Annotated in this window: 38 protein-coding genes and 2 pseudogenes; 25 read left to right on the top strand and 15 right to left on the bottom strand. The window is 34.3% G+C overall.

The genetic code is table 11. From position 1 onward, the window contains the following. Both RPL90_RS00935 and RPL90_RS00930 read right to left on the bottom strand, forming a co-directional pair. The coding region (locus tag RPL90_RS00935) for a histidine phosphatase family protein (RefSeq protein WP_313541520.1) at window positions 1-476 on the bottom strand (476 nt) is incomplete at its 3' end. A gap of 25 nt (window positions 477-501) precedes the next feature. After that, complete coding sequence (locus RPL90_RS00930; protein WP_313541518.1) at window positions 502-918, bottom strand: cytidine deaminase; 417 nt, start codon at window positions 916-918, stop codon at window positions 502-504. A 169-nt stretch (window positions 919-1,087) separates the two neighbouring features. On the opposite strand from RPL90_RS00930, the gene RPL90_RS00925 reads away from it, so the two are divergent. Next, a complete protein-coding gene (locus RPL90_RS00925) occupies window positions 1,088-1,327 on the top strand; it encodes a hypothetical protein (RefSeq protein WP_313541517.1) in 240 nt (79 codons plus the stop codon). A 307-nt stretch (window positions 1,328-1,634) separates the two neighbouring features. Here the strand turns inward: RPL90_RS00925 and RPL90_RS00920 are convergent, their stop codons facing one another. From RPL90_RS00920 to larA, 5 genes are all read right to left on the bottom strand, one after another. Continuing rightward, window positions 1,635-1,829, bottom strand: coding sequence for a hypothetical protein (locus tag RPL90_RS00920; RefSeq protein ID WP_313541515.1), 195 nt, complete (start codon window positions 1,827-1,829; stop codon window positions 1,635-1,637). Window positions 1,830-1,924: 95 nt separating this feature from the next. Then, a complete protein-coding gene (gene larC, locus RPL90_RS00915) occupies window positions 1,925-3,091 on the bottom strand; it encodes a nickel pincer cofactor biosynthesis protein LarC (RefSeq protein WP_313541513.1) in 1,167 nt (388 codons plus the stop codon). 15 nt (window positions 3,092-3,106) lie between these two features. Further along, complete coding sequence (larB, locus tag RPL90_RS00910) at window positions 3,107-3,865, bottom strand: nickel pincer cofactor biosynthesis protein LarB (protein WP_313541511.1); 759 nt, start codon at window positions 3,863-3,865, stop codon at window positions 3,107-3,109. Between the two features lie 22 nt (window positions 3,866-3,887). Next, window positions 3,888-4,709: an ATP-dependent sacrificial sulfur transferase LarE gene (gene larE, locus RPL90_RS00905; RefSeq protein ID WP_313541509.1), complete on the bottom strand. Its 822-nt coding sequence runs from the start codon at window positions 4,707-4,709 to the stop codon at window positions 3,888-3,890. A 17-nt stretch (window positions 4,710-4,726) separates the two neighbouring features. After that, entirely contained in the window at window positions 4,727-5,989 is a 1,263-nt protein-coding gene (larA, locus tag RPL90_RS00900) for a nickel-dependent lactate racemase (RefSeq protein ID WP_313541507.1), read from the bottom strand. A 266-nt stretch (window positions 5,990-6,255) separates the two neighbouring features. Here larA and coaA point away from each other — a divergent pair, with 266 nt between their 5' ends. From coaA to RPL90_RS00855, 9 genes and pseudogenes are all read left to right on the top strand, one after another. Next, window positions 6,256-7,155 carry a type I pantothenate kinase gene (coaA, locus tag RPL90_RS00895; protein WP_313541505.1) on the top strand — a complete coding sequence of 300 codons (900 nt, stop codon included), beginning with the start codon at window positions 6,256-6,258 and terminating at the stop codon, window positions 7,153-7,155. Between the two features lie 180 nt (window positions 7,156-7,335). Next, window positions 7,336-7,917 carry a PadR family transcriptional regulator gene (locus RPL90_RS00890; protein WP_313541503.1) on the top strand — a complete coding sequence of 194 codons (582 nt, stop codon included), beginning with the start codon at window positions 7,336-7,338 and terminating at the stop codon, window positions 7,915-7,917. A 14-nt stretch (window positions 7,918-7,931) separates the two neighbouring features. Next, window positions 7,932-9,080, top strand: a complete 1,149-nt coding sequence (locus RPL90_RS00885) for an FAD-dependent oxidoreductase (protein WP_313541501.1) — start codon at window positions 7,932-7,934, stop codon at window positions 9,078-9,080. Between the two features lie 397 nt (window positions 9,081-9,477). After that, window positions 9,478-12,033, top strand: a pseudogene (gene ppdK / locus RPL90_RS00880) (pyruvate, phosphate dikinase); the annotation flags it as partial. 70 nt (window positions 12,034-12,103) lie between these two features. Continuing rightward, window positions 12,104-12,934, top strand: a complete 831-nt coding sequence (locus RPL90_RS00875) for a pyruvate, water dikinase regulatory protein (RefSeq protein WP_313541499.1) — start codon at window positions 12,104-12,106, stop codon at window positions 12,932-12,934. Window positions 12,935-13,160: 226 nt separating this feature from the next. Continuing rightward, window positions 13,161-14,651 carry a cardiolipin synthase gene (gene cls / locus RPL90_RS00870; RefSeq protein WP_313541498.1) on the top strand — a complete coding sequence of 497 codons (1,491 nt, stop codon included), beginning with the start codon at window positions 13,161-13,163 and terminating at the stop codon, window positions 14,649-14,651. 139 nt (window positions 14,652-14,790) lie between these two features. Continuing rightward, entirely contained in the window at window positions 14,791-16,176 is a 1,386-nt protein-coding gene (gabR, locus tag RPL90_RS00865; RefSeq protein WP_313541496.1) for a MocR-like transcriptional regulator GabR, read from the top strand. A 178-nt stretch (window positions 16,177-16,354) separates the two neighbouring features. Then, a complete protein-coding gene (gabT, locus tag RPL90_RS00860; protein WP_313541494.1) occupies window positions 16,355-17,656 on the top strand; it encodes a 4-aminobutyrate--2-oxoglutarate transaminase in 1,302 nt (433 codons plus the stop codon). Between the two features lie 147 nt (window positions 17,657-17,803). Then, the gene (locus RPL90_RS00855; RefSeq protein WP_313541492.1) at window positions 17,804-19,183 is read left to right on the top strand and encodes an NAD-dependent succinate-semialdehyde dehydrogenase; all 1,380 of its coding nucleotides are present in this window, start codon (window positions 17,804-17,806) and stop codon (window positions 19,181-19,183) included. A gap of 58 nt (window positions 19,184-19,241) precedes the next feature. On the opposite strand, the gene RPL90_RS00850 is transcribed toward RPL90_RS00855, so the two are convergent. Beyond that, entirely contained in the window at window positions 19,242-20,135 is an 894-nt protein-coding gene (locus tag RPL90_RS00850; RefSeq protein ID WP_313541490.1) for a fructose bisphosphate aldolase, read from the bottom strand. A 267-nt stretch (window positions 20,136-20,402) separates the two neighbouring features. Here RPL90_RS00850 and RPL90_RS00845 point away from each other — a divergent pair. Next, window positions 20,403-21,635 (top strand): annotated as a pseudogene (locus RPL90_RS00845) (acetylornithine deacetylase). Between the two features lie 396 nt (window positions 21,636-22,031). After that, the gene (locus tag RPL90_RS00840) at window positions 22,032-23,648 is read left to right on the top strand and encodes a BCCT family transporter (protein ID WP_398573838.1); all 1,617 of its coding nucleotides are present in this window, start codon (window positions 22,032-22,034) and stop codon (window positions 23,646-23,648) included. Between the two features lie 120 nt (window positions 23,649-23,768). Here RPL90_RS00840 and cudC read toward each other — a convergent pair whose 3' ends face one another. Beyond that, entirely contained in the window at window positions 23,769-24,323 is a 555-nt protein-coding gene (gene cudC / locus RPL90_RS00835) for a choline uptake/conversion transcriptional regulator CudC (RefSeq protein WP_313541487.1), read from the bottom strand. A gap of 202 nt (window positions 24,324-24,525) precedes the next feature. Between cudC and betB the strand changes: the two genes are divergently transcribed. Together betB and betA are read left to right on the top strand one after the other, a co-directional pair. Continuing rightward, window positions 24,526-26,022 carry a betaine-aldehyde dehydrogenase gene (betB, locus tag RPL90_RS00830; protein WP_313541485.1) on the top strand — a complete coding sequence of 499 codons (1,497 nt, stop codon included), beginning with the start codon at window positions 24,526-24,528 and terminating at the stop codon, window positions 26,020-26,022. 44 nt (window positions 26,023-26,066) lie between these two features. After that, the gene (gene betA, locus RPL90_RS00825) at window positions 26,067-27,752 is read left to right on the top strand and encodes a choline dehydrogenase (RefSeq protein ID WP_313541483.1); all 1,686 of its coding nucleotides are present in this window, start codon (window positions 26,067-26,069) and stop codon (window positions 27,750-27,752) included. Between the two features lie 294 nt (window positions 27,753-28,046). On the opposite strand, the gene RPL90_RS00820 is transcribed toward betA, so the two are convergent. Continuing rightward, window positions 28,047-28,370 (bottom strand): hypothetical protein, encoded by a 324-nt coding sequence (locus RPL90_RS00820; RefSeq protein WP_313541482.1) that lies wholly within the window; start codon window positions 28,368-28,370, stop codon window positions 28,047-28,049. A gap of 95 nt (window positions 28,371-28,465) precedes the next feature. After that, window positions 28,466-29,833 (bottom strand): MFS transporter, encoded by a 1,368-nt coding sequence (locus RPL90_RS00815; protein WP_313541480.1) that lies wholly within the window; start codon window positions 29,831-29,833, stop codon window positions 28,466-28,468. 123 nt (window positions 29,834-29,956) lie between these two features. Here RPL90_RS00815 and RPL90_RS00810 point away from each other — a divergent pair, with 123 nt between their 5' ends. Both RPL90_RS00810 and RPL90_RS00805 read left to right on the top strand, forming a co-directional pair. Next, window positions 29,957-30,394: a GNAT family N-acetyltransferase gene (locus tag RPL90_RS00810; RefSeq protein WP_313541479.1), complete on the top strand. Its 438-nt coding sequence runs from the start codon at window positions 29,957-29,959 to the stop codon at window positions 30,392-30,394. A gap of 207 nt (window positions 30,395-30,601) precedes the next feature. Beyond that, window positions 30,602-31,909 carry an MFS transporter gene (locus RPL90_RS00805; RefSeq protein WP_313541478.1) on the top strand — a complete coding sequence of 436 codons (1,308 nt, stop codon included), beginning with the start codon at window positions 30,602-30,604 and terminating at the stop codon, window positions 31,907-31,909. A gap of 53 nt (window positions 31,910-31,962) precedes the next feature. Here RPL90_RS00805 and RPL90_RS00800 read toward each other — a convergent pair whose 3' ends face one another. Then, window positions 31,963-32,820 (bottom strand): oxidoreductase, encoded by an 858-nt coding sequence (locus RPL90_RS00800; RefSeq protein WP_313541476.1) that lies wholly within the window; start codon window positions 32,818-32,820, stop codon window positions 31,963-31,965. Between the two features lie 72 nt (window positions 32,821-32,892). Between RPL90_RS00800 and panB the strand changes: the two genes are divergently transcribed. From panB to panD, 3 genes are read left to right on the top strand one after another with little or no spacing between them, the layout of a single operon-like run. After that, window positions 32,893-33,708 (top strand): 3-methyl-2-oxobutanoate hydroxymethyltransferase, encoded by an 816-nt coding sequence (gene panB / locus RPL90_RS00795; RefSeq protein WP_313541475.1) that lies wholly within the window; start codon window positions 32,893-32,895, stop codon window positions 33,706-33,708. Next, complete coding sequence (gene panC, locus RPL90_RS00790; RefSeq protein WP_313541473.1) at window positions 33,705-34,556, top strand: pantoate--beta-alanine ligase; 852 nt, start codon at window positions 33,705-33,707, stop codon at window positions 34,554-34,556. Before panB ends, panC begins: the two co-directional genes overlap by 4 nt. Window position 34,557: 1 nt before the next feature. Then, the gene (panD, locus tag RPL90_RS00785; RefSeq protein WP_313541472.1) at window positions 34,558-34,941 is read left to right on the top strand and encodes an aspartate 1-decarboxylase; all 384 of its coding nucleotides are present in this window, start codon (window positions 34,558-34,560) and stop codon (window positions 34,939-34,941) included. A 47-nt stretch (window positions 34,942-34,988) separates the two neighbouring features. On the opposite strand, the gene RPL90_RS00780 is transcribed toward panD, so the two are convergent. Continuing rightward, window positions 34,989-35,930, bottom strand: a complete 942-nt coding sequence (locus RPL90_RS00780) for a nucleoside hydrolase (RefSeq protein ID WP_313541470.1) — start codon at window positions 35,928-35,930, stop codon at window positions 34,989-34,991. A gap of 118 nt (window positions 35,931-36,048) precedes the next feature. Then, window positions 36,049-38,967: a CDP-glycerol glycerophosphotransferase family protein gene (locus RPL90_RS00775; protein WP_313541468.1), complete on the bottom strand. Its 2,919-nt coding sequence runs from the start codon at window positions 38,965-38,967 to the stop codon at window positions 36,049-36,051. A gap of 337 nt (window positions 38,968-39,304) precedes the next feature. Here RPL90_RS00775 and RPL90_RS00770 point away from each other — a divergent pair, with 337 nt between their 5' ends. The 6 genes from RPL90_RS00770 (at window position 39,305) to argB (ending at window position 47,535) form a co-directional block, all read left to right on the top strand. Then, entirely contained in the window at window positions 39,305-40,693 is a 1,389-nt protein-coding gene (locus tag RPL90_RS00770) for an MFS transporter (RefSeq protein ID WP_313541466.1), read from the top strand. A gap of 590 nt (window positions 40,694-41,283) precedes the next feature. Next, a complete protein-coding gene (locus tag RPL90_RS00765) occupies window positions 41,284-42,933 on the top strand; it encodes an APC family permease (protein ID WP_313541464.1) in 1,650 nt (549 codons plus the stop codon). 328 nt (window positions 42,934-43,261) lie between these two features. Continuing rightward, window positions 43,262-44,446 carry an ornithine--oxo-acid transaminase gene (rocD, locus tag RPL90_RS00760; RefSeq protein ID WP_313541522.1) on the top strand — a complete coding sequence of 395 codons (1,185 nt, stop codon included), beginning with the start codon at window positions 43,262-43,264 and terminating at the stop codon, window positions 44,444-44,446. 37 nt (window positions 44,447-44,483) lie between these two features. Next, window positions 44,484-45,509, top strand: coding sequence for an N-acetyl-gamma-glutamyl-phosphate reductase (gene argC, locus RPL90_RS00755; protein WP_313541462.1), 1,026 nt, complete (start codon window positions 44,484-44,486; stop codon window positions 45,507-45,509). Window positions 45,510-45,525: 16 nt separating this feature from the next. After that, window positions 45,526-46,764 (top strand): bifunctional ornithine acetyltransferase/N-acetylglutamate synthase, encoded by a 1,239-nt coding sequence (argJ, locus tag RPL90_RS00750; RefSeq protein ID WP_313541461.1) that lies wholly within the window; start codon window positions 45,526-45,528, stop codon window positions 46,762-46,764. A gap of 12 nt (window positions 46,765-46,776) precedes the next feature. Continuing rightward, the gene (gene argB, locus RPL90_RS00745; RefSeq protein ID WP_313541459.1) at window positions 46,777-47,535 is read left to right on the top strand and encodes an acetylglutamate kinase; all 759 of its coding nucleotides are present in this window, start codon (window positions 46,777-46,779) and stop codon (window positions 47,533-47,535) included. Window positions 47,536-47,601: 66 nt separating this feature from the next. Here the strand turns inward: argB and RPL90_RS00740 are convergent, their stop codons facing one another. Next, a complete protein-coding gene (locus RPL90_RS00740; RefSeq protein ID WP_313541457.1) occupies window positions 47,602-48,828 on the bottom strand; it encodes an ArgE/DapE family deacylase in 1,227 nt (408 codons plus the stop codon). Window positions 48,829-48,869: the final 41 nt, after the last annotated feature.

Here is a 48,869-nt window from a genome sequence, read left to right as displayed (position 1 = left end):
TTTACGTTATTACAGTATTTTAATAAAGTAGCTATAACACCATCATGAGTTACAAATAAGTGGTCGTATTGTTCATCTACGTAATTTTTTATAAAATATTTAAAAATATTCATAAATTCTTCATCAGTGAAATCATTCGGATGTACATTATTTAAAAGTTTAATAATCGATGTATTTATACTACTTAGATTAAAATTTAATTGGTCGCAGTTATGCATGCTACAAATTTTATGAGGAAAGGTTCTAGGGCCAAGAATATCTAAAATATTTAATTGAGCTGCACCACTGATTAACTGAGCAGATTCGATGGTTCTTACAGTGGGGCTACACCAAATTTTAGTATCATTATTAAAAAAACGTCTCAATTTCTTAATTTGATTGCTGCCAAGTTTTGTTAGTTTGGGATTTTTAAGATCAAAATTATGTGGTTCATTTAAATTATGTTCTGCTTGTCCGTGCCTAATAAAATACAACATTATTATAACTCCTAAAATTATAAAGTTATGTATTAAATTCTATATCGTTATAAGCATTCGTCCAATGAAAAGGTTGTAGGTCTAATAATGTTTTATATAATAAATCACTTTTTTCTGCAGTTACGCCAACTTTTACATTGTGTCCCCAAAATAAGAGCCTTTCTTGACACGTACCACAAGGAGTGAGTATTTTAAAATCACTATTTTCATCATCTCTTACAACACATATAGAATGAGTAATGATATCTTCATATTTATGTGCTTCTAAAATCGCACCTGTTTCAATACATAAAGCACTAGAAGCATTTATAATTTCTGGAGCAACTGATGTATAGATATTACGCTTTTTTGAATACATAGCAGCTGCGCCACCCCAACCTGTAGGATATCTCTTTTCGATTAGTGACTTTGCTTCTTCAAATAATTTTTGTTCAATATTCATAATATCCCCCATAAATTAAAGTTTTTCTTAAGTTTAGTGTATATTAATTAGCATTAAAATACACATATTAATTGATGGAATATATTAAAGTGTATAATATTAAGTCTATTCTAGAACGTCTTTAATGAATGACTATTTTTGTTATAATTTGATTAAAGAAGGTGAGCATATGATAACAAAAGGTATTAAATTTCCTAACACTAAATTTATTATTGACTGTATAGGCCTATTAGCTAGTATTGGAGTATTGATTGTTCTTGTGTTTAATTTATATGCAAGTTTTAGTGCCAATGGTAGCTCTGAATTTGGTATCAATATTGCTGGGAACCAGTTCATACTACTCAGCATTTTATGTGCAATCATCGCGATAAGTGCATTAAGTTCGTTCGTGTTAAAGAGAATAAAATAAAAATAGCTTTGTAATGATTTGGCATCGTGCTGACGCATTAGGGAAGCGTATGAGAGAGAGACTACAGGCTCGAACCATACTATCCTAAATCAAGGCAAGCATGCACGGCTAAATCGTAGGGAGCGGGACAAAAATCTTATTTTTATAAGAAGATTTTGTAGTACCACCCCGGCAAGGATGACTAGACTTGAAAGAAGCTTGATATAAGCGCATTTTCAATTCAGTCATCTACTGCCAATAGGAAAATGAGCCTGAAGACAACGGTATGTCTCAGGCTCTTAATAATTTAAAACTATATTATGATTTGTTATTTGCCACTTTCGGCACCATCTTTGAGCCCCTGTACTATGGCGTCAACATTTTGGAATCCACTCACGATAATCATACATACTAGTATGACAGCTAGACCTAAAAACCAATCTTTTACAGTCATTGGTGCTTTTCTAAGGTGAAAATAAAGACCTAATAATAGTCCAACAATAATCAGAACTAACGCGCTCATCACTATACCCCCTTTGATGTGATTCTTAAATTGTTAACTAGTGTAACATAGTTGAATTAATTTTAAAGGGGAGTCAAGTTTATACAAAATTAATATTAATTTAAATTATCTAACTGGCTCATTACATGATGGTAAATTTGTTGTAACGGTAATTGTGTTCTATCAGCAATAGCTTGTAGATCACTAAATTCAGGTTTGGCTTTTATAACTTCGCCATTTAATATTCCTAATTTAATCGTTACTTTACCATAATCCGTATCAATCGTTGTAAAATCACGGTCTAAAATCGTTCTGCGTACGCTATAGCTTCTAACGCCTAAAGAACTTGTTTGGCGTAATATGTAAGTTTCAAAAAAGCTTGCCTTTGATAGTGGACAAATCACAGTAAGTTGTACTGCAGGTCTACTCTTCTTCATCGTAATCGGTGTGTAGTAAACATCAAGCGCACCTTGAGAAAGTGCGTCTTCAATAAAATGCCCAAGCATTTCGGCAGGCATGTCATCTAATTGAGTCTCTAATACTTGCACGTAATCTTGTGTGTGTTGGTTTTCTTCAAATTGAATAATGCGTAAGACGTTGGGAAAATCAAAGTCTTTTGTGCCAGCCCCATAACCAATTCCAGTCATCGTGCATGGAGGTAAGGGTCCGAATTGTATAGCTAAACTTTTAGCAAATCCTGCTCCTGTCGGCGTGGTCATTTCACTAGCGACGTCTAATGAAGCGAGAGGTATGCCTTTTAAAATTTCAGCAGTTGCGGGAGCAGGGACGGGATAAAGTCCGTGTGCAATATTAACTTTGCCCTGTCCAGTTGGAATGGCGGAACAATAAATAGTATCAATATTTAAATCTTCGAGTGCTAAACAACTACCGATAATATCAATAATTGAATCAATTGCACCTACTTCATGAAAGTGAACGTCCGCAACGGTCATCCCGTGTATTTTAGCCTCAGCTTCGGCAATGACGTTAAAAATAGCACTACTTCGAGATTTAACACGTTGTGGTAATGTACTATTTTCAATCATGCTAAAAATATGTTGCGCAGTACGATGATGGTGACTTTCTGCTATATCTATAGATAAATACTGAGCATTAATACCTTGTTTATTTACATGATTAAATGATAAATCGAAAGTATCTAAGGGTAATTTAGACAATTCTTCTGTGATGTAATTTGGATTAGCCCCTAAATCGATTAATCCTGCTAAAATCATGTCGCCAGCTATACCTGCGTGGCAGTCTAAATAAATGGCATGTGACATTTCAATCTCTCCAGTCTAGTTTGTTTCGAGCATGTTGATGACTTGAGCGGCATTATAACCACCGCCGAAGCCATTATCAATATTTAATACGCTAGTTCCGGGCGCACACGAATTAATCATTGATAACAAGGTACTGACACCTGCTAAATTAGCGCCATAGCCAATGCTCGTTGGGATAGCATAAACAGGATGATTCACTAATCCTGAAATGACACTACATAATGCACCCTCCATGCCTGCCACGACGACTGAAACTTTACTTTCTCTAATGTCATCAATGTTTTCGAATAGACGATGGATGCCTGAGACGCCAACATCGTAAAAGCGTTTGACGGTAACGCCCATAACTTCAGCTGTTATTGCTGCTTCTTCTGCAATATGGATGTCTGAAGTGCCAGCGCTAATAATAGAAGCAACATAGTTCGATTTATTAATGTTAGCAGTAGGCGTACAAACGATATGTGCAGTAGAATGATATTCTAAATTAGGATATATAGACAGTATGTGGTTGGCTTTATCATCGTCAATACGCGTTACTAATATTGTTTGGTTATTATGATTTAAACTATTAATAATCGAAATGATTTGTTCGGAAGTCTTACCTTCACCAAAAATAACTTCTGGGAAGCCTTGTCTTTGGGGACGGTGTAAATCGATTTTAGCAAAACCCAAGTCATCATAATGTTTTAGTTTAACTTGAGCAGCTGCGATTGATAGTTTATTTTGTTGTACCTTAGTTAGTATTTCTTCAATATCGTTATTACTGTCTGACATGCTAAACACTATCCTTCACTTTTTAATTTGTTGTTTCAACTGTAAGTACTTCATTCATACTTCCTGTACGGTAACCTTCAAGGTCTATGGTTACATAGTCGAAATCAAGTGTTTTTAAATGGTCGATAATTTGTGTACGTTGTCGTACTAATTGGGCGATATCATTTTCAGCTACTTCTATACGAGCAATATTGTTGTGGTAACGCACACGAACGTTAGTAATATCTAAACTTAAAATAAATTTTTCAGCTTCGTTAATTTTGTTGATTTTCGTCTCATCTAAAGTTTCGCCATATGGCACACGAGAGGCCAAACTACATAGGGCAGGTTTGTTCCATACTGGTAAGTCTAACTGCTTACTTAATTGACGTACATCTTCTTTATATAATCCAACTTCTTGTAAAATACTTCTAACGCCTAGTTCGTCGCGAGCATGTAATCCAGGACGGAAGTCTTCGTTGTCATCCATTATCATACCGTCTAAAACATAATTAAAATGATAGGCTTCTTTAATGCTTTCTAATTTTTTATATAATAATAGTTTACTATAGTACCAGCTTTTCGGTGTGTTTTGTACAATGTGGCGATCTTCTAATTCTAAAATTTTGGTTTTAAGAATATGCGCGCCCATTTGATGCCCTAAGTTTACAGCTTGATCGAATTCTTCACTTCTAAATAATTCGGACTCTACAACGACACCAATAACGTTGCTTTCTCCCAATACGTCAAGCGCCTTTTTTAATACTAACGTACTATCAACACCACCTGAATATGCTACAACGACTTGCTTCATTTCTTTTAAAGTTTTTTCGAGTTGTTGTTCTTTTTCTTTTAATGTCAACATAATTAATCATTCTCCTTTTAAGATTCAACGTAAGGTATTGTTAATGGGCCTTGTGGCATAATGCCTATAGTTAAAGGTCTACCATATGATGTTTCTAATGATTTGAGCGTTGCTTCTATATTTGATGTAGGTTTTAACATAGCTTCTTCTAATTGTTGGTCAGTTAGTTTGGAATATACATAAACATTTGCAAATACTTGGATGCTTGCTTGTTTTTGTACTTGCCACTGATCCATTTCTGCAAAATTAGGGTCATGAATCATATCTAATAAGGCTTGTGGTGATTCGGCGCGTTTAAATATGTCGGCGAATTTGCCGTGGTCAGGTAAGCCGTCAGCACATTCGGAAACCATTATTATGGTGCCACCTTCTTTTACAATCTTATGTGCAGCACTCATGCCTTTTACTGTTTGATATAGATTTTGGTCAAGTGGATAACCCGAGTTAGAAGCTATGACAACATCGAAGCGGTCATCGCATCGAAACATAGCGTGTTCTTTTACATAGGCACATCCAACATCATGCGCCTCGTATAATTCACCTGCAAAGACTTGTGTAATTAATTTGTTTTTGTTTAAAGCCACGTTGAGCATAAAGTTTGGCTTACACATGGCGTTGATCTCACGTGTCATATTTTGCAACGGATTATCTTCCATGTTGCCCCAAGTCGACCGTATATCACCAATCATGCGCGCATTATGAAATGTCATTATTGTTTCAATACCTGCAATGCCAGGCATAATGCCTTTGGGTCCACCTGAAAAACCAGCAAAGAAATGTGGCTCTATAAAGCCAGTAACGATTTTGAAATCCGATTCGACGTAATCTTTATTTAAATAGACGTCAGAGCCATATTCACTATGACCGACTTTTACTAATGAATCTTTATCGTGACAGTGATTATGCACAATTTTAATTGTATCTACAATATCTTTACCTAACATTTGGATTAATTCATCGCGCGTCTGGTCTCTATGTGTACCTGTGCCATTGATAATGACAAAATTTTCGCGTGGTACGTGGGTTAATGTGTTTAAAATACAAGGTACTAAAATATGATTCGGTGTAGGACGTGTAATATCACTAATAACGATAGATACGGTATCATCTGAGTTAACCAGTTCTTTTAATGGCGGTGTACCTATAGGATTTTCTAATGCTGAATTTATTGCAGCTATATCATTATCTAATGGTTCCAAGTCTTGTGACTCAATTAACGTACTGCTATCTGGCACTTCAATCTCGATATTTGATTTCCCGTACAAAATTTCTGTTTTCAAAAATAATCACTCCAGTAACAATTGCCAACTTATTTAATATCAATTTGTAAGCACTTTCATTATAATACGAAATACATGAATTTAAAAATATAGTAATGATTTAATTATATTTGTGTTTATAAAAGTAAGTGTGTTAAATTTTTTGAATCGTTTTATTGAATCACAGCACATGTTGCATTATACTAGTTGAGATTATTAAATGAAGGCGCTTAAAATATTATCGTTAAATATAACGACTAATGTGTGGTTTAAAAGGAGATAGTGACGTGGAATTTTCAAAAAAGCAGTGGCAAAATATAGATAGCTCAGTAGATATAAATTTGGAAGATCTCGATTTTGAAAGTTTATTAAGTTTAAATGACTATGCTACCAAACAAGAAATTAAAACATTATACTTCCCTTTAATAGAGATGTTAAGTGAAAAAACGCGTAGACATAAAGAATACATTAACTATATTCAACAAAAAATAGTAAATCGTAAACGTACAATACCATTTGTTATTGGTGTATCAGGTGGTGTAGCTGCTGGTAAAAGTACTGTTGCACGTTTATTAGCTGAATTGTTAAGTAAACATAATCCAGAGTGGAAAGTTGATTTAATAACGACAGATGGGTATATTTTGCCGAAGAAAGAACTGTTGGCACAAAATATCATGTCAAAAAAAGGATTTCCTGAAAGCTATGAATCCAACACATTGATTCAACACTTGAAAAGTATAAAAGACGGTGAGAAAGTCCCGACTTATACATACTCACATTTAACTTACGACCGGTTGAAAGATGATTTTCATTATGTGGACCAACCAGATATTTTAATTATCGAAGGGGTAAATATATTCCAAGTACATGGACATGCAGAACAATTAGTAAGCGATTATATTGACTATAAAATATTCTTAGACGTATCTTTAGATTTAATGAAATCATGGTATATTCAAAGATTTTTAAAATTACAAGAAAGCGCCTTTCAAAAACCAGAGTCACACTTTTATCAATATAAAAATTTATCGCGAGATGAAGCGATTAAATTAGCGACACAATTATGGACAGATATTAATGAACCTAATGTGATCAATAACATTTACCCAACTAAAAGTAGAGCAGATTTAATATTGCATAAAGCTGAAAACCACACGATTGATAGTTTGATTTTTAATCAATTTTAAAGAACAATAACAATAAAAAAATACCTAACAGAAGTAACTTTCTGTTAGGTGTTTTTTTATGCAAAATGTTGATATATCAGTATTTAACTATAAATCAATAAAAAATAACGATATTTCGTTGACGTATTTCGATATATCGTTTATACTTTCGATATATCGAAATGAAGAAAGGTGATTATAATGTTTAGAAAACAATTTGAGAAAAAAGCGCACTATATGAGAAGCAGAATGATGAATAGAGACGGATTTGGATTTGGCGGACATGGTCCAGAAGATATGGAACGTGCATTTAGAGCACGAGGTAAAGATCGATTCTTCAAAAAAGGAAATTTACAGTTTGTCATTTTAAAAATGTTACAAGAGGAATCAAAACACGGTTATCAAATTATTAAAGACTTAGAAGAACGTTTCAAAGGTTTTTATTCTCCGAGCCCAGGCTCTGTATATCCAATATTACAAATGTTAGAAGACAGAGAATTTGTCTCAACTTCACGAGATGGTAAGAAAAAAGTATATACAATCACTGAAGAAGGCGCACAATTTTTAGCAGATAATATGAATAATGATGACATGTTACAACGCATGGAACAATTTAAAAATATGGACTTTGAAGCAATGAAAGCTATGCGTGGCGAGTTACAGGAATTATTTAAAAAATTTATGTTAGCTGGCAAAGAAGCGATGAATGATGATGAGAAGAAACAACAATTTAAAAAGTTTGTAGAACAAACAACTGAAGATTTAGATAGTTTATATAAATAAAGAAGGAATATGAAATGACTAGTAATAAAACTAATAAAAGTATCGCAATTATAGGCGGTGGTCCTGGTGGCTTAATGCTCGGCTTATTGTTACAACAACAAGGCTATGACTATACAATTTTTGAAAAAGCTCATCCAACCGTGAATAGTGAGCGTGGTGGTTCATTAGATATTCATGATGATAGTGGCCAACTTTCGATTATTGAAACGGGTATATATAATCACTTTAAATCTTTAGTTAGATACGAAGGTGAAGATACGAAAGTTATTGCTAAAGACGGTACGGTGATTTTTGAAGAAGATGCTGAAGGAGAAGGTGGCAGACCAGAAATAGACCGTGGCGAACTATGTGACATTATATTGGCACAACTAGACAAAGCACATATTAAATATGGCTATGTTTTTGATTCTTTAGAGCATTTATCTAATAATAAAGTAGCTGTATCATTTACAAATGGTGACATGGAACAATTTGATTTAGTAGTAGGGGCAGACGGAGCATTCTCTAAAGTAAGACCCTACTTATCGACTGCAGATATTGAGTATACAGGTATTTCAATGGTTGAAATAAATATTGATGATGTTAAAAATAATTACCCAGAGTTAGCGACTTATAATAAAAATGGTAAGGCAATGGCATTGGGTGGCAATCAAGCATTATTAGCTCAATTAAATGGAGATGGACGTATAAAAGTGTACGTGTCATATAGAGCACCTAAGGAACGATTAGACAGTTACAAACAATTATCTATAAGTGAATTAAAAGCTCAGTTACTAGATTATTTTGATGACTGGCATGAAGATTTAAAAGCGTATATTTATGCTATGAGTGACGATGTCTTATTTAGAAGAATATATAAATTGCCTATCGGATTCAATTGGCATCATGACGCACAAGTGACATTGTTAGGTGATGCAGCACATTTAATGAGTCCCTTTGCCGGCGAAGGTGTAAATACAGCATTATATGATGCGTATATTTTTGTAGAAGCATTAAAAGTGAATGATAATTTTGATGAGGCAATACGCCAATATGAACAACAAATGTTAAGTTATGCACAAGACAGAGCACAAGAATCACAAGACAATCTAGAATTAATGTTTGCACCGGATGCTGCACAACAAATGGGAGCGTTCTTTAATTCTATCGAAAGTGAAGCATAATAAATTTACCATTACTATCTATTCAAGGTAGTAATGGTTTTTTTTAACATAAATTCAATAAAAATCGCGAATTCGTAAAATAGTATGACATATTAGTGAAAAAGCACTTGTTTTTAATATTAAACAATGTATATAAACTGCATTTTTAAAAATTAACTAAATAAATATGGAAGGTCTAAAAGTTGTCATTAATGTAATATCACTAATATGACACACTTTTAAAATGGCTTGGTGACAATGTTTTTTAGAATGTATATATCACATGCGAGTTATGAAAATTGTATTTTATATTAAAAAAATTTCGGAAAATTTATACATTTTAGTTGTTATTTAACGATTAATATGACATACTCATTAAAATTAGTATAACATATTAAAAATTAAAGAGGTGTTAAGTATGACGAAATTAATATACGCATTCGATGAAGGTAAAAAAGGTATGAAAGATCTATTAGGGGGTAAGGGTGCGAACTTAGCAGAAATGAAAAGGTTAGGTTTACCAGTGCCTGATGGATTTACAATTACGACGCAAGCTTGTATTGACTACCTTGAACAAGGAGGCACATTATCTGAAACACTAATGTCTGCACTTCAAGATCAATTAGCGGCATTTTCGACTCGTACGAATAAAGCATTCTCGTCTAGTGACAACTTATTATTAGTATCGGTACGTAGTGGTGCCAAAATTTCAATGCCAGGAATGATGGATACTATTTTGAACTTAGGTTTGAATGATGACAATGTAGAAAAGCTTGCTCGTAAAACAAATGACGAGCGTTTTGCTTATGATTGTTACCGCCGTTTATTACAAATGTTTGGAGAAGTCGTCTATGACGTACCAATGACTGCATTTGATACATATTTTAATGATTATAAAAAACAACACGGTTATGAAATTGATGCCGATATTCCAGCGGAAGGGCTACAAGCAATATGTGAACGCTATAAAGCCATATATGAAGAAAAGGTTGATAAACCATTCCCACAAGAGCCAATTGTGCAATTAACCGAAGCAATTGAAGCGGTATTTAAGTCTTGGGACAATGACCGTGCCCGTGTTTATAGACAATTAAATGATATTCCATATGACATAGGTACAGCAGTAAACGTACAAGAAATGGTTTTTGGTAATAGTGGAGATCGTAGTGGCACGGGCGTAGCATTTACACGTCATCCGGGGACAGGAGAAGCGAAATTATTTGGAGAATATTTACTGAATGCACAAGGTGAAGACGTAGTGGCAGGCATTCGTACACCTAGAGACATAGCAACATTACATGACCAAATGCCTCAAGTTCACCAACAATTTGTCAAAGTGTCTCAAAGTTTAGAACAACATTATAAAGATATGCAGGACATTGAGTTCACGATTGAAAATGAACAACTTTATATTTTACAAACAAGAAATGGTAAACGTACTGCTAATGCAGCAATTAATATCGCAGTAGACTTAGTGCAAGAGGGCGTTATTAGTAAAGAAGATGCGATTAAACAAGTAGAAGTAAAATCAATCGATCAATTATTGCATCCAAATTTTGACGAACAAGCATTAGCACAAGCAACTGTTATTTCGAAAGCCGGTTTACCTGCAAGCCCTGGGGCTGCAACAGGTAAAATTGTTTTCTCTGCAGAAGATGCTAAAGCTCAAGCAGCTCAAGGAGAGAAAGTCGTTTTAATGCGACCTGAAACTTCTCCTGAAGATATTGAAGGTATGGTAGCGAGTAAAGCAATCGTAACGACGCATGGCGGAATGACTTCACATGCGGCAGTTGTAGCGCGTGGAATGGGTAAATTTTGTGTGACAGGATGTGCAAATTTAGAAATTAATACGCAACAACGTATAGTAACTTACTCACAAGGTGTTTTACACGAAGGTGATATTGTATCGGTAGATGGCGCGAATGGTGATGTTTATGTGGGCGAAATTGATACTATTAGTGCACAACGTAGTGAAGCATTTAGTAAGTTTATGCAATGGGCTGCAGAAATTGCTCAACTAAGTGTACGAATGAATGCTGAAACACCACAAGATATAGCAGCTGGATGTCAATTTGATGCCACAGGTATTGGTCTTGTTAGAACGGAGCACATGTTCTTTGCTCCAGAAAGATTAGTTGAAATGCGTCGCTTTATTTTAGCGCATAACCACGATCAACGCGTCGCAGCATTAAACAAAATTAGTACTTATCAAACAGATGATTTTGAAAAGATTTTAAGACAATCTGAAGATAGACCGACAATAATTCGCTTATTAGATCCACCGTTACATGAATTTTTACCTCGTTCAGAAGAAGAAAAAGAAAGTGTGGCATCACAATTAAACATTTCTACAAGAGAATTGAACCAGAATATTGAACAGTTACATGAAGTAAATCCAATGTTAGGTCATCGCGGATGTCGTTTAGCAATCACATACCCTGAATTGTATGAGATGCAAGTTGAAGCCATTATGAATAGTGTGATTCGCTTAAAAGAACAAAGTATCGAAACAAATCCAGAAATTATGATACCTTTAGTGTCTACAGTCGAAGAATTTAAAACGTTAAAAGCAATGATTATTGAAAAGATTGAAAGAATGGCACATGAAAACGGGCATGAGCTTAATTACGCTATCGGAACTATGATCGAAACGCCTAGAGCTTGTTTAATTGCACATGAAATAGCTAAAGAAGAAGACTTCTTTAGTTTTGGAACGAATGACTTAACGCAGTTAACTTATGGATTTTCAAGAGATGATGCCGGTAAATTTATCAATGCATATGCTGATCAGGGTATTATGGAAATCGATCCATTCCAAACGCTTGATGTCGATGGTATCGGCCAACTCATTAAGCTAGCGTCTGAACAAGCAAAAGCGGTCAATCCTAATATTAAAATTGGTGTATGTGGTGAGCTGGGCGGAGACATGAAATCTATAGCATACTTTAATATATTACCAATTGATTACGTATCTTGATCCCCATTTAGAGTGCCAGGTGCTATTTTAGCAACGGCACAAAGCGCTGTGGAAAGTGGGCGATTGAGTGTTAAATAGTAAGTATAACGACATACTAACGATATTTATCATTTCTGACTCTATCGGTGAGACGGCACAACGAATGATACATGCAACTTTGTCGCAATTTCCTGACTTACATCATATTGCTATAGAAAAATTTGCTTTCATTAAAAGTGAAGAAGAATTAATTGGTATATTAGAGCGTGCTATTGCTAAATCAGCTATTGTCGTAACGACTTTAGTGAATCCATATTTTAATAGAGTAGGATCAACGTATGCACAAGAAAAAGATATAGCGTATATCGATTATATGTCAGGGTTGATTGAATTTATTCAAAATCGTACACACAGTGAACCCATTTTAGAAAGTGGCGCTTTGCGTAAGTTAGATGAACAATATTTCAAACGTATTGAAGCTATTGAATATTCGGTGAAATATGACGATGGTAAACATTTTACCGACATAGGGGAAGCGGACGCTTTAATCATCGGGGTGTCTAGAACTTCTAAAACGCCTTTAAGTATGTATTTAGCTAATAAAGGATATAAGATAGCCAATATTCCACTAGTACCTGAAGTAGACATTCCAGATGAAGTTTATAAAAATAAAAAAATGAAGGTATTCGGACTAACAGCGAGTCCAAACTATATAATGAATATTCGTAGCGAGCGTGTGAAAGTATTAGGATTAAGTAATTCTACAAACTATAATAATATGAATCGAATTAAAGAAGAATTAGCTCATGCAGAAGAAGTGTTCCATAAATTGAATGCGAATGTGATTAATACGGAATATAAATCTATTGAGGAATCAGCTTTTTATATAGAGAAATTACTTATCGATGAAAAGACATAATGAACAACGCGTGCTATTGCAATGTGCAATGGCACGTTTTTATGCGTTTTTAGCCATGCAATACGGGTAAAGCTTAATCAAGTCGTTACATGATAAGGTTAATATATGTCTCTTTTTATTAAAGGTAACCAATATTATAAGAATGTCATTATTTTTTTAAATATGTTTAAATAGTATTATATGTGACAACAAATAGATTTAAGTTGAACAAAACGAGGTGTTCTTTTTGCAAATACTGTTAGATGCAAGTATAAGTCCTATTTATAGAGGGGTTTTACTTTTTTTCTTTGGAATTAATATTATTTTAGCTTTTATCATTATCTTTTTAGATAGGGATAGAAGAGATGCAACGTCTACATGGGCTTGGTTATTACTATTGTTCGTAATGCCTATCCTCGGTTTTATATTGTACATTTTCTTAGGACGTACGGTAAAACTGAAAAGTTCTTATTACTCGAGTAAAGGCGATAACGTTGAAGATAGTAGACAACGTGTTAAAAATCAAATTGAAAAGTCGACAGATCAGGTGTTGTCTGACGATGACCCAATTACTCAAAAGCATGAAGATATCGTCCGTTCATTGTTAGTAAAAGACCAATCATTTTTAAGTAATAACAATCATGTCGATGTTTATACAGATGGACACGATTTATTTAATCAAATGAAAGAAGATTTACGCAATGCACAAAATTATATCCATATGGAATACTACATTTTAGAATTAGACGGTATTGGAAAAGAAATTGTTGAAATTCTAGAACAAAAGGCTAAGGAAGGCCTAGAAGTTAAATTATTATATGATGCAGTTGGATCGAAAAATTTACATAAATACAAATTTAAAGCGTTCCAAGAAGACGGCGGGCAGGTCGAAGCTTTCTTTAAAGCTCGATTGATACCTTTACTGAATTTTAGAGTTAATAACAGAAACCACCGTAAAATATTAGTTATTGATGGTAAAAAAGGTTACGTAGGTGGCTTTAACATTGGTGACGAATATTTAGGCTTAGATGAAAAAATTGGTTATTGGCGAGATTCACATTTAAGAATACAAGGTGATGGCGTCGACGCTTTACAATTAAGCTTTATTCAAGATTGGAATTCACAAACAAATAATGAACAACTTGGATTTGCGGATAAATATTTCCCAGACAATGCCTATCCTGATGGTAACGTGATGTTACAGTTAGGTCTAAGTGGCCCGAGTGATGTATGGCATCAAATCGAATTTGGTTATTTAAAAATGATTATGAGTGCGAAAGAGTCTATTTATATTCATACGCCATATTTTGTACCGGATAAAGGTTATATCAATGCGTTACGTATTGCCGCTAAGTCAGGCATAGACGTGCAAATGATTATACCGAATAAACCAGACCAACCGCTAGTGCATTGGGCTACATTATCTAGTGTGGCAGAGTTGATTCAAGATGGTGTTAAAGTATATACGTATGAAAATGGCTTTATCCATTCTAAGATGATGATTATTGATGGCGAAGTTTCAAGTGTTGGTTCTGCCAATATGGACGTACGTAGTTTTGAATTAAACTTTGAAGTAAATGCCTTTATTTATAATGAAGGTATTGCTACTAAATTAACTGAAGCATTTAAAGAAGACTTGAAAGTTTCTAAAGCATTAACGAAAGAACGTTACGATGAACGTTCTGGATGGGTTAAATTCAAACAATCAATCGCTAAACTGGCGTCACCAATTTTATAATATGTACAAAACCAGAAGAGCTACTCTTCTGGTTTTTTTTATGTAGCGTATACATTTAATAGTAAGTAATGATAAGATAAATTCGATTAAGTACAGTTACAGTACAGGGATATAAAGGGATGCAACAGGGGGATGACTTATGAATCAAAACAACAATACTTTTATCTATCGAGAGTTATATAACAATTTGAAGGAAGATATTTTAGCATTTAAATATGATAGTAATGAAAAATTACCGTCAAAAAGAGAAATGGCACAGAATCTTAATGTAAGTGTAAATAGTGTTAAAACTGCTTATGAACAATTACTAGAAGAAGGTTATATTTATACACTTGAACGTAAAGGTTATTTTATAGAGCCACTTGAAAAATTAATTGTCGAACCACAAACGACGAATACTTTAACATCGACTACACCATCACAAGAACAACAATATCGTTACTCTTTCTCTCATATGAGCACTGATATTACGCAATTTCCAGTTGATACTTGGACGAAATTAATGAAACAAGTGTTTAAAAATTATAGTCATCGTTTATCGGCAATTCCAGATTTGAAAGGTCCTATCGAGTTACGACAAGCGATTGCTAAACTCGTTTCTTATAAACGAGGGATCCAATGCAACGCCGAACAAATCGTAATAGCATCAGGTACGAATGTCTTATTAAAGCAAATTATGGATGTGATGGCTGATGACAGCAAAATAGCGGTAGAAAACCCTGGTTATTTTCGCTTTAGAGATATACTAAACAAAACTAAGAGAACGACGATTCCGATTGATTTAGACGATAAAGGTATTTCAATGTCCGCTATTAAAGCTGCTGCGCCAGACTTAGTCATTGTCACGCCATCACATCAATTTCCAATGGGCACGATTATGCCGATTTCTAGACGTATAGATTTGTTAAATTGGTTAACTAAAACGAATGGTTATGTTATTGAAGATGATTACGATAGTGAGTTTAAATATAACACTGACAATATTCCGTCATTATATAGCTTTGATAAAAGTGATCGTGTGATCTATTTAGGCACATTTTCTAAAACGTTGATGCCTGGTCTAAGATTAAGTTACATGATATTGCCAACTTCATTGGTAGAACAATTTGAACACATAAACAATAATGTTATACCAGATTTTTCAATGCTCAATGCCCTAACATTATATTTAATGATTAAAGATGGCCATTATGAGCGATATATTAAAAAAATGCATCATTTATATGAAGCTAAAAGATCACAATTGATTGAACAATTAAAGGAAACATTTCAAACTAAAATTAAAATTCACGATACGCATGCCGGTTTACATTTTATAGTTGAAGTAAATACTGAATATAGTTATGACGAAATTGAAGCGCGTGCCAAAAGCCATGAAATTGAACTTTATACGATTAATCGTTTTACGGTGGCGCCTGTTAGTGACCAAACAAAATATAAAACTTTAATTATTGGATTTTCACAATTAGAAATTGAAGCTATTCCAGAAGCGGTAAATATTTTGCAACAAGTGTTAATTAATTAAATTGGTACCCTCTAAAATAGACAACTGGTCCTTTACACAATACCAACAATCAGATAAATTTTTACTAAATGTTAGAGCTACTTGTATGAAATAAACAAAGGGCTTTTCATGAAAGTGTATTTTAGTAATACATAGACACAAATACACAATTAGTATGTAAAGGGTGGAGGTTTTCAGTATGTCTAATAATTTCACAAAATTCAAAGATAAGAGAGAACAATTCGTAGCTAAAGGAGTAGGAAACGGTAATTTACACGTTGCTGATAAAGCGCAGGGGGCGACGATTACAGACGTCGATGGCAACGATTTTATCGATTTTGCTGGCGCAATTGGTACGTTGAATGTAGGACATTCACATCCAGAAATAACTGCGCATTTAAAAACACAATTAGATAAATTTATTCATCCAGGATTTAACGTAATCATGTACGAAAGTTATTTGAATCTTGCAGAAAAATTAACGCAAATTACACCAGGTCATTTTGATAAAAAAGTAGTTTTACTTAATTCAGGTGCTGAAGCGGTAGAAAATGCCGTTAAATTAGCACGTAAACATACTGGCAGACAGGCAGTAGTTTCATTTGTACGTGGCTTCCACGGTAGAACAAATTTAACAATGTCTATGACTAGTAAAGTAAGACCTTATAAATTTGGTTTTGGACCTTTTGCATCAGAAGTATATCAAGCGCCATACCCAAATTTATCTGAAAAGCCAGCAAACGTATCGGAAGCAGATTTTGTAGCTCAAAGTATTGCGCGCTTAAAAGATTTCTTTATTGAAACGGTAGATCTCGAAGAAGTAGCTTGTATCGTAATGGAACCTGTACAAGGTGAAGGTGGATTCGTTATTCCTCCTAAAGCATTTGTGCAAGAAGTGAAAGCAATTTGTGAAGCAAATGGTATTGTGTTTGTAGCTGATGAAATTCAAACCGGTTTTGCACGTACAGGTAAGATGTTTGCTATTGAACATTTCGATGTGGATCCAGACTTAATGACTGTATCAAAATCCCTTGCTGCAGGTTTCCCATTAAGTGGTGTTGTAGGTAGAAAAGAAATATTAGATAGTGCAAACCCAGGTGAAATTGGCGGTACTTATGCTGGGAATCCACTTGCATGTGAAGCCGCATTAAAAGTAATCGATATCATAGAAAAAGAACAGTTGAATGCGCGTTCTGAAGAAATAGGTCAAAAAATAGAAGACCAAATCAATACTTTAAGTGCCACATATCATTGCATTACAAAAACACGTCGACTCGGTGCGATGGTTGCATTTGAATTAGTAGACGAAAAAACGGGTGAACCTAATAAAGCGTTAACTGGCGAACTTGTTAAAGCTGCTAATGACAATGGTTTGTTATTATTGTCTGCTGGTATCAAAGGTAATGTTATTAGATTTTTAACGCCATTAGTAATTACTGAAGATGAGTTAGAAAAAGGATTTACAATATTAAATAAAGCGTTTGCTGAAATAAACGCTTAACAGTGGGTATAATATAAATAAGGTCACTTTGAAAATTTAATTATATTTCCGAGTGACCTATATTGTAATGCAACATAGCATCATAACTGAAGCACATTGTGTAACTTGCAGTAGGTAGAACGACCTTAAATCAAGGGGGATTTTTAAATGTCAAAATTATCAGTATTAAATCCGGCAACAAATGCCGTTATCAAAGAACTTGAATATACTAGCAATGAAGAGGTTACTGCTCAAATTGATCGTGCATATGAAGCATTTCAAGAATGGAGAACAGTTGATGCACATGAACGTTCTGCTAAGTTGTTGAAATGGGCAGAATTAATCGATGCACATATTGATGAAATCGCTGAACTTATCACTTTAGAAGGTGGTAAACCATTAGCAGAAGCAAAAGGTGAAGTGACATACGCTAATTCTTACGTAAAATGGTACGCAGAAGAAGCAAAACGTATTTATGGACGTACAATTCCGGCTAATACGCCAGACAAAGAAATATTAGTAGGTAAATTTCCAGTTGGTGTAGTTGGGGCAATCACACCGTGGAATTTCCCAGCTGCAATGATTACTAGAAAAATGGCACCAGCATTAGCAGCAGGTTGTACAATTGTTTGTAAACCAGCGGTACAAACGCCTTTAACAACTGTTAGACTTGTTGAACTCGCACATGAAGCTGGTTTCCCTAAAGATGCGATTTCATTCATTATAGCTTCTGGCAGAGATGCTGGTGAGGCATTTACAAGTCATGAAGCGATTCGTAAAATTACATTTACTGGTTCTACACCAGTAGGTAAAACATTGATTAAAGATGCGGCAGATTCTGTAAAAAATGCCACAATGGAACTTGGTGGATTAGCACCGTTTATTATTCACAAAGATGCAGACATCGATGCTGCGGTTGAAGCGACCATTGCTTCGAAATTTAGAAATGCTGGACAGACTTGTATTTGTGCAAATCGTATTTATGTTCACGAAGATATCGTTGACCAATATACCGAAAAATTAATGACTAAAGTACATGGCCTTAAAGTAGGTAACGGTATGGACGAAGGAACAGAAGTTGGTCCATTAATTAATCAAGGCGCGGTAGACAAAGTTTTAGACCAAATTACTGATGCTATGGGCAAAGGTGGACATGTGTCACGCTCATTAGATGAAGTAACGGAATTAGGTGGTAATTTCTTAAAACCAGTCGTTATCTCAAATGCAAACCAAGATATGAAAGTGATGAATGAAGAAACGTTCGGTCCAATTGCGCCAGTAATGGCATATAATGACCTTGATGAAGCAATCAAAATTGCTAACGATACGCCATTTGGTCTTGCGGCATATTTCTATACTAATGATTATCGCACAGGACTTAAATTGTATAATGAGTTAGAGTATGGTGTGATTGGTTGGAATGATGGGGGACCATCAGCAGCACATGCACCTTTTGGTGGCTTTAAAGAAAGTGGTTATGGCCGTGAAGGTGGTACAGAAGGTATTGAACCATATTTAGAAACTAAATATTTATCTATAAAAAAATAAAAGCGCATATAAAAGCACCGGTACAAAGTACCGGTGCTTGTTTTAATTTGAAAATTATTTATGCGTTTTTATTTACTGAAGCATCGTAAATAGAATCGATTGTATCACCTAAGATTTTGTCGAAGTCTGCTGCAGATTGATTAACGTTTAAGTCGTTAATTAAAGCACGAGAGAAGCTTGCAATTAGGTTGTCATTTTCTTTTAGTAAGTTGTTAGCGTCTTCTCTGCTATAACCACCAGATAATGCAACGACACGAACTACATTTGGATGCTCAATTAATGATTTATATTGGTTAGCATTTGTAGGGATAGTTAATTTTAGCATTACAAGTTGATCTTCATTTAATTTATTTAATTCAGTTAAAATTGACTCTGCTAAATAAGCTTCGATTTGATCTTTGTTTTCAGCGTTAATGTTAACCTCAGGTTCGATAATTGGAACTAAGCCAGCTGAAATAATTTGTTTACCGATATCAAATTGTTGTTTAACGACTAAATCAATACCATCTTTGTTTAATTCTAAAATGTTAGAACGCATTTTAGTACCAAATATTTTATGGTCGTTAGCGCGTTGTAACAAGTCGTCTAAGTCTGGGATAGATTTCATTAATTGAACGCCATCTTGTTGTTCATCTAGACCTTTGTCTACTTTTAAGAAAGGTACGACACCTTTGTCAGCTAGGTAATCACCAGTGTGTTTACCTTCAACTTCACGGTCCATTGTTTGTTCGAATAAGATCGCACCAATAATTTTATCTGATGTAAATGCAGGTGAAGAAACAATACGTGTACGCATATCATGAACTAATTTGAACATTTCATCTTCACTATTATATTGATCTTCTGCTACGCCATAATCTTTAAGTGCTTTAGGGGTACTTCCGCCACTTTGGTCTAGCGCTGCAATAAAGCCTTTACCAGTTTTGATTTTTTCAAGTTGTTCTTTATTCATTACTTCCACTCCTTTTACTAGATTCATCTCTAGTATGATAAAAATTGAGCGAGAACGCAATCATTATACTAGTAAAATGAAAATATATTTAAGTGACCGTGCAGTATATTAAAAGCAAAGAAGATTTAACTTTAAGCAATATAAGCCATTATGGCATAGCATTTTTGCTATTTAATGAATGAAAATAATTAAAACTACTATTTTGTAAACGCTTTAATTTATTATGTTAACATTATCGATAAATAAATGATAAAGGGTGATATTTAGATGGAACAACGACATTTAGAATTATTAGCACAACTTATAGCACATCAAACAGAAAGTCCACCTGGTAGAAATACAGACCCACTTCAAGATGAGGTAGCAGCATTGTTACACGCTATAGGTTTTAACATTAAGAGAAAGCCATTATACGATAACGACAGCGTGATTATTGCAACTTTATAAGGACAAGACACCAATGCACCTAAATTAATTTTAAATGGGCATATGGACGTTGCCTCTGTTGAAGATGATAGTAACTGGCAGTATCCACCATTCGAATTGACACAAGCAGACGAGTGGCTGTATGGCAGAGGCGTAAGCGATATGAAAGGTGATATGGCAACGTTATTTTATGTATTAGAACAATTACATCAGCAACAAATACGACCTAAAGGTGACATTATTGTTCAATCTGTCGTTGGCGAAGAAGTAGGTGAAGCCGGCACTAAACTAGCGTGTGAACATAGTCCGCAAGCTGACTTAGCATTAATACTTGATACGAGTGAGCAAAAAGCCTTAGGTCAAGGAGGCGTCATAACGGGTTGGATTACAATAAAAAGTAAAGAAACAGTCCATGATGGAGCAAGACATAGTATGATACATGCTGGTGGCGGAAAATTTGGGGCAAATGCGATTGAAAAAATGACGATTATAATTCGCGCACTCAATGACTTAGAAAGCCATTGGGCAGTAATGAAATCTTATGAGGGGATGACGCCGGGTGCGAATACGATAAACCCTGCTGTGATTGAAGGTGGTAGACATCCCGCATTTATAGCTGACGAATGTCGACTATGGATTACTGTTCATTATTTACCAAATGAAAGTTATGAAGAAGTGGTTGCTGAAATTGAAGATTATTTAAATAAAGTAGCCCAAGCAGACTTATGGTTAGCTCAAAATCCGCTAACATTTGAATGGGGAGGAGCATCTATGATAGAAGATCGCGGCGAAATATTTCCGAGCTTTGTAGTACCTACAACGCATTTAGGTTATACGTTGCTCAGCGATTTACATGAACAAGTTCATGGTGCGCCTTTAGAGACAGGTTTAAGTACAACAGTGACTGATGGAGGATGGACTGCTTATTTTGGTATTCCGACAATTTTATATGGTCCTGGTAGTCTAGAAGAAGCACATAGTGTAGATGAAAAAATAACCATAAGCGAATTAGAAAACTTTAGTGAGGTATTATATAAATTTCTAAAATGTTGGTACACTCAACCGCAAAAATAAGTTATGAATAATGAGTTATTTTTACTGGAAATAGACGCAAAAATAATACTAATTTTAGCAAAAAAAAGAATTTTTTGAAATGAATATTTATTATATTTTCATGAATATAAATACAAAATGTATGCATTGTAAGATTTGTTCATTACGTTAAATTTAAATTTAACACTGTTATTATAGCAATTTTTTTGACTTATAAAAATTGACTATATATATATTTATTCATTGAAAACGAAAAATAAAATTGTATGTAATTTGCATTATTATATAAAGTTCGTTAACCTCTTCATTATGAATTAAATCAATTGCATATGTTACTCAATTTAGTAAGTGATGCACAATACATAATCATTCTATAATGGGGAGTGCTCGATTTTGAAAAAAAGAAAAGGAACGCTAATGGATTGGCCTACATTCATAGGTGCGTTTGCAATTCTACTTATTGCAGTTATACCGATGATGGCCTTTCCAAAAGCCAGTCAAGATATAATTACGCAAATGAACGAAGTCGTAACGAGTTCATTAGGTGTAGCTTATTTAGTTTTAGGCATAGCCGTCTTAGGATTCGTCTTATATATTGCATTTGGTAAATACGGCAATGTTACTTTAGGTAAAGCAACGGATAAACCAGAATTTAATACTTTCAGTTGGGCTGCGATGCTCTTCTGTGCTGGTATTGCATCTGATATTTTATATTGGGGATTAGTGGAATGGGCTTTTTATTATCAAGCACCACCACATAATGCAAAACCTTTTAGTCATGAAGCATTAGAATACGCTTCGATGTACGGTATGTTCCATTGGGGACCAATCGCATGGGCGACATTCGTTTTACCTGCATTGGCTATCGGATATCAAATTTTTGTAAAGAAAAAACCAGTTTATAAAATTAGTCAGACTTTAAGACCGGTACTTAGAGGACATACTGATGGCTATGTAGGTAAATTGATAGACGTACTATTTATATTTGGATTAGTAGGTGGAGCTGCAACTTCACTTGCGCTAGGTGTACCAATGATTTCTTCAGGATTAGAAACATTGTTTGGCATTAATGGTGATAGTATTGTTACTAAAGGCGTCGTGCTATTTACGATTACTGTTATTTTCGCCTACAGTTCTTATTCAGGATTGAAAAAAGGAATTAAAGTACTAAGTGACTGGAACGTTATACTAGCTTTTGTATTACTAGCTTTCGTTCTTATTGCGGGACCGACGATGTTTATATTGGAAAATTCTGTAACAAGTATCGGTAACTTATTTAAAAATTTCTTTGAAATGGCGACTTACGCGCAACCATTAGGCCAAATTAAAGGACAACCAGATAACAAATTCCCTGAACAATGGACAGTATTCTATTGGGCATGGTGGTTAGTTTACGCACCATTCATTGGTCTATTTATTGCACGTATTTCAAAAGGAAGAACGTTGAAAGAATTAGTACTAGGAACGTTAATCTACGGTACATTTGGTTGTATGTTATTCTTTGGTATTTTCGGTAACTATGCACTATTTTTACAATTATCAGGACAATTTGATGTTGTGCATTCTATTAATACAATTGGTACTGAACCAACACTTATGAAAATATTAAGTCATTTACCATTTTCAAAAGTAGTCATCGCATTATTCTTAATTTCAGCGTTTTTATTCTTGGCTACGACATTTGACTCTGGGTCATATATATTAGCAGCAGCTTCACAGAAAAAAGTTATAGGTGAACCATTAAAACCAAACCGCTTATTCTGGGCATTCGCGTTATGTTTATTACCATTTTCATTAATGCTTGTCGGTGGCCAACGCTCATTGGAAGTGCTTAAAACGGCTACGGTTGTTTCCAGTGTGCCACTGCTCGTCATATTTGTAATGATGATGGTCGCATTCTTGAAAACACTATCGAACGACAGATTAAAATTACAACGTCGTGCCGATCGTTATAAAGAAGTAGAAAGAAGATCATTACGTATTACACAAGTAAGAGAACGACAACAAGATGAAAACTTAGACGATAACTTATAAAAAAACAGCGAGGAATTCATAAAGAACAGAATTCTTCGCTGTTTTTTTATAACAAGCTAAATGAGATAACAAAAAAGCCTTATAGACGACGCATCTATAAGACTTGTTTAAGTTATGTTATTAGGGTTGACGAGGTTCAGGGATTGGGAAGTATTTAAATATTTCTCCTGAATCAATTGCGTCACTAAGATTTTCCAACCATTCATAATATGGCAATGTGTCGATGAGTTGGTTTTTAATTTTTGTAGCTTGTTGTTTCGTATTTTCATCAGTTTGGCTATCATCTAAGATTTTATCTAATAAGGAAATAGCTTTATAGACACCGTCTCTATTAATTTCAATTTCTCGACTCCATTTTTGAGTGAAGAAATTATTAAAGAAATTGAAAAAGTCTTTTTCGGCAACGAAATGTTGTTTTCTACTGCCACGCGTAAATTGCTGTTTGACGATATGAAATTCTTGTAATCTTTTAACGCCAGCACTCATGCTTGGTTTACTCATTTGTAGTTGCTGACGCATTTCATCTAATGTCATGCTATCTTCAAATAACATCGTGCCATACAAGTTACCAACACTACGATTAATGCCATACAAATCCATTGTCGCACCAATTGCGTTAATAACGATATCTTTAGCTTGTTCTATTAAAGCTTCAGGTTGATTTTTATTTGGCATGTCATGCACCTCCGAATCTGGTTTTTTAAACTTAATTTTTAGTATGTAATGTTTTTCTCAATATTAACATACTATAGCACAAACCTATATCAGTCATCTATAACGTTCTGAGAGAGATTTGACATAGCTTTAATTACTATGCTAACATAACTTTGTAAAATTCGTTAAATAAAAATTTAACAAACTTAACGGAGGTAATTTGATGCAACTTGTAAACAATTTATCTCGTCGTCAATACATTGATGGTGAGTGGGTAGAGAGCTCAAACAAAGCAACACGTACGATTATTAATCCATACAATCAAGAAACGATATTAGAAGTAGCAGAAGGTACAGCGGAAGATTCAACACGTGCTATCTTAGCTGCTAGAAGAGCATTTGAAGACGGAGCATATTCTCAACAAACAACAAGTGAACAAAGAGGACAAAAAGTAAGAGCTATCGCTGATGCGATTAAAAACAATAAAGAAGAACTAGCGAGATTAGAAACTTTAGACACTGGTAAAACATTAGAAGAGTCTTATGCAGACATGGATGATATCCATAACGTATTTATGTATTATGCAGGACTTGCAGATAAAGAAGGCGGAGAAATAATCGATTCTCCAATTCCAAACACTGACAGTAAAATTGTTAAAGAACCAGTTGGTGTCGTAACACAAATTACACCTTGGAATTATCCTTTATTACAAGCTTCTTGGAAAATAGCACCAGCATTAGTATCTGGTTGTTCATTAGTAATGAAACCAAGTGAAATCACACCATTAACAACAATCCGTGTATTCGAATTAATGGCAGAAATTGGTTTCCCTAAAGGTGTTATCAACTTAGTACTTGGTAAAGGTTCAGAAGTTGGTGAGCCATTATCAGCACACGAGGAAGTAGACTTAGTATCATTTACTGGTGGTATTAAAACTGGTAAACACATTATGAAACAAGCGGCAGATCATGTTACAAACATTGCATTAGAATTAGGCGGTAAAAATCCTAACATTATTTTCGCTGATGCAGATTTCGATTTAGCTGTAGACCAAGCGCTTAACGGCGGTTTCTTCCATGCTGGTCAAGTATGTTCAGCAGGTTCAAGAATCATTGTGCATAACGACATTAAAGAACAATTTGAACAAGCGTTAATCGAACGTATTAAAAATATTAAATTAGGTAACGGTTTTGATGAAGATACTGAAATGGGTCCAGTTATTTCACAAGAACACCGTGACAAAATTGAAAAATACATGGAAGTTGCTAAAGCAGAAAATGCAACTATCGCTATCGGTGGTAAACGTCCTGATAGAGAAGATTTACAAGATGGATTTTTCTTCGAACCAACTGTAATTACAGACTGCGACACTTCAATGCGTATCGTTCAAGAAGAAGTATTTGGTCCAGTAGTAACAATTGAAGGATTTTCAACTGAAGAAGAAGCGATTGAATTAGCAAACGATTCAATTTATGGACTTGCTAGTGGCGTCTTCACTACAGATGTTGGTAAAGCTGAACGCGTAGCAAGCAAATTGAAAATGGGTACAGTATGGATCAATGATTTCCATCCTTACTTTGCTCAAGCACCTTGGGGCGGTTATAAACAATCAGGTATCGGTAGAGAACTTGGTAAAACAGGTTTAGCTGAATATCAAATTGAAAAACATATCTTAAGAAATACACAACCTGAACCTGTAAATTGGTTTGGTAAACAATAAAGCAAATAGCAAACTCAGATTATAATACGGGAGGACATATATAAATGAGAGAAGCATATGATTATATTATAATTGGTGGCGGTAGTGCCGGATCAGTTTTAGGAAGTCGTTTAAGTGAAGATAAATCTAAAAACGTACTTGTATTAGAAGCAGGACGTAGTGACTATTTTTGGGATTTATTAATTCAAATGCCAGCAGCATTAATGTATCCAGCGGGTAATAAATTATATGACTGGATTTATGAAACAAATGAAGAACCATTTATGAAAGGACGAAAAGTAGGACATGCACGTGGTAAAGTACTAGGTGGTTCTAGTTCTATCAATGGTATGATTTATCAACGTGGTAACCCAATGGACTACGAAAAATGGGCACAACCAGAAGGTATGGATAATTGGGATTACGCACATTGTTTACCATACTTTAAACGTTTAGAAAAAACATTCGGTGCAACTAAAGACGACGAATTTCGTGGTCATCATGGTCCAATTAAATTAAAACGTGGACCAGCTACAAATCCATTATTCCAAGCATTTTTCAACGCTGGGGTTGAAGCGGGATATAATAAAACACCAGACGTAAATGGTTTTCGTCAAGAAGGTTTTGGGCCATTTGATAGCCAAGTACACAACGGTAGACGTGTATCAGCATCAAGAGCTTATTTACATCCAGCTATGAGACGTAAAAACTTAGATGTGCAAACACGTGCATTTGTTACTAAAATTAATTTCGAAGGTAACAACAAAGTAACTGGTGTAACATTTAAGAAAAATGGTAAAGAACATACTATAAATGCTAAAGAAGTTATCTTATCAGGTGGTGCATTCAATACGCCTCAATTATTACAATTATCAGGTATTGGTGATTCAGAATTCTTAAAATCATTAGGCATTGAACCACGTATTCATTTGCCTGGTGTAGGTGAAAACTTTGAAGATCACTTAGAAGTCTATGTTCAACATAAATGTAAACAACCAGTGTCTTTACAACCAAGTTTAAATAAATTCAAGATGCCATTTATCGGTTTGCAATGGATTTTTGCTCGTAAAGGTGCAGCAGCATCAAACCACTTCGAAGGTGGCGGATTCGTACGCTCTAACGACGAAGTTGATTATCCTAACTTAATGTTCCACTTCTTACCAATTGCAGTAAGATATGATGGACAAAAAGCACCTACAGCACATGGTTACCAAGTACACGTTGGACCAATGTATTCTAACTCACGTGGTAGCCTAAAAATTAAATCAAAAGATCCGTTTGAAAAACCAAACTTTGTCTTCAACTATTTATCAACTGAAGAAGATAAACGTGAATGGGTAGAAGCAATCAAAGTTGCACGTAACATCTTATCTCAAAAAGCTTTAGATCCATTTAATGGTGGAGAAATTTCACCAGGACCTGAAGTACAATCAGATGAAGATATACTGAACTGGGTTGCTAAAGATGGCGAAACAGCATTACACCCATCTTGTAGTGCTAAAATGGGACCAGCTTCAGACCCAATGTCAGTAGTTGACCCAGAAACTATGAAAGTGCATGGTATGGAAAATTTACGTGTCGTAGATGCTTCTGCAATGCCACGTACGACAAATGGTAATATTCATTCACCAGTATTGATGATGGCTGAAAAAGCTGCAGACATCATCCGAGGTAAAAAACCATTAGACCCTGAATATATTGATTATTACCGTCACGGCGTCCATGATAAAGACGCTGGAACAATAAAATAATAAGTATAGTCGGTAACATAAAAAGGCAATCTCTATTTTGAAAATAGAAATTGCTTTTTTATATTTTGTAATTACGACACAACAAACCATGGAATAAATTGTATTGCGAGACGCCTGCGGGAACAGGACTAGGCGAAGACTACAGGCTGAGACAGTCCCCGAGGAAAGCGAGCAATACTTATAAAAAATCCCTTAGTAAAACGCAGCTCAAAATAATTATTGATTTATAAGAAAAATTAAAAAAACCAATCAACATGTAATCATAAACATGCTGATTGGCGCTTTATATTTTAATTATTTAACAATATTATCTATCAAGGCATCATAGTTATCTTCAAGTATTGCCTTGAAATTAAAAGTAGACTCTAAATCGTTAATTAAAGTTTCATTATCAAAGTAATTAATTTGTTTAATATCATTGATGATGAGACCAATGCCATTTAAATCATCATGATATAAGTCGTTTTTATGCGCAAGTTCTATTAGACTATCGGCAAGTTGTTTTACATAATTATTATCATCAAGTGCTGCAGAACTACTATCAATAACTTTCTTATGCTTATCGATAATAACAAGTTTCGTTTGTTCAGCTCCGAATTGTGCGACAAAATAATTCATTACTATAAATTCCTCCTCAAATATGTGATTAAAAATCACAATATTTGTTTACCCATCTCACAACTTCTTATTCAAGAGTGTGCAAAATTTAAACGTTACGATTTAGCTAATGAACGTCTGTTAGCGAATGTCATGATTAATATAATAACGCCAAGAGAAGCACAGAAAATACCGTCATTATGAATACCTACAGTAATATCTCCGCCTTTAAAAAAGATACCATTAGCCGTAGAAGAGACAATGGCCCCAATATACATAAATGTTCTTAATAATCCAGCTGACATACCGATACTGTCTTTGGGTGCTTGATGATAAAGTGCATTTTGATTAGCTAAATTCATTAATCCTTGAGGTATGCCGAATAATGCAGCTAATAATACCAGTATTATTATTGAAGTTTGAGGATTAATTAGTGTAAAACTTATCATAGTAACAATGCCGGCTAATGTACCTAAATATAATTTATTTTTAGAAGATAAACTACTACCAGTATATTTTGATGCAACAATTGCAATCACAAACATAGGTAACATTAATAAGCCGGCATGACCAGGAGATAAGCCTCTAGCTTCTTCTAACCATTGTGTGTAGCCATATAATACGCTGTAAGAAATAGTTTGAGTTAGTGTTGAACGTATATACGTATTATTTAATGAAGTATTATGCGCTAACAATCTAACATCGATAAATGGTTTTTTGGATTTCATTTCAACAAAGATAAATATAATAAAAGTAACAATACCAATAATTAATAAATATAAGTTTTTAATTGAGGGTTCTGTAAAATATATTATCCATGTTACCAAAGTGATTGTGAAAAGCGTCATACCTATAAAATCAATATAAGTTCTAAGTGCAGTAATTTTGCCTAAAGATTGTGTGACTTTAGGGAAATATAGTACACCAAAGATGATACATAATATTGATAATGGTATATTAACGAAAAATATAGCTTCCCAACCACCAAAATTAATTAATAACCCCCCTAACGTAGGGCCAATCACAGACACAGTTTGGTTGGAGATGGCCAAGACGGTCAGTATACTACTCGGACTATCTTTGCCAGTGCGTTCACCTTCGTATTTAATTAAATACATTGCTGAAGGATAACCCGCACAAGTACCAATGCCTATTAAGAATCGGGCTAATACAAGTCCATAAAAAGAGGGGGTGACGATAGCAAGGATACTTGCTAAACCAACTAAACTAGTTGCAAATAAAAATAATCCTTTTGGTCCGAAGACGTCTACTAATTTACCAATAATAGGTTGGCCAATACTCGTAGCTAAATATAATGAAGTAACAAGCAATGCCGTTTGATAAAAAGGAATATTAAAGGCATGTGCTATTGGAATCATAGCGATAGCTATCATGGAAGAATTGATAGGATTGAGTATAGAGCCGAGTATCATTGGAGGGTATAATTTTTTGTTAAATGTGAGTGCATTGGATGAATTACCCATTTTAACATCTCCTTATCTACTCTGAGTATCAACAACTATAATATGTTAGACTAATAAATTGAGAAAGACAAATAATTAACCTTAAAGCCTTTAATGACAATATAAGTAGAAAGGAGTGTTTTTATGTCAATCAGTCTAGCTACTAAAAGTGATTTGAATGAAATATACAAAGTACAGGCAAAGGCATTTGAAGAGGCTGTTGTTGAGCCTCATTGTTTAACAAATGAAGAGATTCAAAATTTATCTCAAATGGCATTAGAAGATGGCGCCCGTTATTATGCTATGAAGGAAGATAAACAATTTCTAGGATATACCATGTTGGCTGTGAAAGAAGATAAACTTACAGGTGATAAATACGGTTTTATTTACGAATTGTATGTCATGCCGAAATTTAGAAAGCGAGGTTACGGCAAACAATTGATAACTTTCACCAAACAACATTTTAAACAGCTAGGTTATGATAAAGTGCGCTTAAATGTTTATGTTGGCAATGAGGCGCAACAACTCTATAAAAGTTGTGGTTTTGAAGAACGTAATATTACGATGCAATTGAAATTATAATTAGGTAATGAAGTTAAACGGGATAAAGCGCAAATTGAATTATCAGAAAATTGTGTAATTGGTAACCGCTATATTGTTGGTATAACAACAGTTAAGATTCAATATTATTGATGCAGAGTAAAAATAGAATTGACAACGCTTTCAAATAGCGTTAAAGTTTTGATATTTAATGATTCAAGTATATGTTCAAAGGGTGGGGAATATAAGATGAAGAATTATCGTTATTTTATCATCGTTATGATTATCGTTATGACTATGATAAATTACATTGACCGTGGAGGTATCTCCTACGCTCAAGAAGATATTATTAAAGAATTTGGATTTGATAATGTCGCTTGGGGAGCTATCTTAGGTTACTTTGGTTACGGGTATATGTTAGGTTCACTATTTGGTGGTGTACTATCTGATAAAAAGGGTCCGAAGTTCGTATGGATTGTAGCTGGAACATTATGGTCACTATTCGAAATAGCAATGGCTTTTGCAGGTGAATTAGGTATGGCTATTTTTGGTGGCTCGGCCTTAGCAGGGTTCGGTATGTTAAGAATTATATTTGGTTTTGCAGAAGGTCCGATTTTTTCTACAATTAGTAAAACAAACGCCAACTGGGCAGCACCTAAAGAGCGCGGTTTACTCTCTGCTTTAGGTTTAATAGGGGTACCACTTGGTGCATTAATTACTGCACCAGTTGTTTCAGGCTTATTAACGATTACAAATTGGCGTGTATTATTTATATTAATGGGTGTTTTAGGATTGATTTGGGTTGTTATTTGGGCGAAAGTCTTTACAGACTATCCTGAAGACAATAAAAAAGTATCTGCTAGAGAAATTGAAGAAATTCGTTCAACTGAAGATACGGTTAAAGGTGAGAAAACGGTAGAAACAGAACAAAATGCTCACGAAAAATGGTATCACTTCTTTAGAAGTCCGACACTCATTTTCAATACGATAGGTTACTTTGGCTTCCAATACATAAACTTCTTAATATTAACTTGGACGCCTAAATATTTACAAGATGAATATCACTTTGAAATTCATTCGTTATGGTATTTAGGTATGATTCCGTGGATAGGTGCTGTATTTACAGCATACTTTGGAGGTAGATTATCAGATTGGCTACGACATAAAACTGGTAGCTTACGTATTGCCAGATCCGGTTTGGCTATTTTTGGAATGACGTTAGCGGCGATTTGTTTTCTTATCATTCCAACTACCGATAATATTGCCTTTATTTTAATACTAATGATGTTAGGTAATGCATGTGTGTTCTTACCCAATGCGGTATATTGGGCGGTTGTTATTGATACAGCTCCAAAAAATTCAGGTACATTTGGTGGTATCATGCACTTTTTCGTAAACTCTGCGACAATAATTGCACCAACATTAACAGGTATTTTAGTATCTGCCTATGGGTATGGTTCTATGTTCATATCAGCAGTTATTGCAGCCGTCATTGGTATTGTAGCAATGAGTTTCGTTAAACCAGGTCTGAAAAAAATTAAGACACTAACGAATTAATAAAGATAACAAAAGCTGAGGCATTAATTATGTCTCAGCTTTTTTGGCGATTATTAGTCGTGCATATAGCCATGAAGTAAAGTATAAGTTGTTGTAATAGTTGGTGTAGCTAAATTATGTTTTTGAGCTGTACGATAAATATATCCTTGAATCGCTTCTACTTCTAATGGTCTCCCTGCACTGATGTCATAATACATGCTCGTACCCATTTCGTCTGGGTAACCATCGTAAATAGTCATGATTTGCGTCACAATGTCTTTTGGCAAGTTCACGCCTTCAGCTAATGCAATCTGAGCACCTTCGTCGATTAATTGGCGACATAAATGATTTACTTTATTGTCTTTAAGCACTTTAGCTGTTGAGCGTGTTAATGCAGTGACAGTATTAATACCTAAGTTAACGAGTAATTTATACCAAATCGTGTCTTCTATATGTTGTTCTAGTTTTAAGTCTAAGTTTGTCGGAGCTAATAGTTGGACTAGATTACGTGTCTCTGGACTATCTTGAACGTGTAAACGTTTATCTCTAAAGTGGGTCACGGTATTTTGCTCTTTCTGACCACTAATATAAACGACTGCTTGATAGACGTTTGGCAATGAGAATGCTGCTAAATTTGAGCGCCCATTTTGTGCTAACACTATGATGCTATCTTGGTGAGTAATGCGTTTAATATCTTCTATGATGGTATCTAATTGATATGTTTTTACTGCCACAAATAAGACATCAACTTTTGTTATCGTTGCTGCTAAAGATTGCACCTGTAATGGGTGCATAGGCATATGATTTCCTGGGTAATATGAGAGTGTTGCGTTCTGTCTACCTAAGAGTAACGTATCGCTAAAGTGTTGTTGTAACTCAAAAGCAATAGTGGAACCTACTGCACCAGGACCTATAATGGCAAATTTTGTCATGTTAAGTACTTCCTTTTTTCGTATGAATTCTATATACTATTGCTAATATTATAACAAATAAGGAGAATAATATTGAAAACTTTAAATCAATTATTATTAATGAAAGAACAGAAAGAAAAAATTTCAATGATTACTGCTTATGACTACCCAAGTGCAAAACAAGCCGAAGCAGCAAGTATAGATACAATTTTAGTTGGTGATTCTTTAGGAATGACTGTATTAGGTTACGATAGTACCGTTGAAGTAACGCTTGAAGATATGATCCATCATAGTAAGGCGGTACGTCGGGGTGCACCGAATACTTTCGTAGTAGTAGATATGCCGTTTGGTACGGTTGGTGTTAGCGAAGAACAAGATTTATTATTAGCGAAACAGTTATATCAACAAAGTAATGCCAATGCTATTAAAGTTGAGGGGACCCACATAGCGCCTTTTATTACACGTTGTAGTAATATAGGTATTCCAGTCGTGGCGCATTTAGGTTTAACACCTCAAAGTGTTGGTATTATGGGATATAAAATGCAAGCCGCTACTTTAGAAGCCGCTGAAAAGTTAATACAAGATTGCAAAAATATGGAACAAGCTGGTGCAGTGATGATTGTTTTAGAAGCGGTCCCAAGTGACCTTGCACAAAAAATTAGTACAACGTTATCGATACCAGTCATCGGCATTGGAGCTGGCAATGGTACGGATGGGCAAGTATTAGTTTACCATGATGTTTTAAATTATGGCGTTGAACGACAAGCAAAATTTGTGAAACAATATGGGGACTTTAACAATGGTATAGACGCGCTGTCTCAATATCATCAAGAGGTTAAGGAAGGCACATTCCCTTCAGCTGAACACACATACAAGAAAAAGATTTGGGATGAGGTGACACCAGATTGACAGAAATAATAACCCATATTTCAGAGATGCAAAAAATAACTTCTGATGTTAAAAGACATGGTCAGACAATTGGTTTTGTCCCTACAATGGGCGCGTTACATGACGGTCATTTAACAATGATGAAACAATCTATAAAAGAACAAGATATTACAATTATGAGTGTGTTTGTGAATCCCTTGCAATTTGGTCCAAACGAAGATTTTGATGCTTATCCTCGCCAAATCGAACAAGATGTGGCGATGGTTAAGCATATCGGCGTCGATTATGTATTTTATCCAGCTACAGACGAGATGTATCCAGGCGCTATAGACATTAACGTTACGGTTGGTAGATTGGCGTCAGTATTAGAAGGCGAAAAAAGACCAGGGCATTTTGATGGAGTGGTTACGGTCGTCAATAAATTGTTTAATATAGTGCAACCGGATGTCGCGTACTTTGGCAAAAAAGATGCACAACAATTGGCGATTGTAGAAAAGATGGTTGAAGATTTTAATCATAATATTATAATTCGTGGCGTAGATATAGTTAGAGAAGCTGATGGTCTTGCTAAAAGCTCACGTAACGTATATTTGACTGACAAAGAACGTGAAGAGGCGCCTCATTTGTATCAAAGTTTGAAACTAGCCGAACGTTTATATCAAAATGGTGAGCGTAACAGCGATACAATTATAGCCGAAATTAATAATTATTTATCACAAAATACAAGTGGATATATCGAAGAAGTTGCGGTATATAGTTATCCTGAATTAATCGAGCAACAGCATATTTCAGGTGAAATATTTATATCGTTGGCAGTAAAGTTTTCACAAGCTAGATTAATTGATAACGTTATAATAGGAGATAACTAAAATGATTAGAACAATGATGAATGCAAAGATTCATAGAGCAAGAGTAACAGAATCCAATTTAAATTATGTAGGGAGTATAACGATTGACAAAGATATTTTAGAAGCGGTGGATATTTTACCTAATGAAAAAGTGGCGATTGTTAACAATAATAATGGCGCACGCTTTGAGACATACGTTATTGAAGGAGAACGTGGTAGCGGCAAAATTTGTTTAAATGGTGCTGCCTCAAGATTAGTAGAAGTTGATGATGTAGTTATTATCATGACATATGTTCAATTGAACGAAGAAGAATTAATCAATCATGCACCAAAAGTAGCAGTTATGGATGAATATAATGCTATAACGCAAATGATACATGAGCGTGAAAATGAAATTGTGCTATAACTATAAAAAAGACCTTAAACATAGTGTTTAAGGCCTTTTTTTGTTTATTAATGGATGACTTTTTTAGCTAATGACGTAATGTAATTAAAAAATGCATCATGTTCTACATGATTAACCACATTTATGTCGCGCCCATGATTGTCGTCTATATAAGTTTTGCCTTGGCTAGGCCCATTAGTCGTGACAGAAGCTTTCACTTGTTGTTGTTTTACAAGGTCAGGTTTGCCTACATAAGCAGTAGTTAATACATCCCATAAAAAATAAGTCGAATTAGTTTGGAAATGTGTAAGTGGGGGCACAGCAGCATAACTAACACCTAAGAAATCAACCCCGATATGATGACGTTCTTGTGCCCACATTTGTCTTATATGCCATGTTAAAGGTACTTGGTTCGTACTTTCTAGCGCGATCATATCAATTTGTATCTTAGTGTTAAAAACAGTTGCAACTGCTTCTGGATCCCAATAGGCATTCCATTCAGCAGTGCCATCATGTTCTGGTTCTTCAACGTTGCCTTTATTTAAAAATGTACCGCCCATCCATACTAAGCGATTAATTTTATCTTCGATAGAAGGCATTATCGTTAACGCTTTTGCTAAATCTGTCAGTGGACCGGTAAACAATAATGTAACTTTATTAGTCGATTGTTGTAACTTCTGAACAATATCTTCTGCTGCACTATGAGTTGTTTGAGATGATAACGTATTAGTCGTTTCGTTTAAAATAGGTAATGCATCAATGAAAAAAGCATGCATTCGCCATTCTTTAGGAAAAGGATTCTTGCCTCGCTCAGTAGAAGCAGCCACGTCTAGTTTATTGTGGCCAAAGCGATTTATAATTTTCTGAGACGCACTTGTAGCAGGTTCAATATAACTATCGGCACCGATAGCACTTACCCCAATAAGTTCAATATTCTCCATTTGTAATAATACAAAGAGTGAAATTAAATCATCTACACCACCATCGTGGTTGAAATAAATATGTTGCATATATAAAGCCTCCATCAAAATTGTTCTTTTTAATTTAATTATAGCATGACGGTTTTTGGATATTTAGGGAACCATAAATAAAAGCCTGAAACCTATTGCAGTTTCAGACTTTCATTTACTATATATTTCTATTAGTCATAATTTCAGTAATACCTTGCCAATATGGCGATGTTTGTTCTAAGTTCTCTACGTAATCGAAAGTACTATCTCCAAATAAACGACGCGCTTCTCTTTCATAAGCTGTTTGACGCGCTTGTTTCATAGTAACATCGTGATAAACTTCGTCTTTATTAAGGTCGGTAATTGCCATCATTTCTTTTAAAGTCATTGGCATAGGTCCCGCATGAGCTAAAAAGTTAACTGATTCGTCTAATTGTTGCATGTACTTAAATTTTTCAGTATCTTCAGCGATTTGTTTTTTTAACATTACTGACACACTATGCTGATTAGCAATATTGCTATTTACGTCATTTACAAATTGAGGCAATACAGTACTATCTGAGAATGTACCACCTAAATACAAGTCATGGTGTTGATAATTGCTATCTTTTATCATTTCTACCTGGCTTGTATCTCCATAAAAGAACCATTTTGCGACAGCTTCGCCGGAGTGTCCATTATCCAGAGGACAGAATTTGTCTTTAGCTGCCAAATATTGCGAAGAAGGTGTAGGATCGTCTAGGCCTCTTTGAACAGCTTTTACAAGTTGGTCTGTGTTTTTAGCGATAAATCCAGGTAATTCATCAATAGATAAATTTAACCCTCTTGAAGCAACGTAGTCGTCTATATCGTAAATATAGTGAACAATAGGTCGCTCAGTCGGTATAAAATCAAAGAAGACACTAGAGTAATCAGATATAATCACGTCGGTAATATTTAATAATTCATTCGTTGCAATGTCGTTAGGTGGCAAAATAATATTTTCAGGAAGCTTTACATTTTTTAACAACCCTTGCGTGATCGTATGACCACGGAATAATATATTGGCATCTAATTTAGCTAATTGGGACAAGTCATGCACAAGTTTGTCAGTATCGAAGCTGTTTCCTTGTTTATTTTCACCTCGCCATGTCGGTGCATATAATACAATTTTCTTAGTTTTATCTAGATTATTAATATGATTTTTCATATATTCTTGTAATTCTGAACTTGCATTTAACGTTACGTCAATACGAGGGTAGCCTGCTTTAGCCATTTCACCGGCGTAAATACCTTCAATTGAATACGCTGATTTTTGTTTTCCTACCATGAAGTCATTGGGTGACAAAATATGCGTGGCTTGCAGTAGGTTTCTCGTGCTACCAGCGACACCTAGTTGTGTACCAGCGCTATCACGGCCAACAGTTTTATAAAAGACGCCATGCGTCGTTTGTAAATATTTTTGTTCAGGCTTACGTGTAACAAAGTCGCTAAATGTCGAGTTACAAATAAGATATTTAGCTGTCGAAATATATTTAAAATAAGCGTCTGAGTTACGTTTTACAAAGATAATATTATCTTTATTTTTAAGCGTTTTTGGAATGTTATTAAAGTTATTTACGACCCATACATGAGTGAAATCTTCAAAATCTTGATGGTCTAATACATAATCAAAAACGCCAGCTGGATTACACATCACACGTGCGCCACTTAAACTTTCATAGAAAACCATTTTGTCATCGATATTGTAGTGATTGTAACTTATACCATAGCGGATAGATAATTTTTTAATATTTTTATCGTAGGTCGCTTTACCCATATTACTTGGCATACTGAAAAGCTCAGCCTCATTATAAGCTGCTAATGCTTGGTCGTATTTGCCTAATTTATTATAAATGCGCGCAAGTTTGCGGTAATTGCCAGGGCGATGCGTTTGTTGACGCTCTATAGCACTTTCAAACCATTTTTCTGCATTTTTAAAATCACCAATATCTTCATAACTAACAGCTAAATTATAATGCCATGGAGATAATACTTTATCTCTTTGTAATGCTTGTTCGAAATAATGAATCGCATTTTGAGGTTGTTTTAACTTTCTATAAAGTAAACCTATTTCGTAAATTAAATTGGCATCATCAGGTAACAAATCCAATTGTTTAACAAAGGCATCAATTGCTAATTGCCAATGCTTGTGTTGTTCGTGGATTACGCCAATCCCCCATATATGTGCTTTGTCATTATCGCTTAAACATGTTGCTTCAGTAAAGCTTTTATTAGCAGCGCTAGTATCATCTAATTTAAGTTGAATAAGGCCGAGCTCGTAATATATATTACCAAGTTCTCTTGGCGAATACTGATCGACATTGTTATCAATCGTGTGTTTATAATATTTAACGGCTTCTTGATCGTGTTGCTGTTTTTCTAAATGAACGGCTAATTGATACGCTTTGACAACATCAGTTGGATGAGAAGCTAAATATTTTTTTATATAAGGTACTGCTTTGTCATATTGTTTATTCTTTTTGTAAGCGTCTATAATCAATAATAAAGCTTCAGCATTTGCTGTGAAACGGCTTAAATAATAGTTTGCATGTTGAATTGCTTCATTATATTGTTTTAGCTTTAAGTAATAATGGGCTATTTCTAAATTTAAGTCATAGTCATTAGGGTGTTGAGTCAAATATTGAGATAAATAACTAACTGCCGTTTTAGTATTATAAAGTTTTAAATGCGTTTGAGCTATTTTTAATAAAGATTGACCATCTTGTGGGTGAAACTTTAAGTATTCCTCTAACCATTTTATAGATTGTTCTTTTTTATTTAATTGCTCAAAAATGAATGCCTTTTGTTTATAAAATAAATGTTGCTGTTCTTTAGTTTCGTGGTCTATGGCCTTATTAATATAATGTAATGCTTCTTTCCATTTTTGTTGATTAAATGCTAATTTTGAAAGTTCAGCATAATAACCAGCTTGTTTTTTTAACAATGGGTATAAATTTTTCAAACTATCATATTTAATTGCATCATCTGTAGTTTCTTTATGTGTCTTATATGAATAGTAAGCCCCAGGTAGTTTTATAATGTTTTTTACTTTTTTTAAATTATTTTGAATAGGCACTTGCATACATCCTCGTCTATAATCCATTTTAGATATTTAAAATGGATTTGAATTAATATAATCTTAGACGAATTATACTACATTTTATGCAATATTAAAAAGCATACTAAATAAATTTAAACAATATATAAAGCACTCGTTATAATTATTATAATGAGTACATAAACTATAAATAATTTATATCAAATATAAATTACATACTTTAACTAAATAATCATACGTAACCCCATTTAATAAAATGACTATCGAATTAAATTGTTGCTTTTGGCAATAATGTGTTTATTGAAACTTTAATAGGTTATGTGTTTATATAGATACAAATAAGGGGTGTATTAATGTGAAATTTAAAAAGGAACATGTTAATTACGTCGATCCAGAGAAGACGACTAAGAGTGTCGTTGCTACAGGGATAGGTAACGCCATTGAGTGGTTTGACTTTGGATTGTATGCACAATTAGCAGTTATTTTAAGTCACAATTTCTTTGGAAATATGCCACAGGAAATTCAAATGGCATCAACGTTCGCAGTCTTTGCGTTTGCGTTTATCGTCAGACCGGTGGGCGGAATATTTTTCAGTCATTTAGGGGATAAACATGGAAGGAAATTAGTCTTAGCCACAACGATTATTCTCATGGCGGTTTCTACGCTAGCTTTAGGTTTACTACCAACGCAGGAACATATAGGGATATGGGCGCCAATACTATTACTCGTAGTTAGAATGATACAATCATTTTCTACTGGTGGTGAATATGCTGGTGCGATGACATATATAGCCGAAACATCTCCAGATAAAACGCGAGGTAAATTAGGTAGTGGTCTAGAGATTGGTACACTTAGTGGCAGTATTATGGCAGCGATATTAGCTGGGATAATGTATTCACTATTAAATGATCAACAAATGCAAGATTGGGGTTGGAGAATACCGTTTATTATCGCAGCTCCGTTAGGTATTATTGGTCTTTTCTTACGTTCTACTTTAGATGAAAGTCCAGCTTATGAATCAACATTAGAAGAAAAAGAAGAGTTAGAATATTCATATATGGATATTTTTAAATATTATTGGAAAGACGTATTAGTTTGTTTCACAGGTGTAGCATTTTTAAATGTAGCTAATTACATGGTGTTATCATTTATGCCATCATTTTTAAATAGTACACTTAATCTTGGTGGAACAATGAGTTCTATTTTAAGTACTATTACAATGGCCGTTATGATTCCAGCGGTGTTCTTCTTTGGTTGGTATAGTGACAAAATTGGAAATAAAAGAGCGACGATGTTTGGCTTAGTAGGATTTAGTTTATTTTCAATTTTAGCATTTTATTTAATGAGTATACCGTCTATACCAGTCGTAATCATAGGGTTGTTTATCATTGCACTATTTATGTCAACATTTGAAGGCGTTATGCCTTCTGTCTTACCTAGTATGTTCCATACAAAAGTAAGATTAAGAACATTGTCTTTAGTATATAACATTGGTGCTGCAGTGTTTGGTGGTTTAACGCCATTTATTCTTTCTACATTAGTCAGTACTACGGGTCAAGAAATCGCACCTTCATACTATTTAATGTTTATAAACGTTGTAGGTTTGATAATATTTGCGTTTATGTTTAAGTCTACTTCAAACAAATCTTTAAGAGGTGCTTATCCTAATGTCGAAAACCGTTCGGATTATGAAGAGGTAATTAGAAATCCGAAAGACGCATTATGGTGGGATAAAGAAGAATAATCAAATTTTGAGTAGTAAGTCTATATTTGTACTAATTATTGCTTGTACAAATATAGGCTTTTTTATGACTTTAAGTGTATCCATATGAATAGGTGTAAAAAATTTAAATTTAATGTTACTATGGCTTCTTGGTATTTGAGTTACATGGAAAAGTACTTAAAATAAAATTGAAAGAAGGTTGAAATAGCAAAATTTCACTATATTAAAGCAAAAAATAAGTAAAAGTGTACAATTACAATAATATTTTTTTGGGCATTGAAAATACTAGTAAACACTGATATTGTGCGATTTGTATCGATGTTTCGTTTTATATAGCTTATGGTAATTTTATCCGTTAAATGAATAAATAAGTAACATTAGAAATTGCTATATTGCTACAAAGCAAACGGCTGAGAGTTCTTTAACTTTACAATGATAAATATACAAATATCACTTATATAATGTATTAAAATGCAAAAAATGTTATATCGAATTTCAATTTGACTGAATTGTAAATATGCGTATAATAACAGACTATACAATAAATTGAATATAGTTGTTGTGCAACATAAAATTTCGGTTTTTTAAAGACGAAAAGAGTAGGGGTTTTTATGGATAAAAAAGAAACGAATAGCAAGATTAATCTGCCACAACTTGTGCTATTAGGTTTAGGTTCGCTAATAGGTTCAGGTTGGTTGTTTGGGGCATGGGAGGCTTCATCATTAGCTGGGCCTGCCGCAATTATTTCATGGGTTATTGGTTTTATTGTTATCGGAACACTTGCCTATAACTATATTGAAATAGGTACCATGTTCCCACAATCTGGTGGTATGAGTAACTATGCACAATATACCCACGGCTCGTTATTAGGGTTCATTGCCGCGTGGGCAAACTGGGTTTCACTTGTAACGATTATTCCTATAGAGGCTGTATCTGCAGTTCAATATATGAGTTCATGGCCTTGGGATTGGGCGAAGCCTATGCACCATTTAATGGCAGGTGGATCGATTAGTAACATCGGTTTATTAGCAACATTTGTAATTATTATTATCTTTTCATTATTAAACTATTGGTCAGTAAAATTATTAACTTCATTTACAAGTTTAATTTCAATCTTCAAATTAGGTGTACCTTGTTTAACTATTATCATGTTAATGATTTCTAGTTTCGATACAGGTAACTATGGTCATTCAGCAAGTACATTTATGCCATATGGTAGTGCACCTATTTTCGCAGCTACAACTGCTTCAGGTATAATTTTCTCATTTAATGCATTCCAAACAATCATTAATATGGGTTCTGAAATTACAAAACCTAATAAAAATATTGCACGTGGTATTGCAATATCGTTAACACTAAGTGCTGTATTATACATTATTTTACAAAGTACCTTTATTACTGCGATGCCATCATCTATGTTGCATGATCATGGTTGGTCAGGCATTAACTTTAATTCACCATTCGCTGACATGGCGATTTTATTAAGTTTAAACTGGTTAGCAATCTTGTTATACATTGAAGCGTTCGTATCTCCGTTTGGTACAGGCGTATCATTTGTTGCCGTAACAGGCCGTGTATTACAAGCTATGGAACAAAATGGTCATATTCCTAAATTCTTAGGTAAAATAAATAAAAAATATCAAATCCCACGTATTGCTATTATCTTTAATGCGATCACTAGTATGATAATGGTTGCGATATTCCGCGATTGGGCAGTGTTAGCAAGTGTCATTTCCACTTCTACATTGGTTGCTTATTTAACAGGTCCAACGACTGTAATTGCTTTACGTAAAATGGGACCAAAAATGCACAGACCATTCCGTGCAAATCTATTGAAGGTTATGGCACCACTGTCATTCGTACTTGCTTCATTAACAATTTATTGGGCGAAGTGGCCGACGACTGCAGAAGTTATATTTATTATCATTTTAGGTTTGCCAGTCTATTTCTTCTATGAATATAAAATGAATTGGAAAAACACTAAAAAACAAGTCGGTGGCAGTTTATGGATTATTATCTATTTAATTGTACTTTCATTACTGTCATTTATTGGTAGTAAGGAATTTAATGGTATGAATTTAATACACTATCCATATGATTTCTTAGTAGTGGCTATTGTTGCGTTTATTTTCTATAAATTAGGTACAATCAGTCATTTTGAAAGTATCTACTTTAAACGTGCTAAAAAAATCAATAAAGATATGAAGAAAGATCTAGATGAACAACATGCTTCAGAAGAAAGTAATGAAGCAAAAGCTTAATTAATATTGAATAGCAAAAAGTACTAGCGCGCATTAATGTGCACTAGTACTTTTTTTATTAAGATTAATAAAGGTATCATATGGAACGTACAATACCTTTGTATGTTATTGCATAATTAATGCATATTATATTTAATAAATATTTGGGACTCAATATTATTTATAATCATACAATGTTAAATAAAAATGTTGTTTTCTAGCTATTTTTGGAAATTGAAAAAAGATCAAAAAATATCGAAAACATGTTTGACTAATTAAAAAATGAGGTGTATGATAACGAATATTAATTCAAATTTCAGAATAAATAATTAAAAGGAAGAGGGTTATGATGAACGATTTAATCGCACATACAGATTTATATAGTTCAATCAACTATAGTCCGACAAAATTAGTTCTAAGTGAAGGAAAAGGCTCTAAAGTTTGGGATATTGATGGCAATGAATACATTGATTGTATATCAGGCTTTTCAGTAGTCAACCATGGTCATTGTCATCCTAAGGTTATTGAAGCATTTCAACAACAAAGTCAAAAAATAACAATGATTTCACGTGCGCTATATAGTGAAAATTTGGGGCAATGGGAAGAGAAAATTTGTAAATTAACAAATAAAGATAAAGTTTTGCCGATGAATACCGGCACGGAAGCGATAGAAACTGCTATTAAGATTGCGCGTAAATGGGGAACTGATGTTAAAGCAATTCCCGAAAATGAAACAGAGATAATCGCTATGAATGGAAATTTCCATGGGCGTACATTAGGCGCATTATCGTTGTCTTCGCAAGACAGCTATAAACAAGGTTTTGGTCCGTTACTCGATAATATACACTATATCGATTTCGGCGATGTTGAACATTTAAAATCATTAATTAACGACAAGACAACTGCCATTATATTAGAACCAATTCAAGGCGAGGGTGGCGTTAATATACCGCCGGATTATTTTATTGAAACGGTTAGAGCATTGTGTGATGAGCATAATATTTTATTTATCGCCGATGAAATTCAAGTTGGCTTAGGTCGTACTGGTAAAATGCTTGCAACAGAATGGGAAGGTGTAGAAGCTGATATCTATTTACTCGGTAAATCTTTAGGTGGTGGACTTTATCCAATCTCAGCAGTGTTAGCTAATAAAGAGATAATGGAAGTATTAACACCAGGTACACATGGTTCGACATTCGGTGGTAACCCATTAGCATGTGCAGTATCAATGGCAGCACTTGATGTACTCGTTGATGAGGATTTAATTAAGCGCTCGGCTGACTTAGGTCAAAAATTACTGAATCAATTACAACTCATCGATAGTGATTTGATTACAGATGTTAGAGGTAGGGGTTTATTTATCGGTATTGAACTTAATGAAAATGCACAGTCATATTGTTTAGAAATGATTGATCAGGGCGTGTTATGTAAAGAAACGCAAGGTAATATTATTAGAATAGCGCCACCACTAGTTATTAGTGAAGAAGAAATTAATAAAGTAGTAGAAGTAATAACAAACGTACTCAAAAAATAAATTAAAAAGACCGAATATTCTGAAAGGAATGAATGTCATGATTGAAGTTGGCATAGTAGGTGGTAGCGGATATGGTGCAGTTGAATTAATCCGTTTATTACAACATCACCCAGAAGTGACAATTAAATACATCTTTTCACATTCAAAAGCTGATGAACCAGTAAGTCATACATTTCCGCATTTAAATCATTTAACATATCAATTTGTATCTATTGATGATATTGATGTGGACTGTGACGTGGTATTTTTCGCTACACCCTCTAACGTAAGTAAACATCTTGCCCCTCGCTTTTTAGAACAAGGGATTAAAGTGATCGATTTATCTGGGGATTTTAGATTAAAAAATCGTGATTTATATAAACAATTTTATGGTGAAGAAGCAGCACCTCAAGCGTTGTTAGATGAAGCAGATTATAGTATCGCTGAGTGGTCTTCAACAAATGAAGCGAATCTTATTGCGAATCCCGGTTGTTTCCCGACTGCAACTTTATTAGGGTTACATCCTTTAGTTGAGGAACAATTAATTGATTTAAAATCTATTATTGTTGATGCTAAAACTGGCGTATCAGGTGCAGGAAGAGCATTGGCACAACATGTTCATTATGCCGAAATGAATGATAACTTAAGTGCCTATGCGATAGGTAAACATAAGCATAAGCCCGAAATTGAACAATATTTATCTGAAGTTGCAGGACAACGTGTCGGTGTGACTTTTACACCACATTTAATACCTATGACGAGAGGTATTTTAGCTACGATCTACGTAAATTTAAATAGAGATATGACAGTCGAAGCACTACACAACTTGTATCAAGATAAATATCATAATGCCGATTTTGTCAGAATTAGAAATATTGGAGAATTTCCAAAAACGAAAGAAGTTTATGGTAGTAACTATTGCGACATTGGTGTGTATGTAGATGAAACGAATAATCAAGCAATCATCGTGTCGGTTATTGATAATTTAGTCAAAGGCGCGAGTGGTCAAGCAATTCAAAATTTAAATAAGTTATTTAATTTAGAACAGATGACTGGATTAAACCAATTACCAGTTTATCCTTAAAGATTGGAGAGATGGGATGCAAGATATACAAAAGGTAGACGAAGAAAGTAAGTTTAAAATAGATCAATCTGGAGATGTAAGTTCACCATTAGGATTTATTTCTGGTGGTTTACATACAGGATTAAGAAAAAGCAAACATGATTTTGGCTGGATATATTCGACGACAGAAGCACAAGCAGCTGGTGTTTATACGTTGAATCGATTCAAAGCTGCACCATTACAATTAACTCAAGATAGTGTTGCTGTGAATAATACATTACAAGCCATTGTGGTTAATTCTGCAATTGCCAATGCGTGTACTGGAGAACAAGGCGTTAAGGATGCTCAAGATATGCAAAATTGGGTAGCTCATAAATTAAACATTGCAAATCATAACGTTGGCGTTGCTTCTACAGGCGTTATAGGTGATTTCTTACCAATGGATAAAATTCAATACGGCGCTGAACATGTACTCGATGAACAATATAACTATAGTGAAAACTTTAATAAGGCTATATTAACTACTGATTTATTTCCAAAACATGTTGCTGTGGAAGTAGACATTGATGGGCAAAAGGTTACTATAGGGGGCACGGCAAAAGGTTCAGGCATGATTCATCCAAATATGGCGACCATGCTTGGATTTATTACTACTGATGCAAATATAACTGCTTCGAAGTTACAACAAGTATTAAAATCTGCGATTGATGCTTCTTTTAATATGATTACTGTGGATGGAGATTGTAGTACAAATGACATGGTTTTATTTATGGCTAATGGCCAAGTTAACCATAATGAATTAGATGAAAAGCATCCAAATTGGCAAGCCTTCGTAGCTGCAGTCAAGTATGTTTGTAACACTTTAGCTAAATCTATAGCTAAAGATGGTGAAGGTGCAACTAAGTTAGTTACTTCTAAAGTGACTGGCGCTCAGAATATAGAAGAAGCACGTAAAATAGCTAAAAGTATCGTGTCATCTAATTTAGTTAAAACAGCTATTCATGGCGAGGATGCCAATTTCGGTCGTATTGTAGCTGCGATTGGGTATGCGTCAGAAGTGGTTGACCCTAATGAAACCTTTGTAACCTTATGTGGTCTTCCAGTCGTTGATAAAGGCGTGTTTTTATCATTTGATGAAGAAGAAATGAAAAAACGTTTAAGTGAAGATAATATAGCTATTCGTGCTCAAGTAGGTAAAGGTGATGGTCAAGCTGTAGCTTATGGTTGTGACTTGTCATACGATTACGTACGCATTAATGCATCGTACAGAACGTAAAGGAGAATCTTTATGAGTTATATCGTGATAAAAATTGGTGGTAGTACTTTAACGAATTTAGATGATTCAATTATTGACGATATTTATAAATTGCAAGAGCAAGGTTATAAACCAGTTATCGTTCATGGTGGAGGTCCATTTATCAATGAGGCATTGAGTCATTATAATGTTGAACCTGAATTTAAAGACGGTTTAAGAGTGACCTCAGCGCAAGTGCTAGATGTGACTTGTCAAACATTGATTGGAAAAGTTAATCCTCAAATTGTAGCTAAGCTAAATAAAATAGGGCAAAGTGCAATAGGCTTAAATGGTATGGATGCACAATTTTTCGATATTGAACCACTTGATAAAAAGTATGGTTATGTAGGGACGCCGACACTTATTAATACAAAATTATTGAGCCATTTAACTGACCATTATATTCCTGTGATCGCGTCTATTGGTTTAAAACAAGGTACTACGCAACAATATAATATAAATGCCGATACATTAGCGTATAAAATAGCAGAAGCGTTAGCTGCTCCGTTATATATATTAAGTGATATTCCTGGCGTCTTAATAGAAGATGAAGTACAACATTCTCTTAGCGCAAATGATATAAAAAGATATATTCAACAAAAACATATATATGGTGGCATGATACCTAAAGTACAAGATGCAGTATTAGCCATTAATAACGGATGTGCAAAAGTGATAATTGCTGCAGGTTCAGAACAGCATATTGTTCGAAAAGTACACGAAGGTCATTCTGTAGGCACTACAATTCATTAAAAAAAGAGGTTAAGTTGCGACACAAAAGCGTCGGGACTTAACCTCTTTTTGTACTATAAAGCTGTATTATTTTGTATAAGTTGTTAAAAGTTCTTTATAGAAATCGATGAATTGTAAATATTTTTCTTTACTTACACATTCGTCTAATTGGTGTGGGTTTTCACCAGGACCAAATACTAATAATGGGAAAGATTCATCTTTACTTTTTAGTAAATTAGAAGCATCTGTAACGGCAACTGTAGGTGATGCTATGAAATCTCTATTGAATAAACGATCGCCAATTGATTTAGCAGTATCGATTAATGTGTTTTTGCCTGTTGTTAATACAGGGTCTAAATCTAAATAAAGATCACTTTCTAAAGAACCACCATTTTCATTGTGTTTAGATAAAGTTTCATTGAATAATGATTTAACTTGATTGTTATCATATTCAGGAATAGTACGAATATTAAAGTCGGCAGTAGCTGATTCAGGTACTGAATTGACTTGTACGCCACCGTTAATTAACGTATTGCTTATTACTAAACCACTTAAAACATCTTCAACATCATCTTTAGTAACGTTGTTTGGTAATGTCTTATTAAAGTTTGAAATTAAGTTAGAGAAATCAAATGCTTCGCCTTTAACGTCTCTAGAAATTTGTTGTGCAGCATCATCAATATCTTGAATGAATTTAAGTAATGGTGTGATTGCATTTTTACCTATAATTGGCATAGAGCTATGTGCTGATACGCCATTAGATTTAATACGATAGTCCATTGAACCTTTATGTGCATATACAAGCATATCTTGACAAGGTTCAGCAATGACAAGTGCTTCCACGTCATCCATATAACCTTTTTCATATAAGCTTTGAGAACCTAATTGTTCCATTTCTTCACCGGTAGTGGCTAAAAATCTAATTTTACCATTAGTTAATGCATTGCTATTGTGAATATCGATTAGTGAAATTGCTAGCGCAGCTAGACCAGATTTCATATCTGCGGCACCTCTACCATATAAAAAACCATTGTCTTCAGTTAATTTAAATGGTTCATATGACCATTGAGAACGGTCGCCTTCAGATACAACGTCCATGTGACCTGAAATACCGATGACTGGTCCTTGGTCACCAATTTCAGCGATTAAATTTGCACGACGTTCATCTACTTGATCGATTGTAGATTCAATGCCGTGTTGTTGGAAAAGGTTTTGAAGATATTTACAAACCTCAAGTTCATTATCATTAACTGTGTTCATTTCCACAATATCTGATAAAATCTGTACTTTTTCTTCGTTAGAAAATGTACTCATGTTATACCACTCCTTTGACAAACTATATAAAGTATACACTT

Origin of the sequence: Staphylococcus kloosii (genome assembly GCF_032139365.1) — a bacterium.
GTDB classification, from domain to species: Bacteria; Bacillota; Bacilli; order Staphylococcales; family Staphylococcaceae; genus Staphylococcus; species Staphylococcus kloosii_A.
The sequence above is the reverse complement of the archived record's forward strand: the minus strand, read 5'-3'. Positions and strand labels throughout refer to the sequence as shown.

Bases quoted from the DNA above. Each gene is read 5' to 3' on its own strand.
- RPL90_RS00805 (WP_313541478.1), top strand. From the start codon at position 30,602: ATGAAGAATTATCGTTATTTTATCATCGTTATGATTATCGTTATGACT.
- RPL90_RS00885 (WP_313541501.1), top strand. From the start codon at position 7,932: ATGACTAGTAATAAAACTAATAAAAGTATCGCAATTATAGGCGGTGGT.
- larB (WP_313541511.1), bottom strand. From the start codon at position 3,865: ATGTCAGACAGTAATAACGATATTGAAGAAATACTAACTAAGGTACAA.
- argB (WP_313541459.1), top strand. From the start codon at position 46,777: ATGAGTTATATCGTGATAAAAATTGGTGGTAGTACTTTAACGAATTTA.
- RPL90_RS00840 (WP_398573838.1), top strand. From the start codon at position 22,032: ATGGATTGGCCTACATTCATAGGTGCGTTTGCAATTCTACTTATTGCA.
- rocD (WP_313541522.1), top strand. From the start codon at position 43,262: ATGAACGATTTAATCGCACATACAGATTTATATAGTTCAATCAACTAT.
- larC (WP_313541513.1), bottom strand. From the start codon at position 3,091: ATGTCACATGCCATTTATTTAGACTGCCACGCAGGTATAGCTGGCGAC.
- RPL90_RS00765 (WP_313541464.1), top strand. From the start codon at position 41,284: ATGGATAAAAAAGAAACGAATAGCAAGATTAATCTGCCACAACTTGTG.
- RPL90_RS00920 (WP_313541515.1), bottom strand. From the start codon at position 1,829: ATGAGCGCGTTAGTTCTGATTATTGTTGGACTATTATTAGGTCTTTAT.
- panD (WP_313541472.1), top strand. From the start codon at position 34,558: ATGATTAGAACAATGATGAATGCAAAGATTCATAGAGCAAGAGTAACA.
- cudC (WP_313541487.1), bottom strand. From the start codon at position 24,323: ATGCCAAATAAAAATCAACCTGAAGCTTTAATAGAACAAGCTAAAGAT.
- RPL90_RS00780 (WP_313541470.1), bottom strand. From the start codon at position 35,930: ATGCAACATATTTATTTCAACCACGATGGTGGTGTAGATGATTTAATT.
- RPL90_RS00855 (WP_313541492.1), top strand. From the start codon at position 17,804: ATGTCAAAATTATCAGTATTAAATCCGGCAACAAATGCCGTTATCAAA.
- RPL90_RS00890 (WP_313541503.1), top strand. From the start codon at position 7,336: ATGTTTAGAAAACAATTTGAGAAAAAAGCGCACTATATGAGAAGCAGA.
- RPL90_RS00850 (WP_313541490.1), bottom strand. From the start codon at position 20,135: ATGAATAAAGAACAACTTGAAAAAATCAAAACTGGTAAAGGCTTTATT.
- RPL90_RS00930 (WP_313541518.1), bottom strand. From the start codon at position 918: ATGAATATTGAACAAAAATTATTTGAAGAAGCAAAGTCACTAATCGAA.
- RPL90_RS00800 (WP_313541476.1), bottom strand. From the start codon at position 32,820: ATGACAAAATTTGCCATTATAGGTCCTGGTGCAGTAGGTTCCACTATT.
- betA (WP_313541483.1), top strand. From the start codon at position 26,067: ATGAGAGAAGCATATGATTATATTATAATTGGTGGCGGTAGTGCCGGA.
- RPL90_RS00925 (WP_313541517.1), top strand. From the start codon at position 1,088: ATGATAACAAAAGGTATTAAATTTCCTAACACTAAATTTATTATTGAC.
- RPL90_RS00815 (WP_313541480.1), bottom strand. From the start codon at position 29,833: ATGGGTAATTCATCCAATGCACTCACATTTAACAAAAAATTATACCCT.
- argC (WP_313541462.1), top strand. From the start codon at position 44,484: ATGATTGAAGTTGGCATAGTAGGTGGTAGCGGATATGGTGCAGTTGAA.
- betB (WP_313541485.1), top strand. From the start codon at position 24,526: ATGCAACTTGTAAACAATTTATCTCGTCGTCAATACATTGATGGTGAG.
- argJ (WP_313541461.1), top strand. From the start codon at position 45,526: ATGCAAGATATACAAAAGGTAGACGAAGAAAGTAAGTTTAAAATAGAT.
- gabR (WP_313541496.1), top strand. From the start codon at position 14,791: ATGAATCAAAACAACAATACTTTTATCTATCGAGAGTTATATAACAAT.
- RPL90_RS00820 (WP_313541482.1), bottom strand. From the start codon at position 28,370: ATGAATTATTTTGTCGCACAATTCGGAGCTGAACAAACGAAACTTGTT.
- gabT (WP_313541494.1), top strand. From the start codon at position 16,355: ATGTCTAATAATTTCACAAAATTCAAAGATAAGAGAGAACAATTCGTA.
- RPL90_RS00810 (WP_313541479.1), top strand. From the start codon at position 29,957: ATGTCAATCAGTCTAGCTACTAAAAGTGATTTGAATGAAATATACAAA.
- RPL90_RS00740 (WP_313541457.1), bottom strand. From the start codon at position 48,828: ATGAGTACATTTTCTAACGAAGAAAAAGTACAGATTTTATCAGATATT.
- larE (WP_313541509.1), bottom strand. From the start codon at position 4,709: ATGTTGACATTAAAAGAAAAAGAACAACAACTCGAAAAAACTTTAAAA.